Source organism: Shewanella carassii (assembly GCF_019670705.1).
GTDB lineage: Bacteria > Pseudomonadota > Gammaproteobacteria > Enterobacterales > Shewanellaceae > Shewanella > Shewanella carassii.
Genome location: NZ_AP024618.1, coordinates 2940597 through 2998267, shown reverse-complemented (window position 1 = coordinate 2998267; position 57671 = coordinate 2940597). Strand labels below are relative to the sequence as shown.

45 protein-coding genes, 1 other RNA gene and 2 pseudogenes (1 of these 48 only partly in view) are annotated in these 57671 nt (G+C 50.3%); 32 read left to right on the top strand and 16 right to left on the bottom strand.

What is annotated here, in order from left to right; translation table 11 throughout:
• Positions 1-753 carry the 5' portion of an IS4 family transposase gene (locus tag K5621_RS13560; protein WP_221049493.1) on the bottom strand. 450 nt of this gene lie to the left of the window's left edge, so the window shows 753 of its 1203 coding nt (coding positions 1-753); its start codon is at positions 751-753; the stop codon falls past the left edge of the window.
• A 740-nt stretch (positions 754-1493) separates the two neighbouring features.
• On the opposite strand from K5621_RS13560, the gene K5621_RS13555 reads away from it, so the two are divergent.
• The 10 genes from K5621_RS13555 (at position 1494) to K5621_RS13510 (ending at position 14182) form a co-directional block, all read left to right on the top strand.
• Positions 1494-2396 carry a hypothetical protein gene (locus K5621_RS13555; protein WP_221049492.1) on the top strand — a complete coding sequence of 301 codons (903 nt, stop codon included), beginning with the start codon at positions 1494-1496 and terminating at the stop codon, positions 2394-2396.
• Positions 2397-2504: 108 nt separating this feature from the next.
• Complete coding sequence (locus tag K5621_RS13550) at positions 2505-2705, top strand: helix-turn-helix transcriptional regulator (RefSeq protein WP_221049491.1); 201 nt, start codon at positions 2505-2507, stop codon at positions 2703-2705.
• A complete protein-coding gene (locus tag K5621_RS13545; protein ID WP_221049490.1) occupies positions 2698-3183 on the top strand; it encodes a helix-turn-helix domain-containing protein in 486 nt (161 codons plus the stop codon). The genes K5621_RS13550 and K5621_RS13545 overlap by 8 nt, the downstream gene beginning before the upstream one ends.
• Complete coding sequence (locus tag K5621_RS13540; RefSeq protein ID WP_245003082.1) at positions 3176-4276, top strand: tyrosine-type recombinase/integrase; 1101 nt, start codon at positions 3176-3178, stop codon at positions 4274-4276. The genes K5621_RS13545 and K5621_RS13540 overlap by 8 nt, the downstream gene beginning before the upstream one ends.
• A 163-nt stretch (positions 4277-4439) precedes the next feature.
• Positions 4440-5012 carry a recombinase family protein gene (locus K5621_RS13535; RefSeq protein WP_221049489.1) on the top strand — a complete coding sequence of 191 codons (573 nt, stop codon included), beginning with the start codon at positions 4440-4442 and terminating at the stop codon, positions 5010-5012.
• 271 nt (positions 5013-5283) lie between these two features.
• Entirely contained in the window at positions 5284-7281 is a 1998-nt protein-coding gene (locus K5621_RS13530) for a type I restriction-modification system subunit M (protein ID WP_221049488.1), read from the top strand.
• On the top strand, positions 7278-8582 hold the full coding sequence (locus K5621_RS13525; protein WP_221049487.1) for a restriction endonuclease subunit S domain-containing protein: 1305 nt from the start codon (positions 7278-7280) through the stop codon (positions 8580-8582). The genes K5621_RS13530 and K5621_RS13525 overlap by 4 nt, the downstream gene beginning before the upstream one ends.
• Positions 8582-11806: a type I restriction endonuclease subunit R gene (locus K5621_RS13520; RefSeq protein ID WP_221049486.1), complete on the top strand. Its 3225-nt coding sequence runs from the start codon at positions 8582-8584 to the stop codon at positions 11804-11806. Before K5621_RS13525 ends, K5621_RS13520 begins: the two co-directional genes overlap by 1 nt.
• Before the next feature lies 1 nt (position 11807).
• Positions 11808-13334: an AAA family ATPase gene (locus K5621_RS13515; protein WP_221049485.1), complete on the top strand. Its 1527-nt coding sequence runs from the start codon at positions 11808-11810 to the stop codon at positions 13332-13334.
• Positions 13328-14182 (top strand): HNH endonuclease, encoded by an 855-nt coding sequence (locus K5621_RS13510; protein WP_221049484.1) that lies wholly within the window; start codon positions 13328-13330, stop codon positions 14180-14182. Before K5621_RS13515 ends, K5621_RS13510 begins: the two co-directional genes overlap by 7 nt.
• A gap of 86 nt (positions 14183-14268) precedes the next feature.
• On the opposite strand, the gene K5621_RS13505 is transcribed toward K5621_RS13510, so the two are convergent.
• From K5621_RS13505 to smpB, 3 genes are all read right to left on the bottom strand, one after another.
• Positions 14269-15507, bottom strand: a complete 1239-nt coding sequence (locus K5621_RS13505; protein WP_221049483.1) for an integrase domain-containing protein — start codon at positions 15505-15507, stop codon at positions 14269-14271.
• 165 nt (positions 15508-15672) lie between these two features.
• Positions 15673-16027, bottom strand: a transfer-messenger RNA (tmRNA) gene (ssrA, locus tag K5621_RS13500).
• A 115-nt stretch (positions 16028-16142) separates the two neighbouring features.
• Positions 16143-16628 (bottom strand): SsrA-binding protein SmpB, encoded by a 486-nt coding sequence (gene smpB / locus K5621_RS13495; RefSeq protein WP_025009743.1) that lies wholly within the window; start codon positions 16626-16628, stop codon positions 16143-16145.
• A gap of 208 nt (positions 16629-16836) precedes the next feature.
• On the opposite strand from smpB, the gene K5621_RS13490 reads away from it, so the two are divergent.
• Both K5621_RS13490 and K5621_RS13485 read left to right on the top strand, forming a co-directional pair.
• A complete protein-coding gene (locus K5621_RS13490; RefSeq protein WP_025009744.1) occupies positions 16837-17274 on the top strand; it encodes an SRPBCC family protein in 438 nt (145 codons plus the stop codon).
• Positions 17264-17599, top strand: coding sequence for an RnfH family protein (locus K5621_RS13485; RefSeq protein ID WP_025009745.1), 336 nt, complete (start codon positions 17264-17266; stop codon positions 17597-17599). Before K5621_RS13490 ends, K5621_RS13485 begins: the two co-directional genes overlap by 11 nt.
• 84 nt (positions 17600-17683) lie before the next feature.
• On the opposite strand, the gene K5621_RS13480 is transcribed toward K5621_RS13485, so the two are convergent.
• A complete protein-coding gene (locus K5621_RS13480) occupies positions 17684-18181 on the bottom strand; it encodes an outer membrane protein assembly factor BamE (protein ID WP_221049482.1) in 498 nt (165 codons plus the stop codon).
• 417 nt (positions 18182-18598) lie between these two features.
• On the opposite strand from K5621_RS13480, the gene K5621_RS13475 reads away from it, so the two are divergent.
• Positions 18599-20368, top strand: coding sequence for a monovalent cation:proton antiporter-2 (CPA2) family protein (locus K5621_RS13475; protein WP_221049481.1), 1770 nt, complete (start codon positions 18599-18601; stop codon positions 20366-20368).
• Between the two features lie 45 nt (positions 20369-20413).
• On the opposite strand, the gene K5621_RS13470 is transcribed toward K5621_RS13475, so the two are convergent.
• Entirely contained in the window at positions 20414-22840 is a 2427-nt protein-coding gene (locus K5621_RS13470; protein ID WP_221049480.1) for a TonB-dependent receptor, read from the bottom strand.
• Positions 22841-23575: 735 nt separating this feature from the next.
• Here K5621_RS13470 and aceB point away from each other — a divergent pair.
• The 3 genes from aceB (at position 23576) to K5621_RS13455 (ending at position 28264) form a co-directional block, all read left to right on the top strand.
• Positions 23576-25186, top strand: a complete 1611-nt coding sequence (gene aceB, locus K5621_RS13465; protein WP_221049479.1) for a malate synthase A — start codon at positions 23576-23578, stop codon at positions 25184-25186.
• 73 nt (positions 25187-25259) lie between these two features.
• Positions 25260-26582, top strand: coding sequence for an isocitrate lyase (gene aceA / locus K5621_RS13460; protein ID WP_221049478.1), 1323 nt, complete (start codon positions 25260-25262; stop codon positions 26580-26582).
• 293 nt (positions 26583-26875) lie between these two features.
• Positions 26876-28264, top strand: a complete 1389-nt coding sequence (locus K5621_RS13455) for an HDOD domain-containing protein (RefSeq protein WP_221051198.1) — start codon at positions 26876-26878, stop codon at positions 28262-28264.
• Here K5621_RS13455 and K5621_RS13450 read toward each other — a convergent pair.
• The 4 genes from K5621_RS13450 to K5621_RS13435 form a co-directional block, all read right to left on the bottom strand.
• Positions 28244-28789, bottom strand: a complete 546-nt coding sequence (locus K5621_RS13450; protein ID WP_221049477.1) for a nuclear transport factor 2 family protein — start codon at positions 28787-28789, stop codon at positions 28244-28246. The genes K5621_RS13455 and K5621_RS13450 overlap by 21 nt on opposite strands.
• A gap of 108 nt (positions 28790-28897) precedes the next feature.
• Positions 28898-29722, bottom strand: coding sequence for a M90 family metallopeptidase (locus K5621_RS13445; RefSeq protein WP_025009748.1), 825 nt, complete (start codon positions 29720-29722; stop codon positions 28898-28900).
• Positions 29723-29901: 179 nt separating this feature from the next.
• Complete coding sequence (locus K5621_RS13440) at positions 29902-30306, bottom strand: CopG family transcriptional regulator (RefSeq protein WP_100145324.1); 405 nt, start codon at positions 30304-30306, stop codon at positions 29902-29904.
• A complete protein-coding gene (locus tag K5621_RS13435) occupies positions 30266-31009 on the bottom strand; it encodes an AAA family ATPase (protein ID WP_221049476.1) in 744 nt (247 codons plus the stop codon). The genes K5621_RS13440 and K5621_RS13435 overlap by 41 nt, the downstream gene beginning before the upstream one ends.
• A gap of 700 nt (positions 31010-31709) precedes the next feature.
• On the opposite strand from K5621_RS13435, the gene K5621_RS13430 reads away from it, so the two are divergent.
• The 4 genes from K5621_RS13430 (at position 31710) to K5621_RS13415 (ending at position 33477) form a co-directional block, all read left to right on the top strand.
• Complete coding sequence (locus K5621_RS13430) at positions 31710-31925, top strand: DUF3820 family protein (protein WP_028779188.1); 216 nt, start codon at positions 31710-31712, stop codon at positions 31923-31925.
• A gap of 88 nt (positions 31926-32013) precedes the next feature.
• On the top strand, positions 32014-32313 hold the full coding sequence (locus K5621_RS13425; RefSeq protein ID WP_100145328.1) for an NrfJ: 300 nt from the start codon (positions 32014-32016) through the stop codon (positions 32311-32313).
• Positions 32314-32438: 125 nt separating this feature from the next.
• Complete coding sequence (locus K5621_RS13420; protein ID WP_221049475.1) at positions 32439-32960, top strand: GNAT family N-acetyltransferase; 522 nt, start codon at positions 32439-32441, stop codon at positions 32958-32960.
• A 7-nt stretch (positions 32961-32967) separates the two neighbouring features.
• The gene (locus K5621_RS13415; RefSeq protein ID WP_100145332.1) at positions 32968-33477 is read left to right on the top strand and encodes a GNAT family N-acetyltransferase; all 510 of its coding nucleotides are present in this window, start codon (positions 32968-32970) and stop codon (positions 33475-33477) included.
• Between the two features lie 75 nt (positions 33478-33552).
• Here K5621_RS13415 and K5621_RS13410 read toward each other — a convergent pair whose 3' ends face one another.
• Both K5621_RS13410 and K5621_RS20030 read right to left on the bottom strand, forming a co-directional pair.
• A complete protein-coding gene (locus K5621_RS13410) occupies positions 33553-33768 on the bottom strand; it encodes a pirin family protein (RefSeq protein WP_245003186.1) in 216 nt (71 codons plus the stop codon).
• A pseudogene (locus K5621_RS20030) lies at positions 33760-33897 on the bottom strand (oxidoreductase); the annotation flags it as partial. The gene K5621_RS13410 and the pseudogene K5621_RS20030, both read right to left, overlap by 9 nt.
• On the opposite strand from K5621_RS20030, the gene K5621_RS13405 reads away from it, so the two are divergent.
• Entirely contained in the window at positions 33848-34261 is a 414-nt protein-coding gene (locus K5621_RS13405; RefSeq protein WP_221049473.1) for a type 2 periplasmic-binding domain-containing protein, read from the top strand. The pseudogene K5621_RS20030 and the gene K5621_RS13405 sit on opposite strands and share 50 nt — an antisense overlap.
• Positions 34262-34383: 122 nt before the next feature.
• On the opposite strand, the gene K5621_RS13400 is transcribed toward K5621_RS13405, so the two are convergent.
• Both K5621_RS13400 and K5621_RS13395 read right to left on the bottom strand, forming a co-directional pair.
• Positions 34384-36129: a bifunctional metallophosphatase/5'-nucleotidase gene (locus K5621_RS13400; RefSeq protein WP_221049472.1), complete on the bottom strand. Its 1746-nt coding sequence runs from the start codon at positions 36127-36129 to the stop codon at positions 34384-34386.
• A gap of 137 nt (positions 36130-36266) precedes the next feature.
• Complete coding sequence (locus K5621_RS13395) at positions 36267-37343, bottom strand: CNNM domain-containing protein (protein ID WP_100145336.1); 1077 nt, start codon at positions 37341-37343, stop codon at positions 36267-36269.
• A 202-nt stretch (positions 37344-37545) separates the two neighbouring features.
• On the opposite strand from K5621_RS13395, the gene rlmN reads away from it, so the two are divergent.
• The 8 genes from rlmN (at position 37546) to der (ending at position 46401) form a co-directional block, all read left to right on the top strand.
• On the top strand, positions 37546-38667 hold the full coding sequence (gene rlmN / locus K5621_RS13390; protein ID WP_039035076.1) for a dual-specificity RNA methyltransferase RlmN: 1122 nt from the start codon (positions 37546-37548) through the stop codon (positions 38665-38667).
• Between the two features lie 32 nt (positions 38668-38699).
• Positions 38700-39485, top strand: a complete 786-nt coding sequence (gene pilW / locus K5621_RS13385) for a type IV pilus biogenesis/stability protein PilW (RefSeq protein ID WP_100145338.1) — start codon at positions 38700-38702, stop codon at positions 39483-39485.
• Positions 39485-40447 (top strand): RodZ domain-containing protein, encoded by a 963-nt coding sequence (locus K5621_RS13380; protein WP_221049471.1) that lies wholly within the window; start codon positions 39485-39487, stop codon positions 40445-40447. Before pilW ends, K5621_RS13380 begins: the two co-directional genes overlap by 1 nt.
• A gap of 63 nt (positions 40448-40510) precedes the next feature.
• Entirely contained in the window at positions 40511-41623 is a 1113-nt protein-coding gene (gene ispG / locus K5621_RS13375; protein ID WP_100145342.1) for a flavodoxin-dependent (E)-4-hydroxy-3-methylbut-2-enyl-diphosphate synthase, read from the top strand.
• Positions 41624-41741: 118 nt separating this feature from the next.
• Complete coding sequence (hisS, locus tag K5621_RS13370; protein WP_221049470.1) at positions 41742-43019, top strand: histidine--tRNA ligase; 1278 nt, start codon at positions 41742-41744, stop codon at positions 43017-43019.
• An 18-nt stretch (positions 43020-43037) separates the two neighbouring features.
• Positions 43038-43658, top strand: coding sequence for a YfgM family protein (locus tag K5621_RS13365; protein ID WP_100145346.1), 621 nt, complete (start codon positions 43038-43040; stop codon positions 43656-43658).
• A 9-nt stretch (positions 43659-43667) separates the two neighbouring features.
• Positions 43668-44855 (top strand): outer membrane protein assembly factor BamB, encoded by a 1188-nt coding sequence (gene bamB, locus K5621_RS13360; RefSeq protein WP_100145347.1) that lies wholly within the window; start codon positions 43668-43670, stop codon positions 44853-44855.
• Between the two features lie 79 nt (positions 44856-44934).
• Positions 44935-46401, top strand: a complete 1467-nt coding sequence (gene der, locus K5621_RS13355) for a ribosome biogenesis GTPase Der (RefSeq protein WP_025887505.1) — start codon at positions 44935-44937, stop codon at positions 46399-46401.
• A gap of 172 nt (positions 46402-46573) precedes the next feature.
• On the opposite strand, the gene xseA is transcribed toward der, so the two are convergent.
• A complete protein-coding gene (xseA, locus tag K5621_RS13350) occupies positions 46574-47917 on the bottom strand; it encodes an exodeoxyribonuclease VII large subunit (protein WP_221049469.1) in 1344 nt (447 codons plus the stop codon).
• A 117-nt stretch (positions 47918-48034) separates the two neighbouring features.
• Between xseA and guaB the strand changes: the two genes are divergently transcribed.
• Together guaB and guaA are read left to right on the top strand one after the other, a co-directional pair.
• Complete coding sequence (guaB, locus tag K5621_RS13345; protein WP_100145351.1) at positions 48035-49501, top strand: IMP dehydrogenase; 1467 nt, start codon at positions 48035-48037, stop codon at positions 49499-49501.
• A 103-nt stretch (positions 49502-49604) separates the two neighbouring features.
• Positions 49605-51182, top strand: a complete 1578-nt coding sequence (guaA, locus tag K5621_RS13340; protein ID WP_028779200.1) for a glutamine-hydrolyzing GMP synthase — start codon at positions 49605-49607, stop codon at positions 51180-51182.
• 265 nt (positions 51183-51447) lie between these two features.
• Here guaA and K5621_RS13335 read toward each other — a convergent pair.
• Positions 51448-51843: pseudogene (locus tag K5621_RS13335) on the bottom strand (transposase); the annotation flags it as partial.
• 339 nt (positions 51844-52182) lie between these two features.
• Between K5621_RS13335 and K5621_RS13330 the strand changes: the two are divergent.
• Positions 52183-57270 (top strand): PKD domain-containing protein, encoded by a 5088-nt coding sequence (locus K5621_RS13330; RefSeq protein WP_221049468.1) that lies wholly within the window; start codon positions 52183-52185, stop codon positions 57268-57270.
• Positions 57271-57671 lie beyond the last annotated feature (401 nt).

The window sequence follows — 57671 nt, the reverse complement described above, 5'->3', positions numbered from 1 at the left end:
ATGATTGCGTCCTGCTTTGGATGACCGCTTGTCGGCTCGATGTTTCGGCGCAGCCTTGTACAGATGTAAATGACAGCGCATAGGCGATTTTCGTCCCAGTTTTACGTAACCAATATGCCGGGCTTTCGCCGTGGCGGAGGGATAAAGCGACTTATTCGACTGCCATTGGGCATGATTGGCCAGGAGAAAGCCGACATCCCCACGGACACGGCCAAGCCAAAACCAACCATATCGTTCCACCTCCCGAAACCAGGTATTGCGGTAACCTGCATCGGTGACAATCAGTGGACAAACATGGGACGGCAGCACCTGTGCCAACTCAGCCAAGAAGGCGTTATGACTGCGTGGAGCATTGTAGTCGGCAAACTTGAAAGTACGCTCATACAGGGTAACCGCGCGCCCTTGCACACTGACAGAGGCTCGCAATGTCATCATCCGCAATTGTTCACGGACATCAGACCAATCAATGAGGATTACCGGCATGGGATTAGCTGCACAGAGTAACTTTGCATGCCATTGATAAATAGCGAATTTATCAGAGTGTAGATGCGGGTTGCCGAGTAGCCTGTCTATCCGTTTGATGTTGTGCTTTGGCGCCACCGCGCCAGAGATATTGCGACCAAGCTGAGTCAGTGACAACTGATTGCCATCAAGTAACGCTTCTGTAGCAACCATCAGAGAATTAAGCCGTTTTTGATGTATTTGTGGGCATTGCTTTTTGAGTAAATCGTGTAAGATGTGGACATCACGCATGGTGTTGGATCTGGTAGTTTTTTGGCGAAATCAATTAGATCAATCAACACCATGCGTGTCTACTAAATTGAATAAAAAGGGAATTATCTGGGGATTCCCTAGCTTTGGGCGTTAAGGAGCTTGCAGGATACCGATAAAAATCAGTTTTAGTTGATAAGGAAATCACTACAGTGGAATAGCCATAGGTACTCCGTAATGTGCCATTATCTATCCTGCCACTAAGGCCATTTGTTGGTGTGGGGCTCTCAACTGGGCAGTAGTTAACCTGCAGAGGAACGGTCATCCTGCCGATAATAATGCCCCGAATTAATTTATTAGAGAAGATTGGGAAAATGACAATGGTGATTTCTCTGCTGCCACTTTGCTGCCATTTCTACTAAATTGGCAAAGAAAAAGGGTTAGCATTTCTGCTAACCCTTTGTTTTATTTGGTGGGGCGGCGTCATCTGAAACGTTATTGTATCTAATTGATATATTAGGTTTATGGGTGGTGTTGAGTTTTGGTGGTGTACCCTACGGTGTACCCAAAAGTTTTTCTATCCTTTAATTTTCTTCCCCAAATGAGATCTTCCCCATTCTTCGAATAAGTAATGCTTCATTTTTTGCCTGGCAGATCAAGCTTGTTCCAATTTGCAATTAGATAGGCGTCCTTAGTGGTTAAAGTGTCTTGTTGGACGCAATTGAATGAACAGTGCATCCATAGTGAAACAATCTGTATAACCTTGGGATGTAGAGTGAATAATGAGCAAGTTGTTTAAGTTAAAGGAATGGTTAACGCTTGATGAAGTGGTAAGGCATCTTGCAAATGTTCTTGGTGAGCCAATTACATTAGCAGATGTTTATAGGCTAGCGCTCGACGGGAATTTAAAGTTGTCTGTTTATTTTGTGAACGGCGCTTATGCTAAAAAGGCGAAATTTATCAAGGCCACGGAACTGGTCTACAAACAGGTTGTGCCAAAGGGGATCCCCAACTTCCCTAAAGGTAAGTGCTTTCGTGTTCCAGTGAATGCGAGTAGGCCAATATCTCAGGGCTATTGGGTTCAACAAATAGAACCTGATATTACCGTACTCAAAGGTGTATGGGATTTGGCGATGAAAGGCGCTGAAAGAGCCGACATTTCGAACAGATATCAACAAGAAGTATCTGGCGTTTTAGTCAAAATACCTGTCGAAGTAGGGCACTACGTGGAAAAGGGGGATACCGCGTATGAGTTGCATGTTAAAGGAAAACCCTTAGCAGACAGCGAATATGATGCCACCTCTGAAGTGGCTGACATGGTTGAGGTGGATGATCAAACTGATGAACTAAGGCTGAGGAGGCCAAGAAGGTTACCAACGTTTTACCCCGCAACTAATTTAGATGAGCTCGACGCTGTTTTGGTAGTTAGGACGGCTGAAGTGACAAGGTTTATTCAATCGCTTGAGGATGATTCACACCCTAAGGTATTGAATAATAACGAGAGAAATACTCTCTTGGTTCTAATCGGCGCATTGTGTAAAGAAGCTAACGTGGATTGGAATCAAAGAGGCATCAGTGCGTCATTGGTCGCCATGACAGATTTGATTGGGGCACCTCTAAGTGATGAAACAATCCGCAAAATACTGAAGCAAATAGACTCTGCGATCGAATCTCGAAGCAGATAACTTGCCAACTGAAATCCAAATTTGGAATCGTAAAACCAAATTTGGATTTTGAAACCATCAACTCCAATAACCTCTTCGGCATCTATTACACAGCCAAGAGGTTTTTTAATGTCTAATAAAATCATGCGACTACCTGAAGTTATGAGCCAAACAGGCCTGTCGCGCAGTAGTATCTATTTACGCATTTCCAAGGGGAAATTCCCCTCAAGCATCTCATTGGGCGATCGCGCTGTCGGTTGGCTTGAAGCTGATGTTAACCGGTGGCTTGATGAACGCATCGCTGATTCAAAGGGGGCGCACAATGGGTAAGAACTACAACCCTAATCGGGTGAAAATTAACCGTTCATATACCGTAATTGAAGTCAGTGAAATATTGCAGATCCACCCAAGAACCGTGCGCAACTGGATTCATGCAGGCTTACCTGTTGCGGATGAAAAGCGACCACTGTTGATTGATGGCGTTGATTTACGAATTCACTTAAAACGTAAGCGAAAAGCTGACATGTATCCGTGTGAAGTACATGAGATGTATTGCTTCAAATGCAGAGAGCCCAGCTCCCCAAGCATTGAGTCTTTGCAGTTTGTAGCTAAACCCGCTGGTATGGCGCAAATGTCAGGGCATTGTTGCGAGTGTGGAAGTCGTGCAAACAAGTATGTTTCATGGCGAGATGTAAACAAGATATGGCTCGAACTGGGAGGGAAATTACCGATAGCTGAAAAGCACTTAATCCTGATGGGACAAGCTCTCTTAAATTGTCCTTTCGTTGAGGTATTTGATCATGAATAAAGGTAGTACAAATAATGCTCGAATCATTCATGATTACATCAAGTATTTGAGGGATGCTAAGCGTCAAGATCACTCAACAATCGATGGTGCGATGAAGTCAATTAATCGCTTCGAGCAATATACGGGTTTTGCTGATTTCAGTAGGTTTAAGGCTAAGCATGCTATCGGTTTTAAGAAGCATCTCCTTTCTCAAAAATCTCTAGTCACTGGAGATAAATTGAGCAAGGCTACGGTGCTAACAGTAACTCGGCATTTAAAAATGTTTTTCCAATATTTGGTGACCCAGAAGGGATACCGAGCAAAAATTGCTTATAGCGATATTGAATATTTCAATTTGTCTGAAAAAGACACACGTATTGCCAACGCAAAACGTAAACGAAATGTAGCTACGTTGGAGCAAATAATGCAGACGCTAGAAGCGATGCCTTGCTCAACAGCGATAGAAATGCGGGATAGAGCTGTCGTTGCTTTTGTTATCTTGACTGGGGCGAGAGACGGAGCAGTTGCATCCGCCAAGCTCAAACATATCGATATTGCAGACCAGAGCTTTTACCAGGATGCAAGGGATGTAAACACAAAATTCAGCAAGACCTTCACGACTTATTTCTTCCCTGTAGGTGAGCTTCCATCCAGGGTTTTGAATGAGTGGATTGATTACTTGGTTAAGGAGCTCGGGTTTAACCAAAACGATCCGTTGTTTCCGAAAACAAAGATGGCTCACAACAAGAATCAGCAGTTCGAAGCTGCTGGGTTACTACGGGAGCATTGGAGTAATGCGACTCCTATTCGTAAAGTCTTTAAACAAGGATTCGAAGCTGTTGGTTTGCCTTATTTTAATCCCCATAGCTTCCGTAATACGTTGGTAAGGCTTGGTGAAAATTTATGTCGCACACCTGAAGAGTTCAAAGCCTGGAGCCAAAACCTTGGGCATGAAAGTGTGCTGACGAGTTTTTATAGCTACGGTGATGTGCCTGATTACAAGCAAGCAGAATTATTGCGCAAGCTAGCAAAACCTGCTGAATCTGCCTCACCAGATATGGAAGAGCAGTTCAAGCAGTTTATGCAGTTCCAACAAATGATGGGAAACAAATAAAACTTACCAAGAAACCTAGTAAGTCTGGTATCAATAAACATTCGTATATTGATACCAGACTTTCCACTTTAAAATGGGTATCATAAATATAGGGTTTTGCGTTGATGATGCCTTATATATATGATACCCCTATATTTGATACCTTCTATAAAGTGAATGACCTATGCGTATCTTTTCTTACTGCCGTGTATCAACAACAGAGCAAACCACCGAAAACCAAATCCTCGCTATTCGGCAAAAAGGGTATGAGGTGAGTGATTCTCGTGTTATCAGCGAAACGGTTTCAGGTTCTGTTGAAGCGATGAAGCGTGAAAAGTTTAAGATGCTTATCAACCACCAGATGGAAAGCGGAGATATGCTGGTGGTCTTAAAGCTAGACCGGTTAGGTCGAGACAACATTGACGTACAAAACACCATTAATCTGCTGACAGAGAAAGGCATCAAGGTTGTTTGCCTGGATTTACCCGTAGCAGACCTCTCTAGTGCAGAGGGCAAGTTGATGCTGCAGATGTTTTCAGCTTTCGCAGAGTTTGAGCGAAACCGGATCAGAGAGCGCACGAAAGAAGGGCTTATGCGAGCGCAAGCTCAAGGCAAGAAACTGGGTAGACCCAAAGCTTACGGGACCACCAGCGCAGTTCAGGCCAAAAAGGCAGAAGGGTTATCGCAGCGTAAAACAGCGGAAGTGCTCGGTTTGGGTATTGCGACGGTTAAAAGGCACTGGAATGAGACTGTTTAATAGCGATGCCCCATGGCTATGTCCAGATCATTGTTTGCTTTCGAGATTTCCCCTATTCTCTCAACATTATAACCCTCGGCTAATCGGTAAAGGCCTAATGCTCTGAAATTGTTGGTTGAAATTTGATCTCCAACAGGTTGGGGTCTGCAAAAGTAGGCTGGTGACGGTTGCTATTTAACCAGTCACGGACTAAGTCCATGCCAATAGGCATTTATTGATAGCCATTCGTAGTTTACTCGACGAGTGGTAACATTTTTTTCAGGTAATACTAATGAACTTACAAGACAAAGAACAAAGCGCCAAACTCTCCAGTGCTATTTGGCGTATGGCAGATGACCTATGGGGGGATTTCAAACACACCGACTTTGCACGAATCATCCTGCCCTTTTTGCTACTGCGTCGTATTGAATGCGTGTTGGAACCCACCCGTGAGGAAGTGCGCAAGTTCTATCTGGCCGAGAAACAATCGGGCATTGACCTTGGTTTAGTGTTGCCAGAAGTTGCGGGATTCGCCTTTTACAATACCAGTGAATACAGCCTGGAAACTTTAGGCGCGTCAGATACAGGCGACAACCTAGAACACTACATCAGCCAGTTCAGCAAAAACGTTCGTACCATTTTTGATGAGTTTAAATTTGGTCAAACCATAGAAGATCTGGAAAAAGCCAAGCTGCTCTACCGCATGGTAAGCTACTTTGCCAATCTCGACCTGCATCCTGATGTGGTGTCTGACCGCGTATTGTCAGATGCCTATGAAGAGCTGGTTTTCAAATTCGCCAGCTCAGTCAATGAAAAGGCGGGGGAATTTATGACTCCGCGCGATGCCGTGCGTCTTGCCACCAAACTGGTGCTGGCAGCGGATGAAGATATCTTTAGTGAAAAGGGCGTGATCCGCACCATCTATGACCCAACCTGTGGCACGGGCGGCTTCCTTTCCGATGCCATCAGCCAAATTGAAGAAATGGGCAGCAGTGCCAAAGTGGTGCCTTTTGGTCAAGAGCTCGACCCCGCGACTCATGCTATGGCACTGACCAATATGATGATCCGTGGCTTTGATGCCGACAACATCAAACAAGGCAACACCCTATCCGACGATCAGTTACGTGCCGACAAGTTCCATTATGGCCTTGCCAACCCGCCATTTGGCATTAAGTGGGAAAAAGCCAAGAAAGAAGTAGAACGTGAGCACAAACAGCTCAAATACGCAGGTCGCTTTGGTCCTGGTCTACCCAGTATTTCTGATGGCTCCATGCTGTTCTTGTTGCACTTGGTATCAAAAATGGAAACGCCTGAAAATGGCGGTGGCCGCGTCGGCATCGTCCTTTCCGGCTCGCCACTGTTTAATGGTGACGCAGGCTCCGGCCCATCAGAAATCCGCCGCTGGCTGCTCGAACAAGACTTAGTCGAAGCGATTGTTGCCCTGCCAACCGATATGTTCTTCAACACCGGAATTGGCACCTACATCTGGATTTTGTCTAACCATAAAGAGCCAAGACGCAAGAATCAAGTGCAACTGATTAACTTGGCAGATATCTGGACCCCAATGCGTAAATCGCAAGGCAGTAAGCGCAAATATCTCAGTGATGAACAGATTGACGACATTGTACGCGCATACGATGGCTTTGAAGCCAGTGACAACTGCCCTGTTTTTGAAAGCAAAGTGTTTAGCACCACCGATTTTGCCTACCGTAAAGTCACCATTCAGCGTCCACTGCGTGCCAAACTCAATCTCACTGAGGATGGTATCGCCCAGTTGAAACACTTAGCGACGTTCCAAAAGCTCAAACCAGAACAACAAGCGGCGTGGGTACAACACCTCACTGATAACCTTGGCCTTCAGCCTTATGAATGGGCCTATTTGGCAGCGAAACAAAATCACAATAAAGGTGACTTTGGTAAGTGTCCTAAGGCACTTGTTACGGCCTTAACTACGCACTTTATGTTGATAGATCCGCAATTCGAGCCTGCTCTGGATGAAAAAGGCCAAGTGATCGCCGACCCGAAACTCAAAGACACCGAAAGCATTCCCTTTGAGCGTGATATTGAAGATTACTTTGCACAAGAAGTGCTACCGCATGTGCCGGATGCCTTTATCGATCACTCGGTGCGTGATGAAAAGGACGGCGAAGTGGGCATTGTCGGTTATGAAATTAACTTTAACCGCTATTTCTACCAGTATGTGCCGCCACGCGAGCTGAGTGTAATTGACGGTGAGCTAAAAGCATGTGAAGCGCGCATTCAGGCTCTACTCAATGAGGTGGCGGAATGATGATGCCCTATAGCGCATACAAAGATTCAAAATTAGACTGGCTTGGCAAAATCCCATCTCATTGGGATTTGGTCAAGTTAGGGGCTTGCTTCAAAGAAAGAAACGAAAAAGTCAGTGACAAAGACTTTGCAGCGTTATCCGTTACCAAAAACGGCATCCTTCCTCAAATGGAACACGTTGCAAAAACTGACGCTGGGGATAATCGAAAAAAAGTTTGTATTGGCGACTTTGTAATAAATAGCCGTTCAGACAGAAAAGGCTCATCAGGAACTTCTGACTATGATGGCTCCGTGTCGCTAATTTCGATCATCTTAGAGCCACGTTTATATGAACCAAGATTTGCTCATCATCTTTTGCGCTCATACAACTTTCAGGAAGAGTTCTACAAGTATGGAAAAGGAATAGTAGCGGACTTATGGAGTACGAGATATTCAGACATGAAAAATATCTTCGTTCCCTTAATGCCAATAGCTGAACAAAAAGCCATTGCGAAATTCCTTGATCGCGAAACCCAGCGCATCGACAGTCTGATCGAAGAAAAACAGACCTTTATTAAGCTACTGAAAGAAAAACGCCAAGCGCTGATCAGCCATGTGGTCACAAAAGGGCTTAACCCCAATGTGGAGATGCAGGATTCTGGCATCGAGTGGATTGGGCAAGTGCCGAAGCATTGGAGTGTCGTGCAACTAAAACGCCTTATTGATTCAATCGAACAAGGCTGGAGCCCTGAGTGTTTAGCTACCCCAGCCAAAAACGAAAGATGGGGAGTGCTAAAGTCTGGTGCAGTTAATGGGGGTGTTTACAGTCAAGATGAAAATAAAGAGCTTCCTGAAACACTATCTCCAAGACCAGAAATCGAAGTAAAGGTTGGCGATCTCATAATGTCTCGAGCCAGTGGTTCAAGAGAGTTAATAGGCTCTGCGGCTTATGTCTACGCGACAAGAGAACGACTAATGCTCTCAGATAAGTTATTCCGGCTACATTGCAAAGAAGACGTGGACGCTGAGTTCGTAGCAATTGCTTTAGGCTCATTTCCATTGCGACGCCAAATTGAGCTTGCTATTGGCGGTGCTGAAGGCTTAGCAAACAACCTATCGCAAGCAAATATTAAAAAACTACTTATTCCTAAACCACCAAAAACTGAGCAGGAAGCGATTACTTCTCACATAAAGTCAGTAAGTTCAAAAATTGAAGATTTAATTATTGAAACAAATAACTCTATTGCTCTTTTAAAAGAACGTAAGACTTCCCTTATCAGCGCAGCAGTAACAGGGAAAATCGACGTCAGGGAGACGGTGTAATGGCAGCACATCATGAAGTGCATTTTGAACAATATATTACCGAGCAGTTGGTGAGCAATGGCTGGAAAGAAGGCCATTCCAGCCACTATGACCAGCAGCGCGCTATTTACCCGCAAGATGTTATGGATTGGGTAAAGGCCACCCAACCTGATGCCTGGCACAAACTGAATAAACTGCATGGTGCGAATGCCGAGCAGGTGCTACTGGAGCGCTTAGAAAAAGCACTTGCCAGTAAAACAGGTGGCACCATTAATGTGTTGCGTAAAGGCTTTACCATTGCAGGCTGCGGCACCATTGCCATGGGCCAGCGAAAACCCGAAGATGCGCGTAATGAAGAGCGTATTGCCCGTTATGAGCACAACATTTTGCGCGTGGTGCGCCAACTGAAATATTGCCCGACCCGCGAGTGGGAAATTGACTTGGTGTTCTTTATCAACGGCCTACCCGTTGCCACCGCCGAGCTAAAAACCGATTTCACTCAGTCGATAGAATCAGCGATAGCGCAGTACAAGCAAGACCGTTTGCCCATTGACCCAAAAACCAAGCGCAAAGAGCCGCTGTTAACCTTTAAACGCGGTGCTGTGGTGCACTTTGCTATGTCAGATACTGAAATTGCCATGGCGACCAAACTGGCGGGAGAAAATACCTATTTTCTGCCCTTCAATAAAGGCCATGATGGCTCTAGCTCTGATTTGCCCGTGCATATCAACTTGCCCGGTGAAGATGGAGAGTATCCGGTCAGCTATTTCTGGCAAGAGATCGCCCAAAAAGATAACTGGCTGCGTATCTTCTACAGCTTCGTGTATGTCGAAACCAAAGAAGTCGCCGATAGCAATGGCAAGGCTGCGCGTAAAGAGACGCAGATTTTCCCCCGTTACCATCAGCTTGATGCGGTAAACAAGATGATTGACGATGCCCGCCAGAACGGTGCAGGCATGCAGTATCTTTGCGAGCACAGCGCTGGCTCAGGCAAAACCTCCACCATCGCATGGACAGCCCATGATTTGATTCGTTTACGCAGCACCGATGGTAAAGCGGTCTTTAAATCCGTGATCATTGTGACCGACCGCACCGTGCTGGATTCGCAGTTGCAAGATGCGGTGCAGCAGCTCGATCATCAATATGGGGTGATCAAGGCGATTGACCGCGAAAAGAGTAGCGAGTCGAAATCAAAACAGCTGACAGAAGCACTGCTAACAGGCACGCCGATCATTGTGGTGACGATTCAAACCTTCCCATATGCATTAGAGGCAATTCTGACCAATCAATCTTTGGCGCAAAGTAACTTTGCGGTGATCATTGATGAGGCTCATACCTCGCAAACTGGCTCTACCGCCAAAGGTTTACGCGCAGCGCTTACGCTAAACCTGAGCCCTCAAGAGTTGGAGCAAATGAGTATTGAGGACATTCTTACTAAGGTGCAAGAAGCGCGTGCCATGCCCAAGAACGTCTCGCACTTTGCTTTTACAGCAACACCCAAGCACAGCACTAAGATGCTGTTTGGTCGCCCGAAAGACCCTAGCCAGCCAGTGTCAGATGAAAACAAACCAGAATCGTTCCACCTCTACAGCCAACGTCAGGCCATTGATGAGGGCTTTATTCTCGATGTGCTGGAGAATTACACCCACTACGATACGGCCTATAAAATAGGTGAGAACAATCTGGATGAGAAGCGCGTAGACAGCAAACAAGCCCGTCGCGCTTTGGCGCGTTGGATGTCACTGCACCCAACCACGGTTAGCCAAAAAGTCGAATTCATTATTGAGCACTTCAAAGCCAATATCGCTCACCTTCTGGAAGGTGAAGCCAAAGCCATGGTGGTCACATCGGGCAGGCCGCAGGCGGTGAAATACAAGCTTGCCTTTGATAAGTACATCAAAAAGCATGGTATCGAGGGTATCCAAGCCTTGGTGGCCTTCTCAGGCAAAGTGCCCGGAAAAGATTTGGGTGATGAAGACAGCCAAGACCCACTAGGGATTGATTTCGACAAAGAGTACACCGAGTACAACTTAAATCCCGACACGCATGGAGCTGATCTGCGCCACGAGTTCGAGAAAGCCGAATATCGCGTCATGTTAGTCGCCAACAAGTTCCAAACGGGCTTTAACCAACCAAAACTGGTTGCCATGTATTTGGATAAGAAGATCTCAGATGTAGAAGCGGTGCAAACGTTGTCGCGCCTAAACCGTACCTACCCAGGCAAAGACACCACTTACGTGATTGATTTTGCCAATGAGCCACAGACCATTCTCAATGCGTTCAAAAAGTACGACAAAGGTGCGCAGCTCAATGAAGTGCAAGATGTAAACGTCATCTATGACATCAAAGAGATACTGGATGAGCAAAACATCTACAACCATCAAGATTTAGCGTTATTTAAGCAAGCGCGTGGTAAATCGATTCTCGGCCAGGCACCTGACAAAAAGTCACACGCACACAAAAAGCTGCTTGCTGCCACACAACGTCCTACCGATGTGTTCAACGTTAAGCTCAAAGAGCTGGTTGATGCTGCAAACCATTGGGATCAGCAATACAACAAAGCGCACCTTGCGGGTGATGAGAAAGCGGCGAACTATGCAGAGTCGCAACGCAGTGAGTTCACCAAGCAGCGTGAAGCTCTGATGCGTTTTAAGTCAGATTTGGCTCGATTTGTAAAGCACTACAGCTATATGGCGCAATTGATTGAGTTTGGTGATCCTGAACTGGAAAACTTTGCCGCGTTTGCCCATTTGCTTTCGCGTAGATTGAAAGGGGTAACACCAGAAAATATCGACCTCAGTGCACTGGTGCTAGAAAAGTTCAAAATTAAGTATGACAAAGAGCCGACTCCAGAAGCGATTAATCAGGTACTTGAGCCTATCCGGCCCAACTACAACGACCCAACCGACCGTGAACAGGCATTTCTTGCCGATATCATTCGCCGCCTAAACGAACTCTTTGGTGATGTCGGCGATGAGCCAGGCCGCCGAAACTTTGCCAACGGTACGATAACCCGTGTAACGGAAAACCCGATTGTGGTTGAGCAGGTAGAAAAGCACGACAAGTCGATAGCCCTCAAAGGCGACTTGCCTCAAGCGGTGAAGCAAGCCGTTGTACAAGCTCTGCTCAAAGAAGGTGATATTGCCCGAACGCTACTCAAAGACCCACAGGTAATGGCAAGTTATGTTGAGCTAATTTTTGACATGATGAAGCAGAGCCTGAAAGAGCAGGTCGCAGGTGATTAGAATGAATATTGTTATTGTACCTAAGGAGCAGCGAGTCCCATCTTCAGCAACAAATACCGCCTATTTGCATGTTGACTATTGGAATGACTATTCGTTTGTGACGATGTTCTTTTTGTCTGTATTTGATGAAGACGGTACCAGTCATCAAATAGGGCAGGTAAAAATTGGTTTTAAGGGACAAACAATTGAAAACTCGACTTTCAGGACTTTGACAAGTCCCCTAAATTCACTTCCTAAAAAATACTTTTCCCTTGGTCAAGATGTTGAATATTACAAGAAAATTCATCTTCTTCCTGAGCGAGTAAGAATTGCACTTCTCGAAGGGTTAAGAGATATCGTCTATACCCAAAACTTGATTGAGTCGGTACAAGATGAAGATGTTTTTCGCACATCTCTATTGCGGTGGGTCAGTCTATCCGTCATTAAAGGACAATTTTCTGCGGTACTGGAGGGGCGGAACGAGCTAACTAACTTTGAGTTTATGTTTTCTAGGCCTGCAACAGATAAAATGTCAGCGATTGATTTGACATTTAATGTCACAGTCGGTGCTAAACCGAGCACCAATATCCACGCAATCATTGGCAGAAATGGGGTTGGGAAAACGACAATACTCAATGGAATGATTGAGGCTATAACCAACACGACTGATTCAACTGCTAAATTTTACGACTTGGAAGGTAGGGACGATAGTCCAATTGAACCGGACTATTTTAGCAGCTTAGTTTCAGTATCGTTTAGTGCTTTTGATCCGTTTAATCCACCAAATGAGCAGCCAGATCCCTCCAAAGGCACATGTTATTTCTACATCGGCTTAAAGCAATATGGAACTGACAAACTTAAGGAGGTAGTCGATGTTCACGAAGATTTTATTCAGGCTCTAAAGGCTTGCTTAAGTCAAGAATCGAAACGAGCTAGGTGGTTGAGAGCAATCGATACACTGGAGTCTGACGAGAACTTCGAGAGTATGAATCTCAAAGCACTTCCTCGTTATTCTGGTGAACGTCTCGACAGAAATGCTCGTAAACGGATAAAAAAAATGAGTTCGGGACATGCTGTGGTACTGCTAACAATTACTAGATTAGTGGCTACAGTTGAAGAAAAAACCTTAGTGCTTATTGATGAGCCAGAAAGTCACCTTCATCCTCCGCTGCTATCTGCATTTGTGAGAGCTCTTTCTGATTTGTTGCTTGATCGGAATGGCCTGTCAATTATTGCAACTCATTCACCTGTTGTTTTACAAGAGGTGCCACGCAATTGCGTTTGGAAAATCAATCGTTCGCGGTTGGTTACTGAACCTCGTAGACCAGACATGGAAACATTTGGAGAAAACGTTGGTGTTTTAACCAGAGAAGTATTTGGTCTTGAGGTTGTTAAGTCTGGTTTCCATGACTTGTTGGTTCGAACTGTTGACGCTGGTGGCACTTATGACGAGATAGTGGAAGATTATCGTGGTCAACTTGGTATTGAAGCCAGGGCCCTACTCAAAGCCCTCGTTGTAAATCGTGATAGGAGTATGGGGGAATGCTAAAACTTGCACGACCTGCCAGCTCCTATGCAGAAATGCTAACAAATTGTCGGAATGGAATTACCGGCAATCCTAGTTTGTTGCGAAAAGTGAACAGTGGGGCAGCCGAATTACAGAGACAGGCTCGGCTATATGAGACATCAGGTGCAACAGGTGAGTTGTTTACGATTGTTCCGCTACAGGATCCTAAAAGTGACCCCGTAGTCATTGGTCGATTAAAAAAGTCAGACTTGGTAAAAATGTACGATAACTATGTTGTTGGCAAAAGCAAGCCTGCCAGGGCTATCTATGATGCTCTAATGATTGCAGCTAACGAAAAGTGCCCTTTTTGCGGTGGAATTGGGCGCCCTAGAAATCTTGACCATTACTTACCCAAAGCACATTTCCCACAGTTTTCGATAGTACCCGTAAACCTAGTTCCTTCGTGTCGAGACTGCAATATGGATGGTAAGAGCGACTTGTTTGCTACTTCAGCATCCGAGCAGGTAATACAGCCATATTTAGACGAGGATAGGTTTTTTAACGAACAATGGCTGTTTGCCCGTTATCAGCCTAGTGAGGGTGGTGAACCTGGTGTTATAGAGTACTTTGTTTCTCCTCCTGATTATTGGGAGGGTGCCCAGAAAAATCGAGTTGAAAAACACTTTGAAGATTTTGATTTAGCTTTAAGGTTTTCAAAGGAAGCTGGTCCAAGGCTTGTTTCCTTGATGGCTCAATACAATGCACTACTAGGTGCGACAGTTGATAAGGAGACAAGCAAAAGCATTATTTTTCAAACAGTCATAGATGCATCGCCTTTTATTAATCATTGGGAAAGAGTGATGTGTATGGCTTTGATGGATGCTTTGTGACCGTATTTTGGAAATTTTGGTAGTTAGTTGAGGTTCAACAGCAGTAGCCTTGCTATGAACATGCATCTAAGGTACTGCTGCTAATTTTAAATCACCTTCAACTGCTTGGTTCCGGTCACCGACAGGTTGCCTTTGGCGGCCTGTTCAATATGACTGCTCCACCAGCTCATCATCGGACGACGACGTTCCAAGTAATCCGTGCGGTTATATGCGCTACGAACCTGGTTTTCTTCAACGTGTGATAGCGCGGCTTCAACTAAATCCCTTTCGAAACCCTGTTCGTTCAATGTGGTGCTGGCTAGCGAACGTAAACCGTGGCTGACCAATCGACCAGCAAATCCCATGCGTTTTAGCGCCATATTTGCGGTTTGGCTGTTACACGGCCTAGTGGGCTCACGATCGGAAGGGAACACGAATTCACGGCGGCCGCTGATAGGCTTGATTAAATCCAATAGCGCCAACATTTGATCCGTTAATGGGATACGGTGTTCGCGCTTTTTCTTCATTCGCTCAGCCGGGATAGTCCAGACTTTGTTATCCAGGTCGATTTCTTCCCACCTTGTTCCCGCAGCTTCACTTGGGCGAGTCATAGTATGCAATTGCCACTCGATTAAGCATCGTGTCGTCAGCTTGATACTTGCATAGGATAGCGAGTGCATCAGCTCTGGTAGTTCGGCCGGTGCTAGAGCGGCCATATTCTCTTTTTTAGGCTTTTTGAAAGCGGCTTTGATGCCTGACAGAGGATTAGCATTAACCAAACCACAGTTGGTGGCAAAATTCATCACTTCGTTTAGGCGTTGAGACAAGCGTTTAACCGTTTCAAGACTGCCCTTGGCCTCGATTGGTCTGAGAAGTTCTATGACAAGTGGGGCTGTGATGTCCTTCACCGGGATGTTGGCCAGACTAGGAAAAATGTGTAGTTCCAACGAGCGCCAGGTATCAACCGCATGGTCTGCCGATACCGAATCTTTTTTCATATCAAACCATTCTTTAGCAACGTTATAGAAAGTGTGCTGGTGGATGGCATCAACTTCTTGTTGGCGCTGCTTTCGCGCATCCTGGGGATCGATATTTTGGGCAATGAGTTCCCTTGCTTCCAGTGCCAGCTTACGAGCATTTGCAAGTGATAGGTCCGGATACTTGCCTAAACTGAGATTTGCCCTTTTCCGATTGGTCGGCTTGTAATAGTTCAGAATCCACTGTTTTGAGCCGTTTGGCTTTATTCTCAAGCGGAGTCCATCACCGTCAAAGAGGTTGTACTCTTTATCCTTTGGTTTGGCGGTTTTGATTTCTGTATCAGTTAGGCGAGTCGTGCTTATGGCCATGTAGGGTACACCATATTATCGAAGTGGAAGCAGTGTACCCTCGGGTGTACCCAAAAATCAAAGCTGTAGTAGGACGTCATAAAACGTCTTTGTACTGTAAGTCATTGATTTTACGTTGTTGCAGGCAATAAAAAAGACGTCCGTGGACGTCTTAGTTATCTGAGTTGGTGGAGGCGGCGGGACTTGAACCCGCGTCCGAAAAACCTACGCTCAAGGCGCTACATGCTTAGTCTCTCTTTTATTTAACCGGTTGAGCTCCGAAAGACAGGATTCCAAACGGTGAGCCTGGTACTGTTTCGCGGTTCACCCCCAGACAAGGTTCCCTCGCTAGCACTATGTAAGGTGACCATCAAATCCACTGCCCATGTGCGAGACCTGTGGTAGATGGCTAGCGGCCTTAGGCTGCTAGAGCGTAGTTATCGTCGTTTGCAACTATAACTGTGCGGCTTTTTACGAGGCCAACCGCCCCTCGGCATGCTCCCGGAGTTTCGCGAATCCCGTCGAATCCAGAATCGCCCCCGTGATGTTTTAATTGTAACCCCTTTACCACCTGCTTACCAAGGCTTTAATTAGCAAAGGACAATCACTTGCTGGTTATCCGTACAAATGGCGTGCGAAATAACAGCAAATATCAGTTACTTGCTTTTCATGACCCGGGCTTTTTCGATAGCCCAGTCACGTTGTTTAATATCGTCGCGCTTATCGTGGGCTTTCTTACCTTTACCTAAGCCTATCTCAACCTTGACCCAGGCCCCTTTGCGCCAGTACATGGAGATGGGCACTATGGCGTAACCCTGCCTTTCAACCAAACCGGCCAGACGGTCCAGCTCACGGCGATTGAGCAGCAGTTTACGCATGCGGGTTGGGTCGCAGACCACATGAGTCGATGCCGCGCTGAGTGGGGTGATATTACAGTTGTGCAGGAAGGCTTCGCCATTTTTCAGCATGACAAAGCTTTCCGACAGATTCACCTTGCCGGCGCGGATGGATTTGACCTCCCATCCCATCAGGGACAGACCGGCCTCGAATTTTTCATCGAAGCGATATTCAAAGGTCGCACGCTTGTTCCGGGCAATAGTTGCCGGAGCGTTTGCGGATTTTTTTGCATTCTTCTTAGCCATAGGCTGGCTATTATACGCAGCAGCCACCAATTTGGAATTGGCCTGGAAGAATATTTTGAGTTGTGGGCAGTAGCTTAGGGTTTTGTTGCTGGCTTTTTGAGCGCTTATGGTGGCCGCTCCCATTGCGGTGGAACAAAGGATGCGTTTTTCGGCCGGCGTGCTAAAATCCGGGTCTGTTTTTGAGTCAGCCAAGAGTATCAACCAACGGATGCCACAGATTTCCCGCAGTGTTCTGGTGCGTTACAGTGCGATGCAGATGTACCAGCTAGTCAATGATGTCGAGTCTTATAAAGAGTTTCTTCCTGGTTGCGTTGGCGGTAAGGTGCTGGAGTTTGATGGCAAAACCATGCTGGCATCGGTGGATATCAGTAAGGCCGGGATCAGCAAAACCTTTACCACCCGTAATCAGGTGGTGGAAGGCAAGAGTATCGAGCTGCAACTGGAGAATGGTCCTTTCAAGCATTTGACCGGCCATTGGTATTTTACCGAATTGGCCGAGGACGCCTGTAAGGTGGAGTTTGAGTTGAATTTTGAGTTCTCCAGCTCCTTGGTTGGTATGGCATTCGGCAAGGTGTTCAAAGAGTTGGTTACCTCTATGGTGACGGCTTTTACTCAACGGGCGAAGGAAGTATACAGTGGCAAGTGAACAGGAAAAATTCAGTGTCGATGTCATTTATGCCTTACCGACACAACAGAAGGTGATCAGTGTTTCCGTAACGCCGGGTACCAGTTTTATTGAGGCTGTGCGTCAGAGTAATATCCAGGCCTTTTTCCCTGAGATTGATTTGGAGACGGTGAAACTCGGCACCTTCAGCCGTCAGGTCAAACACGATGAAGAAGTTGAGCCCGGGCAGAGAATCGAAATCTATCGCCCCTTGATTGCCGACCCCAAAGAAGTGCGCCGCAAACGCGCCGAAAAAGCGGCCGAGGAAGGGCGGATCAATAAAGTGACCGGCGCCAAAATCAGCTGAGTGACTTGGGAAAAGCAAGACATTAAAAAAGCGCCAGCAGGCGCTTTTTTAATCTCTTTGTCTGTACAAGCTTGGAATTCGGAATTACTTACCGTCCTGCTCGTGCTTATTCATCTTGGCGGGATCTTGCTCTTCAACCAGAGGCTTTTCATCACCGCGTTGCTGCGGGATCTGCGGTGTCAGCTCTGGGCTGTTGGCCATTGGCAAGCTGCTTTGCTCCAGCGGAGTATTGAATTCATTACTCAGTTCATAATCCCCTGTGACTTTGACCAATTGATCGCCATTGAAGTGTAGGATCAGTTCCTTATGGGTAATACTGGCATCACGACCACTCTTGTAATGGTAAACATAGTACCAAGTATCATCCTTGAAGCTGTCACGCAGCACCGGACGCCCAAGCACAAATTCCACCTGTTCCTTGGTCATGTCGATGCGCAGCTTTTCCACCTGCTGAGGCTCCATATAGTTGCCCTGTGGAATATCAGGCTTGTACACCAGCCAGTCAAAGACACTGCAGGCACTGAGAGAGAGGGTGAGCGCGCTGACGCTCAGCAGGGTAAGACTTTGCTTTTTAATTGACATTGAATGTGCTACTTCATGAAAAACTGTCGGCCATAATACCCAAGCCCAGCCCGTGCTGACAAGGGCTATTGACTCGGCGCTTGAGGCTTCGACAACATTAAAGTGACTTGGTTCGTTTCGCTGTTGCCAAATTGTTGCATTAGCATCGATTAATGCTGGGCAAACAGATGAAACGGTTCGTTTAGCTGTAGCTTTTATGTCTGTTAGCCGATATGGAACATATTGATGTGGAATGGAAGTCGGCCCGCTGGTAATAAACCCGTATAACCATTGAAAATCATTTTATTTTAGAGGGTTAATCGAAGAAGATTTTCATTAGTAGCCACTCATTTTTCGCGCTTAACTCTGTCATAATGAGTCAAATATTCCCGCCACTTGAGGAATAGCCTTCATGTCGTCATGTTTTGAGGAGTGTTGATGGACCAGGCCAACATCTTTACTTCAGTGCTCATGTTTTTGCTCGCCGCCGTAGTATTGGTTCCGCTGGGCAAACGCTTCGGTATAGGTCCCATTCTCTCTTACCTCGCCGCCGGGGTCTTACTTGGTCCCGGCGGCGTTGCTGTTGTGTCTGAGCCAGCGGCAGTACTTCATTTTGCCGAGCTTGGGGTGATCCTCATGTTGTTTGTGATGGGGTTGGAATTAACCCCCGGCAAACTCTGGGAGCTTCGCAGTGCCATATTTGGCCTTGGCAGCGGTCAGTTGCTGCTATCCTGGGTCGCGGTCAGCGCCTTGGCGTTCAGTTTTGGGCTTTCGATTGAAGCCGCCGTGATTATTGGCGCGGCGCTTGCGTTATCTTCCACCGCCTTTGCGGTGCAGTTGATGAATGAGCAGCGGCTGCTTACTACTCCAGTTGGACGTGATGCCTTTGGGGTGTTGCTGATGCAGGATCTGGCGGTGATCCCCATGATGCTGCTGATTACTTACCTGGCGCCGAGCGGCGCCGATCCTGCTCATCATGCCGTGCCTTGGTATTGGACCTGTGTGGCGCTACTGGGCTTTTTGCTGGTAGGTAAGTACCTGCTTCCCAAAGTATTGCAGTTGGTGGCGGCCAGTGGGGTGCGCGAAGTGCTGACGGCATTTTCGCTGTTACTCGTGATGGGCAGTGCGGCACTGATGGCCTGGCTCGGGCTGTCGGCCGGTATGGGGGCATTTTTGGCCGGTATCATGTTGGCCAACTCTGGGTACCGTCATCAGCTTGAAACCGATATAGAACCCTTTAAGGGCTTACTACTGGGGCTGTTCTTTATGGCCGTGGGCATGACCATGGATCTTGGCTTACTGCTGAAGGAGCCTTTGGCGTTGCTGGGGATCCTCTTTGGCATGTTGGCGGTCAAGACTCTGGTGCTGATGTTGCTAGGAAAATTTAGGCACCACACCTGGCGCAGTGCCATGGTGCTGGGTTTGATCCTGGCAGAAGGCGGTGAATTTGCTTTTGTCCTGCTTTCCCAGGCGCAGTTGTCGGGGATTTTGTCTGAAAAAATCAGCCAGATGTTGGTGTTGGCCATAGGTTTGTCGATGGCGATAACCCCTTATCTGCTTAAGCTATTTAGACTACTTGGCAAACCGGCCGAGGCCAGCCGTCTGCCGGATGTGATAGAAGCTGCCGACAGTGAAGTGGTGATCGCTGGTTTCGGTCGCATGGGGCAGATAACCGGCCGTATTTTGGCATCCTCTGGGATCCCGTTTGTGGCGTTGGATAAAGACGCCCGCCACGTTGATGTGGTGCGCCAGTTTGGTGGTGAGGTGTACTTTGGTGATGCCAAGCGGCTCGATATGCTGTTTTCGGCCGGTTTGCCCAAGGCGCGGGTGATCTTGGTGGCGGTTAATAATGTGGAAGATTCATTGCAAATAGTGACTCAGGTGAAGACTCACTTCCCCCATGTGGCCGTTATCGCCAGGGCTCGTGACCGTAACCATGCCTATCGTTTGATGAGCCTGGGGGTGACTTCGGTATTTCGGGAAACCTTTGGCTCAGCGCTCAGTGCCAGTGAGAGTGTGTTGCAAACACTGGGTCTGAGTCAGGTACAGGCCAATGAGAGAGTGAAAATATTCGCCGAACATGACAAGGCGCAGGTCGAGGCCGGGGCCAAACATAAGGACGACCTCAAAGCGCTTATTCGTTTGTCCAACAAGGGCAGGGCGGAGCTGGAGTCATTGATGCGTGCAGATAAAGACAAGGGCCTGTAAAGGCCCCTGATACCGAAAGCGCGCCAATCGACGCGCTTTTGTGGTTTAGAAGCGGTAGCTGACACTCAACTTGGCGTTGCGTTCGGCTCCCGGCATGCCGCCAAGGAACATTGCCTTGTCGTAGTAGCGGGTGTTGAACAGGTTATTGAGGTTCAGCTGCACATTCCAGTCATCGGCCTTGTAGGCGATGGCCGAGTCCCAAACCGTGTAGGCGGGCACTTTGCCATCCGGGATCCCGAAGGAATCCGAGTTGGTGCTACGCTCATCGACATAACGAACCCCAAAGCTTATAGATAAGGGGTGCGGCAGCGCCTGCCACTGATGACTGTAAGTGACCCAGGCACTGGCACTGACCTGAGGAACCCCTTTCTGGCGGCTGTTGTAGCCGCTGGAGTTGGGGTCATTCTTGTTGCGTGCATCCTGATACAGACCATTGAGGTTTATCAACCATTCTTCATTGAGGTGGGCGTTGAGATCCAGCTCGGCACCTGTGGTCTTGTCCTTGCCATCGTAGAAGAACTCGGGCACTGAGATGTTGTAATCAGGCGCGCCTTGTTTGTCATTGTATTCCGGGTTGCCGTAGCGCAGGTTAGTGCGCTCGCTCTGGAACAGGACCAAGGAGCCGAGCAACTGGTCGTCAAAGCCCTTGAAGCGCATACCGAGATCATAGCTCAGGGACTCTGAATCCTTTCTGTCCGCTGCGCGGCCACTCTGTGCGCCCGTTACGGCACCGAGCACGCTGTAAGCCGTGCGCCCCTTGGCATGATTGACGAAGAATGACAGGTTATCGGTCGGCATATAAGTCAGACCCAGATTATAGGTCATACCGTGATCTTTGCTGTCCTGCTCCGGAGTCGGATCTTTTTTAGGGGTGCCCAGATGAGTGTACTTCTGCTCAATCTCATTGAATGCCACACCCACCCTGGCAGTAAAGGTTTCACTCAGGTAACCCACATACTGCATGCCCAGGCCCCAGGCGCGGACTTGCTTGTTGTAGTTGTCCTTGAGATCAGGGTTGTAGTCCTCAAAGGCTTTGTCGCCCCAGTTGGGGTTACGGATATCCAGAATATAAGGTAGTTCACCGCCGCCATCTTTGTCGTATAGTGCCCAGCTCTTATAGGCGATATCTCTGTCTTCCAGGTTGGCATTCAGCAACAGCTCACTGTCTATCCCTGCCAAGCTGAAGTTGTAGCGCATATCGGCAAAGTACTGCCAGGATTTCTCGTGGGCATCTACCTTGCGGTATTCCTGTCTTCTGGCAGCATAAGGGTACAAGACATCATCAATCACCAGTGGCGCGCGGGGATCGGCGTTGATCACGTCTACGGATTTGACCTTGCGTTTCCAGTACACATAGTTATAGGCGCCAGTCTGGCGGATGAACCCGGACTGATAGTCTCGATACTGTAACTGCTGATTAAGTTGCAGATTGTCACTGAGGGCGATGTTGTGGTTCAACTTGAAGCGCCACTCTTCGCCTTCATTGGGCCTGCTGATGGGAGAGGCCAGGCTGGTATCGCCTATGTCGAAGGGTTCGATTCCATCGCTCGCCACCAGGGAGTCGGCCAGTTGTTGCCGCTGCGCCTCAGTCAGTTGAATGCCGGCACCATTGGGGTCGTTAACCAAATCTTGCCAGCTGACTTGTGCGCCGCTCAGGCCACCGGTAGAGGCGGCGTTGTAGATACGTATCGGGTGGCCTACAGAGTCTACTTGCACAGAGTCTTTAATCCAGGCAGCTGACAGCACCAGATCTTGAGCGTTTGAAGGCAGAATTTTCAACGAGGCATAGACTTCATCTCTGTCGCTGCCGATATCACGATAGCCATCGCTACGGGTATGTTTGGCCACCAGGCGATAGGCCAGGGTGTCGCTCAAGCCTCCGGTAGAGTCGAGCCCCAGGTTGTAACTGTTCCAGGAACCCACTTCGGCGCTGACTTCTGTGCTGTCCTGAAATTGAGGTTTCTTTTCAATAAGGTTGATGATCCCGCCGGCGCTGCCCATACCATAAAGTCCGGTCGCCGGGCCTTTGAGCACCTCAACCGCTTCCACATTGGTCATGGAGCGAGTGGGATTAAAAGTGTTGCCGAGTCCTGCGCCGCCGTACATGCCGTCATAGGTGTAGTTGGCGTCCAGGCCACGGATCACCAGGTTATCACCTATGCCGTAGTTGTTGCCTGCTTGGGTAACACCACTGATGTTACGCACCAGATCCTGCAGCGAGTCGGCCCCCTGGGCGGCAAACAGCTCTTTATCTATCACCACCAAAGCCGCCGGAGTTTCCATCAGCGACATATCTGATTTTGTCGCCAGCCCTGAATTCATTACCACCTTGTTTTGTTTGCCATAAACAGTAATGCGTTCCACATCCTGTGATACTTGTTGTGACTGAGTCGCTTGGTTTGCCTGTGCGGCCTGTGCCATGGTCAGCGACAAACAAGCCGTCACAGCCAGAGATATTGCGGATTGCTGCATTTGAGATCATCCCCCCTCTAAAGTAGGTTGCGAATGATAATGGTTTTTATTTGAGTTGCAACAAAAGTTTCAAACTGTGTCAGTTGAATGGATATTTTTTAACTAACTCACTCAAATCCTGTTTTGGATGCAAGAATTGGCAAGTTTTTGAAAAAAATTTAAAAAAAATCACTTTTTTATTCGGGCTGACCAAAGAATTGGCCCTTGTTGATCACTATACGCAAGTCATAAAAAACAGATCTCGATCACATTCACATATAACCTTTACGTAAAGGTTAACTTCAAACGCTCGTTTAATATCTGCCTTGGTTGCGTTTTTGTTAAATGTTTATTTTTGTTGGCTATTTTGAGTTGACCCTAGCGGGAGTTCGAAACAGAAAAAGGTGGATTAGACTTAAGTTTTAAGTGTGTTGCGCGGAAATTATTTTTTACATTGTGTGATTAATTTTCGTAATAAATTACTTTGCTGTTAGTGTGGTCAAGTTGTCTGACATTTTTCTTAAATCTGAAGGTTGAGTCCTTGCTGTTTTGAATTTTTTCGTTTTAAAACAGTATCTTGGTTATTTTGTTTTGGCTTGGTAATACCAATTTTGAGTCAAGTTAAAGCTTAGTTTTTGACGGTTTTTTCGACATTTTGACTGTTGCAAATACAAATGTTTATCGATAGGTTTTAGTACGAAACGAACATTTGCAGGGTTTGGCAGGCTTTATTCTGCCTCCCAGGGAGACAACAAGATGATAGCAGAGACAGTCGCACAGCAAGGGCTCAGTATTAAGGGGGCCGAAATACCGCAGCAGCAGAGCCTTTTTACTGAAGGTGCGCTCAACTTCCTCGAGGCTCTGTGTCGGGAGTTTGCTCCGGAAGTGGCCAGCTTGCTGGAAAAGCGTGAGCAACGTCAGCAGCGGATAGACGGCGGCGAGTTGCCGGACTTTTTACCGCAAACCCGAGCCATTCGAGATGGTGATTGGCAAATTCGCGGTATACCGGCGGATCTTAAAGATAGACGGGTCGAGATCACCGGGCCTGTGGATCGCAAGATGATCATCAATGCGCTCAACGCCAATGTAAAAGTCTTTATGGCCGACTTCGAAGATTCACTGGCACCCAGCTGGCAGAAGGTGGTCGAGGGCCAAATCAATCTGCGTGACGCCGTCCGCGGTGAAATTGATTTCACCGCGCCGGAAACCGGCAAACACTATCAATTGCAGGCCAACCCCGCGGTATTGATTGCCAGAGTGCGGGGGTTGCACCTGCCGGAGGCGCATGTCGAATTCAACGGTAAGCCTATTCCCGGCTGCTTATTCGACTTTGCTTTGTACTTTTATCATAACTATCGCCAACTGCTTGCCAAGGGCAGTGGACCTTACTTCTATATTCCCAAGTTGGAGAGCCATCTTGAGGCGCGCTGGTGGGCCAAGGTGTTTGCCTTCGCCGAAGAGCGTTTCTGCCTGCAGAGCGGCACCATCAAGTGCACCTGTCTGATTGAAACTCTGCCGGCCGTGTTTGAGATGGAGGAGATCCTCTATGAGCTGCGCTCCAACATAGTGGCGCTCAATTGTGGCCGTTGGGATTACATTTTCAGCTATATCAAGACCTTGAAGAAGCATCCTGATCGTATTTTGCCGGACCGCCAGCAAGTGACCATGGATAAGCCGTTTCTCAGCGCCTATTCACGCCTGCTGATCAAGACCTGCCACAAGCGCGGCGCTCTGGCGATGGGCGGCATGGCGGCCTTTATTCCCGCCAAGGATCCGCAAACCAATGCCCAGGTGCTGGAGCTGGTTCGCAAGGACAAAGAGCTTGAGGCCCGAAACGGCCATGACGGTACCTGGGTGGCACACCCTGGCCTGGCTGATACCGCCATGGGGATTTTCAACGAATATATAGGTGAAGAGCACGCAAACCAGCTGCATATCACCCGCGACGTGGACGCACCCATTTTGGCGGCCGAGCTGCTCAAACCCTGTGATGGTGAACGCACCGAAGAGGGGATGCGACTCAATATCCGTATTGCACTGCAGTACATAGAAGCTTGGATTGGCGGCAATGGTTGTGTGCCCATCTATGGCTTGATGGAAGACGCAGCCACAGCAGAAATCAGCCGCGCCTCTATCTGGCAATGGATCCAGCACGGGCAAAAGCTTTCCAACGGCAAGCCGGTGACCAAGGCGCTGTTCAGCGCCATGTTGAAAGAAGAGTTGGCCAATGTGCGTGAAGAGCTCGGCAGCGAGCGTTTCGATAACGGCCAATTCAAGCAGGCGGCAAGCTTATTGGAAGAGATCACCACAGCCGATGAGCTGGTGACCTTCCTGACTTTGCCGGGCTACGAGCTGCTTACCCGATAACCTCATAACCATTAACGGCAGCTGCCCGCGGGGGCTGGGTGGCTGCCAAATTACCCTACGAAGGAGAGTCAAAATGAGCAAGGCAACACAGAATTCACGTCAGGCGCAGATAGAAGCTTTGAAAAAAGATTGGGCTGAAAATCCACGTTGGCAGGGCGTTCGCCGTCCATATACCGCCGAAGAAGTTGTGGCATTGCGCGGTTCAGTGGTTCCTGAAAACACTATCGCCAAGCGCGGCGCAGCTAAGTTGTGGGAACTGGTTAACGGCGGCGCGAAGAAGGGCTATGTTAACTCTCTCGGCGCTTTGACCGGCGGTCAGGCCGTGCAGCAGGCCAAGGCCGGTATCGAGGCCATCTACCTTTCAGGCTGGCAGGTGGCGGCCGATGCCAACCTGGCGGGCACCATGTACCCGGATCAGTCACTCTATCCGGCCAACTCTGTGCCTGCTGTGGTGGGACGGATCAATAACTCTTTCCGCCGCGCCGATCAGATCCAGTGGAACCAGGGCAAAAACCCGGAAGATGAGGGCTATGTCGATTACTTCCTGCCGATTGTGGCCGATGCGGAAGCCGGATTCGGTGGCGTGCTGAACGCCTATGAGTTGATGAAGTCCATGATAGACGCCGGCGCCGCCGGGGTGCACTTCGAAGATCAGCTGGCCTCAGTGAAAAAATGTGGTCACATGGGCGGTAAGGTTTTGGTGCCGACTCAGGAAGCGGTACAGAAGCTGGTGGCGGCCCGTCTGGCAGCCGACGTATCTGGAGTGGATACTCTGGTGATTGCCCGTACCGATGCCAACGCCGCTGATCTGCTGACCTCGGATTGCGATCCCTATGATCGCGACTTTATCACCGGAGAGCGTACCCAGGAAGGTTTCTACCGGGTGAAGGCTGGTTTGGATCAAGCCATTTCCCGCGGGCTTGCCTACGCACCTTATGCCGACCTTATCTGGTGTGAAACCGCCAAGCCGGATCTGGAGGAGGCGCGCCGCTTTGCCGAAGCCATCCATGCCCAGTATCCGGATCAACTGTTGGCCTATAACTGTTCTCCTTCGTTCAACTGGAAGAAGAACCTAGATGACGCCACCATTGCCAAGTTCCAGCAGGAGCTTGCCAACATGGGCTACAAGTACCAGTTCATCACTTTGGCCGGTATTCACAACATGTGGTACAACATGTTCGATCTCGCCTACGACTATGCCCGTGGCGAAGGCATGAAGCACTATGTTGAGAAGGTTCAGGAAGCCGAATTCGCTGCCGCGCAGAAGGGATACACCTTTGTGGCGCATCAGCAGGAAGTGGGTACAGGTTACTTTGATCAGGTGACCAATGTTATCCAGGGCGGCCAGTCCTCTGTTACGGCTCTGAGCGGTTCGACCGAAGAAGAGCAGTTTTAATCCCCTGTGTTGGCGTCCTCGGGCGCCACTTCCCCGGAAATGAACCTACGCCATTTTCGGGGGTAATTTGTGACTTCCCAGTCATTTGAGCCTTGTTGCTTGTGTTTTGGCGACTCATTGAGTCGCCTTTTTTTGTTGTAATTGTGTTATTTCTTTGAGGTTTGTGCTTTATTCATAACAAGAGTTCCATTCTCAAGCCCACCGCTGGGCCAATACCTGAAAGAGTTGAGTCGTATTTGAAATCAGCCAACAAGGGGGTGGATTACTGGACCCGCAGGATCAGTGATCAGGAAATGCCCGCACTTTGCTCAACAATAAGGACATTGGAAAAACTCGCCAAGGACGATGTGTCCTCCATGGCGATTCTGGGGCGCAGCATAATGCACGACAATGCGCTCACTTCCCGTATTTTGCGGGTGGCCAACAGCGCCATCTATAACAAGGGGATAAGCCCTGTTACTACGGTCAGCCGCGCTGCCGTGGTACTGGGGTTCGACACCATCCGCAATATCTGCATTACCGCCAAACTCCTCTCTAGTTTGCTGGAAAGCAAAAATCTGGCGCCCTCGGTTTATCAAAGGTTGCTTAAGCTGATGGCTCAGGCGTTTCAGGCCGCCATGTTGGCCAAGATGATGCTCGATGGCTACGATGAGGAGTTGCAGGAGGAGGCGTTTATTGCCGCGCTGCTCTATCACTTGGGTGAGAGTGCCTTTTGGAGCACGGGAGCCGAACTGGCCGAGGAGCTGGATTCGGCCCTCAGCGCCGAGAGTGATACCGTAAATAGACTCAATCTGGTGCGCGAGGCGCTCGGCGCTTCATTTAATCAGCTCAGCCAGGGGCTGGCCCGCAGTTGGGGCCTGGGTGAACTCTTGTGCAAGTCGCTCAGCAATCCCGATGAACGCACGCCGGAAATTCGCAGTATTTTTCTGGCCAATAAACTCAGCGAAGCGCTGGCCGGCTCCGCACTCAAACCCGAGGAGCTGGAGCGGCGCCTTAAACAAGCCGCCGATATGCTCAAGCTGGATACAGATGAGTTTCGTGGCCGGGTCCTTCGCTGCTCCAACGCTACAGTCAAGTTAGCCGAAGCCTATGGCGCCAAGGTGCTTATCGAGTATCTGCCGGACACAGATCAGCTGCTGCCCCAGGAGAGGGTGGCTGAGGTTGTAGTACGCGAGGCAAATCTTGCGTTCCAGCTGAAAAAACTCAGAGAGCTGACCGGCTTTGCCGTCGAGAAGACTGATTTCAATAAGGTAGTGACCACGGCATTGGAGGGAATACTCGAGGGTATTGGTCTCGACCGCTGCGCCGTGCTCTTGCTGTCACCGAGCAGGCGCATGTTGCAACCGAGAATCGCGCTTGGGGACGGCGCCGAGGAGATGAAAAACGACTTTATTCTCGAGCTGGAAGGCCGCGGCACTTTGCTGAGGGATTGTATTGAAAATCAGAAACTGGCCTGGCAGGGCGAGGGGGCCGACAAAGCCGTATTGGGTGAACAGCTGGCGAGAAAAGTCCCCGCCAGTGGTTTTATGCTGGCACCGCTGAAAGTGGACAATAAGGTAATTGGCGTCTATTACGCCGACAAGGCCAGTTCGGGACGGGGTATTCATCCTGAAGATTTTGACAGCTTTGGCCACTTCGTGCAGTTGGCCAACATCTGTTTCTCAGTTGCCTTCAGGCACTGATTTCTGCTTTTTGCGATACAGCTTTATCTGATCGGTAATTCTGGGCGCCAGGGCGTTGGGAATGGGGAAACTCAGGCTGTATTGCAGTATTTGCCAGCCTTTTTCGGTTTTGACAAGCGTGCCTGTGCCCCGTCCAAGCCCATAGGACTGGCTGTCCAGCAGTTCATCGAACACTATCACCTCGCCGTGCTGTACCAGGCGGCGCGAGGAACTTTGGTAAGTCCAGCCCTGGGTGGCACGGGCATACTGCTCAAATTCAACCATATTCCAGTATTCACTGGCATCTGTACCGATAAACCCCGCATCCGGGCTGAAGAGGCTAAAGTAGCTGGCCCAGTCGGCATTGGCAGCACTTTGGTGCAGCTTATCCAATACCGAAGCGGCCTGAGCTTGGTCATCATCGAGCTGGCCGGTTTGCTCCTGGCCGTTTTGATTGCCGACTTGCGGGCTACTTGCCAAGGCTGAATGGCCGTAAATCGATAGCAGCAGCGCTGTAGTCAGCAACAGAGGCTTAAGGTGCAACATAATGTTTCCTCTTATAAATTTTTATTGTCGGCCCCAGCTTAACCCAATTGGGCACAAGATGTGAGCCAAAAGGGTTTTCTGTTTGCAGGTATGCAGTTGAAAGCTGGCCTAGTGCCAACTCAGGGGATCGAGACGATAAAAGCGGCTCAGCTCCTGGTAGAGTGCCGGATAATCGGCTCTCATCTGCTGCGGCTGTTCGAAGAACACCTCGCTTATTACGGCAAAGAACTCGGCCGGATTGGTGGCGCCGTAGTAACTGAATAGGCTTGGCTCACCACTGGCGGCCTGAGCCTGCAGTTTGGCAAACTCTCGGCCAAGCACCTGCGACCACACAGGGTAGGCGTTGAACTCGCCGAGTCTGGGAGCGCCATTGGCATCACCTGCTTCCTGATCCAGTTGATGGGCGAATTCATGGATCACAACATTCCGGCCGTCTGCCGGATCGGCGGCGTCATCCAGGGTATTTTGCCAGGAAAGGACGACCTTCCCCTGACCCCAGGATTCTCCCGCCAATAACCTTTGGCTGTGCCATTCCAGGCCATTGGCATCCCGCTGCTGCTGGCGAACGATAAAGGCCGATGGGTACACCAGAATTTGTCTCAGGTTAGGGTAATAGTCGGTTTGGCGATTGAGTAACAAGAGACAGGCCTGCGCGGCTATGGTCAGGCGGATTTCATCATCTATCTCCAATCCGTCGCAACCGACAAACTGCTTTTCCGCCAGAAACACCTGGATGTGTTTCTTGAGCTGCAGTTGCAGGTCACTGGGCAGGGAACGGAAATAGGGCATACGTTTTTTCAGGATAGTGCGCCATTCCTTGGGGAAAGGCTTGGCGCGTATCTTGTCTCTGCGTCTGCGATCCCGCCAGGACTGGCTGAGGATCCAACCTATGGCGCTGGCGCCGGCGGCAAGGGTGATCAGAATGGCCAGCATGATCCGGCTCCATGGCTAAAGCGTCTAATCAGATCTGTGGGGGCTCAGTGGGAATAACTCAAGCTCGGCGCATGAAAAATAAGCAAAAAAAAGCTGACAGCAAAGAGGTTGAAACCTGTTATCGGCTGTCAGCAAAGGGTGGGAGTGTCAAACAGTCCACGCAGTTCAAGGGAAAGGAATCAGTCCGGCATAAACTTCTGCTCCAACTCGCGGCGCGCTTGCGGCGTCAGGCTGTGATGATGCTTGATAAGCAAACGTATCAGGCGTGACTTGGCAATATCACAGTCGCTGGCCATTTCGGCCAGGTGGCTGATAGCCGTTTCACTCAGGGTGAAAGTTGCCTTGCGAAAAGGTTCGTGGCGGCGTTTGGGTATCAGCTTTTGCTGAGTGGCTTCCTGCTTGGCGGAAGCTGTATTGGAATACCGCTGCTCGACCGGCATAGTTGCCGCCGATTGCTGCGTTTGCCCCATGGCGTAATAGATGGCACCGTCGATAAACTCATCCAGGGATTGCATGGCCAACATACGCTTACGGGCATCGACCTCAGATGGCGTAACGTTTTTCTTCAGATCGGCCAGTCCCATACTGAGTCCTCATGTTGTTGAGTTGGTTGGTCATCAGGCGGCTGCGGATCTCAGTGGCATTCTGTGCCTGCAGCATTTCGCAGGCGATGGCACGGATCTCGGCGGCGGCCTTGCCCTTGGGCTCGAATTCAATTACCGAGCGGCCGGACTCTTCGCTGTCATCATAGATGTTGCGGCTGTAGGTAATGGCATCCAGCACATTGATATCATAGGTTTTGCAGACTTCCTTGGCCTCGAGAATACGGCTGGCCTGGTTGGGCAGGTTAGGGCATTGGGTGATGACAAAAGAGGCGCGCATCTTGGGGTTTATCATCATGCAGGTAGCGACTATGTCGTCCATATGGCTGACGGTTTTAAGATCGCGGCGCTTGGGCCTGAGGGGCATGAGTACATGGGAGGCCACTGACATGGTGGCACGCAGCGCCAGGTTGTCCTGGCCGCCGCAATCGACTATCACATAGTCGTAGTGTTGCTCCAGACTCAGCAGATCGTTGCGGATTTTGCCATAGAGTTGAACGCAGTTGATCCCGGCTAGCTTGTTGTCGTTGTTGCGGGCCTGGATCCAATCAGAGGTGGTTCGCTGAGGGTCGCAATCCACCATGATCACCGATGCGCCACATTCCACCGTGAGAAAAACGGCAATGTTTTGTGCTAGGCAGCTCTTGCCGCTGCCCCCCTTTTCACCGCCAACGAGTATGATCATTGTCTTGCCCTCTGAAAGCCTGTTATTAAGTTATTTGCTCTTTCCCTGATGGCTTACAACTTTCCTTGGTTCGGGAGTGTTCCCAACCTGATGTTTTCCGTGTCGCTGCTTTTCTGCACTCCGAAAAGTTGTCGCTGGCGGAGATGGACAGTGAACGGTAAAGCAAATGTAAAAGTTAATTATTTGTTGGTCAACTTGATGATTTTTATTGGTTTTTACTGTTTTTATTGCGTCATGTTTTTGGCGTTGTTCCTTGGGTTGCCGTAATAATGGCAGTGTTGCCGGTGAGGGGAAGTGGCCTGGGAAATTATCAATAAAATTATGCTGTTAAAAAAATGTTTCCGCGTCATTTATTTGTTAAATCGGCTCGATGTTTGGCGTGGAATCGCCGGAGTTGCTTTTATGACGCAGTCGATGCCGCTTATCGGAATTAAAAATAATTTTTTAGATTTAAAAGTATAAATAAATGTGATCTTACTCGATTTGACAATTAATCAAATTCTTAAGATTTTACCGCCTGGGCCGTGCTGTAGACCTTGCCAAATTATATTGTGCGTTTGAATTGGTTTTCGTTCTAGCCTGGTTCTTGTATTGATTAGCTTTTTCGTTGTTTTTGAACCTATGATTGCATGTCTTTGCCGCTGGTATCGCCGATTCTCGACAAGGTATACTCCCCTCTTTATCTGCCAACGGAGAGAGCATGCAGCCGGAACAGCAGTTGTTGGAAGCCATCAATCAGACCATGCCTTTTGGCAAGTACGCCGGACGCAAGTTATTGGAGTTGCCCGAGCCTTATCTGGTGTGGTTTCATTCCAAAGGGTTCCCAGAGGGTAAGCTTGGGCAGCAGTTGGCGCTTATCTATGAGGTAAAGCTCAATGGTCTTGAGTCCATGCTGCGACCCTTACTGCGCCCTTGAAGCTGTCAAAAGTGTGAGCCCTATTAGCGATTTATGATGTAGCTCATGCTTTAATTAAATTTCCAACGACAACAGGAAACAATAGACAATGGCAAAACTGGCAAAGATCTTGGCAACCGCGGCTTTGGCAATGGGTATCTCTTCAGCCTGGGCACAAGGTGTGGTGCACGAAGGCACAGTAGTCGACACCATGAACAGCGGTGGTTATACCTATGTACAGATTAAGGAAGCCGATAAGACATTCTGGGCGGCAGGGCCTCAGGTAGCGGTGGCCAAGGGTGACAAGGTGCAGGTAACCGAGCAGATGTGGATGAATAACTTCACTAGCAAGACCCTCAACCGTACCTTTGACAAGCTGATGTTTGTTGGTGAAATCGATAAGAAGTGATTTCATCCGCTCTCTATTAAAGTCGCGACTCTGTTCGCGGCTTTTTTATTTGTGCTCCAGGGCTTTGCCTGAGCGTAATTGTCGGGCAAAATGCCCGCAATTCAACTGGCTTGGTACACATAATCATGTTGCGGGTAGAGGTTTATTCTCACTCTCGTCACAGGCACTTGGGGGAACAGATAGCCAATCTGTACCACAGTGCCGTTTCTGCCATAGATGATACTCGCTATAGTGCGGCTCAGCGTCTGGTTTGGTCGACAGCGCCTCGCTCGGGGCGTTACTGGCAATTGAGGCTTAAACGAGCTCAGGCCTGGGTGATGCTTAAGGGCGATGAGCAAAACCCTCAATGTGTGGGGTTTGTGTTGCTGGAGACCACCTTCCGTGAGCGAGGTTATATCGCCTGCCTTTATGTGGCGCCCGATAGCCAGCGTCAGGGAGTTGCTTCAGCTTTGCTTGAAGCCGCCAAGAAGTGGGCACTCACTCAAGGCTATCATCACCTGACAACCGATGCTTCCTCTTTGTCCAAGCCAGTGTTTGAACGCGCCGGGTTCCGATTGCATCATAAAAGCTACCAGGAAAAATCTGGCCAGATGTTCGGCAGCTACTTTATGAAGCTGATATTGGCGCCTTTGGTGCATAAGAGCTAAGCCGCCGATGAATTCACCAATGCCCACTCAAGCCGAGCACGGTTTTATTGTTCGCCAAGGTCGCCCCGAGGACTGCGCGGCAATCGCCGAGCTGTTTCATCTGGTGGTAAACGCCAGCACTGAGCATTACAGCCAGGCGCAATGCCAGGCTTGGTCGCCTGCAAAGCGCAGCGAAGATGAGTGGCGGCAACGTTTGCTGGGGACGGCGCTTTGGGTTGCCGAAGATGGTCGCAATTTGCTCGGATTTATTAACCTAAAGCCTTTGAATGCGCCGGGTGAAGCCGAGATAGATTGCCTCTTTACTCACCCCAATGCCCAGCGCCGGGGGATCGCCGCCAAGCTCTACCGGCAGCTATTGAGATACGCCGTTGATTCCGGGGTGCAGTGTTTGAGGGTTGAAGCTTCTTTCTATGCTAAAGCGTTTTTCAGCAAGCAAGGCTTTACAACCTTGAAGCGTAATCAGCATCAACGCCACGGAGAAGTGCTGATCAATTTCAGTATGCAGCTGCAGTTATAACCTAAGCTGTCCTGGAAAATCACCCAAATGAAGTGCCAAGGGCGGCCTTGGGCAAATGCCAAGAAATGCTGCTTGTTATGGTAAATTAAACACCAGGGCGACGATACGCTTGTTGCCGGCCTTGATGGCAAACTCCTCACGTTCGTTGATGTGAATGCCATCGCCACTTTGCAGAGTGTCACCTGCCAGTTGCAGCTCTCCTTCCACCACTTGAGCATAGAGGTTGCGTCCCTTTGCCAACTTGAAGTTCGTCTGCTTGGCAGCGGTCAACTCCAGGCGGTAGATTGCCACGGATACAGTGGCGGCCAGCAATGCCAGACCAAACTCGTAACCGTTGTTGGACATAAACAAGCCGTTGTCCAGGTGTACTGTGACTATCGCCATCAGCATGGTGAAGGCCAACACCGCGGCAGTAGGGCGTTTGGTGTTGACTCAGGGGCGGGAGAACCTGGCGGTCACTGCCCGGCTTGAGGATGCCGTGAGGCAATTGGAAACCGGCTGGGAGGCGCAACTGATATTGGCGCTGGATACCGTCTTGCCACAGGCGCCGCTGCTTTCATTAATCAAAGAATTCACCGAGCTGGGTAAACAGCTCACCGTCAGCGTGACCCATGAGATCCTTGGCGGCTGGGATGCGCTTTATTCCAACCGCACAGAAGATGGGAATAGGAGGGGCTTTCTGCCGCTGCATTTGATCCGGGGCGCCTTGGCCAAAGGAGAGTTGGTGCAGCGCAAAGTGGCCTTGCCCAGGCCTTCACTGCCCATCTATATGGCCTGGCGATAAGGGGAGATGGGAAAGGCGCTAGGCTGGTTTGCCGAGCGCCTGCAAGGCTGTGACTTTGGTTTATGAAGCGGTTGGTTTGTCAGCTCAAAGGGGGAGGGATAACCGCTTTGAATGCTACCGGCTTATTCGCCGGCAGCTTCGGCCCTGTGGCTGGTATAGTGCACATGGGGCAATAGCAATTCATCCAGTTTGGGGGCCTTTTTCAGGAAGTTGATGAAGGCGCCCGGTAATGTCAGCGACGGCATCGACTCCTGCCAGCGGGCTTGCAACAGGGGTTCATAGCCCTCTTTCCCGGCTGTGGTGTAACAGGTGGACACCCCGATATAGTGCTGCTCCGGCGCCAGTGCTTGCCACAGGCCATTTGCCCGCAACAGCTCCAGCCGGAATAGTCTTTCTCCCTGCTGTCTGCGGCCATCATAGAAATATCTCAGCCCATAGGTATAGGGGAAACTGCCGGCGCCAGTGCCACGTACGCCGTTGTTGGTGGCGGCGTTGATGGCCGACTCCAGTGCCTGGTAGAGGTGTTCCCCGGCAATTTCATATTTAACCAGCGGCAATTCGAACGGTAACAGGCGCCCGAGCACATCGGCTTTGGTCAGTTGTCCTTGGGGCACGGATTGACGCACGCCACCGGCGTTATGCAGCGCAAAGTCCACCCTTTGGTCTTTAGCTCTGGACTCCAGAAACATGCTGCGGCTGACCCAGGGGGCAATTTCACTGCCATGGGGCAGGGTGCGGCTTGGCAGACGGGTGTGCACCAGGGCCTTGGGTACCAGTGCCAGCACCTGATTTGCCATGTTGCTGATCGCCGGGCGGAATTCGTTGGCAATCACTTGCTCCATGGCTTCATCGGTATTATCCCAGTGAATCCCTGGATGTTGCTCCAACATGACCTTGGCGGCTTGGTAGTCGGCTTCGGTGGCAGCTAGTGGGCCGCTCAGCAGAAACTGACGGTCCAGCATAAAGATGTTACTGCCTTCGAGCCGGGTCACCCGGCCGGCGTCATCGAACTGAATGTCGGCGAGCCCCAGGGTTTCGGCATGTTTACCTGCATGGAGGATAGGCACGCCGTTGACGCTTTCACCATAGGGCAGGCATGGCAGGCCAAAACCGCGGAAATCACCCATCAGGGTATGGGTGTGGCCGCCAACTATCAGGCTGATCCCGGGGATGGTTTCGGCCAGTAATCTGTCTTGATCCAACCCTAAGTGACTGAGCACTATGATATGCACTATGCCTTTGGCCCTGAGGGCTTCAACAGTCTTCCTGGTAGTGGCAAAGGCATCGGCAAATTCGGTATCGGGATCCGGCCTGGCGATGGCTTTCATTTGATCCAGAGTAATACCGACTATGGCCAGCTGCTTGTCATAGAAAGGTTTTATCAGGCAGCGGCCGATGCCAGAGGTGGTATCCAGATCATGGAGGTTGGCCAGCCCTCGAAGACGCCCGGGCTTATCTTCAGCTTCGCCGCTGAGATCCATATTGGCCGCCAGCACAGGGAAGCCGACCTCTTTGATAAAACCGGCCAGCAGGGCGTTGCCATCGTCAATGTCATGGTTGCCTATGACCATAGCATCGGGTGCCAACATCTTCAGCAGTTTGGCGTTGGCCCGGCCTTTGAACTGGTTGTAATACAAGGTGCCCTGGAAACAATCGCCGCCGTGGAGCAGGATAAAAGGCAGGTCTTGTGCTTGGGCAGCGTCTCTTGCGGCCTTGACCTGAGCCGAGATCCGCGCGTAGCCACCACTGTGACTGTGAAGATCAAACTCGCGTCCCTGAGAGTCAATCTTGAACTGAACCCGGCTGGGATCCAAGTGTGAGTGGGTGTCGTTGAGATGGGCAAGCTTTAAAACATAATCTGTGTGCATATCATCCTCATTCTGCGAGCGGGGATTGTACACCTCCAGAGGCGGATGAAAAAGGGGAGCCTGAGCTCCCCTTTGAATGATGTTGGTGCAGATAGCGTGTTTAGGGTTATTAACCTTCAGCTATGTCTAATCGCACGTCAAAAACCCTGTGATTCATTGGCTGGCTCTCTGTCATCCGAGAGGCGGATCCCCTTATCTTTCATGCGGCGTTTCCAAAGACGTCTTGCCAACTGCTGCATGTCGGTGGCCGGGTCATTGATATCGACAATCTCTAGTCCCAGCAAGGATTCGATTATGTCTTCCAGCGTTACCAGACCTTGACCACTGCCGTACTCGTCCACCACCATGGCTATCTGTGCGTTGCGTTTGATCATCAGTTCAAACAGTGGCAGGATGCGGGCGGTTTCCGGCACTATCACCAAACTACGTCTGAGGTTACCCAGAGGCGCATCGGGATTATCCCGTTCATTCAGCAGCACATCGGTACGATTGACATAGCCTATGATATCGTCGTGGTCCTTATCGAAGATAGGTACCCGGGTGAAAGGCTTGTTGATGTGCTGGCTGACAAATTCGTGTTGAGTCAGGGCGGCCGGTAGAGTGAACATCACGGTTCTTGGAGTCATGATGGCGGTAACCGGCATCTCCTTGACGCTCAGCATCTGGGTCAGAATTTTACTTTCCTGTTCATCCAGTTCACCGGACTCATGACCTATCTTGGCCATGGCGCTCATCTCTTGGCGGATATATTGGCCAGAGTCACCTTTGCCCAGTAAACGGGTAACCTTATTGGACATCCAGATAAGCGGCAGAGTGAGTCGTTCCATCCACACCAGCGCCACAGACACACTGGGGGCCATGGCTCGCCAGTAGTTGGCACCTATAGTTTTGGGGATGATTTCGGAAAAGAATAGAATGAGGAAGGTCAGTACCCCGGAGAATACCCCTAACATCTCATCGCCAAACACTTTGGCTGCCTGGGCACCGGCCACTGCCGCACCCACAGTATGAGCTATGGTGTTGAGTGTCAAAATGGCAACCAGGGGAGATTCGACATTGTCTTTTTGTTTTTGAAGACGTTCGGCAGCATCCGGATTGGACTGCCTCAATGAGGCTATATAGCTGGGAGTCACCGAAAGCAGTACGGCTTCAAATACACTACAGAGAAAAGAGACGCCGATGGCGATTAATACAATAACGATAAGCGTTAGCATAAGGGGGGAATTATCACTCCGATGCAAAGGCCAATATTAGCCCGGTGCTATTCTATCATAGAGCTTGTGAGTTGAAGCTTAATTTTCTGCTTTGCAGATCGACTCATGGGTATAAGAGCAACCGCTGAACTACTGGCTATAGTGGCGGGCTATCTGTATAATTCGCCGCCCTGCTGCAGGTTTTGGTGTTGAGGAAAGTCAAATGAGTGAAAAAAAGATCAATCTTTTGGATCTTGATCGTAAGGCAATGCGTGAGCTTTTCGTTGAATTGGGCGATAAGCCATTCCGTGCCGAACAGCTGATGAAGTGGTTGTATCACTTCGGGATCAGTGACTTTGACCAGATGACCAATATCAACAAACACCTGCGCGCCAAGTTAAAAGAGCGCTGTGAAGTGGTAGCGCCGGAGATCTCCAGCTATCAGAAGTCGGCCGATGGCACCATCAAGTTTGCCATTAATGTCGGCGAAGGTCAGGAAGTGGAAACCGTCTATATTCCGGAAGATGATAGGGCCACTCTGTGTATCTCTTCTCAGGTAGGATGTGCGCTGGAGTGCACTTTCTGCTCCACGGCTCAGCAGGGCTTTAACCGTAACCTGACAGTGTCTGAAATTGTCGGCCAAATCTGGCGGGTATCCCATTTTCTCGGCTTCCAGAAGGAAACCGGTGAGCGTCCGGTCACCAACGTAGTGATGATGGGCATGGGTGAGCCCTTGCTGAATCTGGCCAATGTGATCCCGGCGATGGATATCATGCTGGATGACTTTGGTTTTGCCCTGTCCAAACGGCGGGTAACAGTTTCTACATCAGGCGTAGTACCGGCGCTGGATAAACTGGGCGACGCCCTCGATGTAGCGCTGGCGGTCAGTATCCATGCTCCCAATGATGAGTTGCGTAACGAGCTGGTGCCTATTAACAAGAAGTATCCGCTCAATGAATTCTTGGCTGCTATTCGTCGTTATATCGCCAAGTCCAACGCTAACCGCGGCCGGGTCACGCTGGAGTATGTGATGCTCGATCATATCAACGACAGCACAGAGCAAGCCCATGAGCTTGCCAAGTTGATGAAGGATACCCCCTGCAAGGTTAACCTTATCCCATTCAATCCCTATCCGGGTTCTCCTTACGGGCGTTCTTCCAATTCCCGTATCGACAGGTTTGCCAAAGTGCTGATGGAATACGGCCTGACAGTGATAGTGCGTAAGACTCGCGGCGATGATATCGATGCCGCCTGTGGCCAGTTGGCCGGGGATATACGTGACAGAACCAAGCGTCTGGCGAAAAAACGCATGCAAGCCAATCAAATTTCGGTCACAATGGATTAACTCTTTGTTTGTCCAGATTTATAGGTTTGCCAATGAAGCACGGATTGCCAGGTTTAACGCTCGCGTTATTGCTCGGGGCCATGTTGCCCGGATGTGTGACCGAGCGAACTTATGCCGGCACGGACATTCCGGTCTCGGAACGCCAGTTTGACAAAATTGCCGCTGCCAAGGAACGGACACAGTTAGGCCTGACCTATCTGCAAAAGGGCAACTCCCAACAAGCCAAATATAATCTCGACAAGGCCATGGAATACGCCCCTCATCTTGAGGATGTGCATATTGCCATGGCTTATTACTATCAAACCGTGGGTGAAGTGGTGAAGGCCGAACAGGCCTATGAAGCCGCCATTGAAACCCGCAATGCCAGTGGCGACTCGATGAACAACTTTGGGGTGTTTCTCTGTCAACAGAAGAAATACTCTAAGGCAGAGAAGATGTTCCTAATGGCAATCGACAACCCCAGATATACCCGCACTGCCTCCAGTTATGAAAACCTGGGTATTTGCAGCCGGGATGCCGGGGAAATGGAAAAAGCGCGACTCTATTTTGAGATGGCGCTAAAGTATGAACCCAGAAGACAGGTTTCATTACTGGAACTGACAGAATTGGAGCTTGACGCCCACAACTATGCCGCAGCCAGAATACAATTGGAACGCCTCCATAGGGTGGTCCCCGAAACAGCGGAGAGTTTGGCGTTGGGCATTCACATTGAGCAAGGGTTAAATGATGACGCGGCCGCCAAGCGTTATGGAATACTGCTGTTGGCCAAATTCCCAGCGTCTCCCCAAGCCAAACAATACCGGGCAAGTATGCACTGATGACAGAGTTGAATAATCAAATCAACAAGGATGAAGATGAGAACCAAAAGGTTCCCGGGCAAGAGGATACGCTCGGGTCATTACTGAAAAGCGCACGCGAACAAAAAGGTATCACCATAGAAGATGCGGCCACCAGGCTGCACTTACGCCCCTGTATCGTGGCCGATATCGAAGCCGACTGCTTTAGCAATATAGATTCCTCTACCTATGTTCGCGGTTATGTGAAGAATTACGCTCGCATATTGGGCGTGGATAAAGACGTTATCAACGCTTGTTTGGCGCGGCAGGTCCCCAAGGTGACTGAGCCAACCATGCAAAGCTTTTCGCGCAAGACTAGCCGTCAGGCCAGCGACAGCCGTTTGATGCTGGTGACTTACCTCATCGGTTTTCTGCTGCTGGCTCTGCTGGTGGTGTGGTGGCTGCAAAAGCCTTCTGTGGTGTCCGATGTCGACTTCTCCAAACCGACGGCAGAAGAGATGCAGCAAGCCAAGGAGTTTGAATCGCACCAGGCGCAAATGGCTGAGCAGAATACACCGCAACAGCCAGTTGAAGTGCTGTCCGACAGTGAGCCGGGCGCCTCTGCGGTATCAAACCCAGCCTTGGAAACCGAGAGTGATACTGAAAGCGCTGAGGTAGAGGCAGACAGTGCCGAGGACAACACCAGCGGTGCCATCGCCAATGTCGAGACGACCGAAGTGCAACCGGCAACAGAATCTGCCTTGGCTGCGGTTGGCATAGAGCTTGATGGCGACTGCTGGATCAAACTCACAGATGCCAACGGCAAGACTCTGATAGATGGCCTGAGATCGCCAGGGCAAACCATCAGCGTGCAGGGTAAGGCGCCTTTTAAACTGGTCTTGGGCGCGCCGCAGACAGTTAGCCTGACATTTAACGGCCAGGCCGTAAGCCTTGCCGATTTCCCCAGCGGCCGGGTAGCCAGACTGACCCTGCCACAGGCATAATAGCACCAAGCAGGATAATTGAAGTGGCGCACCCAGGGCGCCGAGTCAACAGAGCAGAATACGATGTACAGTGAAAATCCGATAAAACGCCGTCCTTCCACCCGCATCTATGTCGGCAATGTGCCCATAGGTGATGGCGCTCCCATCGCAGTGCAGTCGATGACCAATACCCGCACTACAGATATAGAAGCCACAGTGGCGCAAATTCGGGCGCTGGAAACCGTAGGCGCCGATATCGTGAGGGTGTCTGTGCCTACCATGGATGCCGCCGAAGCGTTCAAGCTTATCAAACAGCAGGTCAAGGTGCCGCTGGTGGCCGATATTCATTTCGACTACCGCATAGCCCTTAAAGTGGCGGAATACGGCGCCGACTGTCTGCGTATTAATCCAGGCAATATAGGCAATGAAGAGCGTATCCGCGCCGTGGTTGAGTCTGCCCGTGACAAGAATATCCCCATCCGTATCGGGGTAAACGGCGGCAGTCTCGAAAAGGACTTGATGGACAAATACCAAGAGCCCACCCCGGAAGCCTTGCTGGAATCGGCAATGCGTCATGTGGATATTCTCGACAGGCTCAACTTCGACCAGTTCAAGGTCTCGGTGAAGGCATCGGACGTGTTCTTGGCGGTAGAGTCCTACCGTTTGCTGGCGAAACAGATTAAACAGCCATTGCACCTTGGGATCACCGAAGCCGGTGGTGCCCGTGCCGGTGCCGTTAAATCGGCCGTGGGTCTGGGTATGCTGCTGGCCGAAGGCATAGGCGATACCTTGAGAATATCGCTGGCTGCCGATCCAGTAGAGGAGATCAAAGTCGGTTTCGATATCCTCAAGTCACTGCGCATTCGCTCCCGCGGAATTAACTTTATCGCCTGCCCATCCTGCTCAAGGCAGGAGTTTGATGTGATAGGCACGGTTAACGCCCTGGAGCAGCGCCTGGAAGATGTTACCACTGCCATGGATGTCTCCATCATAGGCTGTGTGGTCAATGGCCCGGGGGAAGCCCTGGTGTCCCATATTGGCCTTACCGGCGGTAACCGCAAGAGCGGTTATTATGACGAAGGTGAGCGTCAGAAAGAGCGTTTCGACAACGACAATCTGGTCGATGCCCTCGAAGCCAAAATTCGCGCCAAGGCGCAAATGATGGAAAACCGTATTTCAGTCAAAGAAGCCGAATAATTCCTGATGACGTGAATGTGAACTGGCCAGCGCTGGCCAGTTTTACGTTTGCCGGTGAAGCGCCTATAATGGCTGGCATTTTTGAATTTATAGCCCCAGAGCAAAACGAGTCGAGATAGTGGCAAAACAGATCCAAGCGATTCGCGGAATGAATGACATTCTGCCAACTCAAAGCCCCGTATGGCAAAAAGTGGAGGCGGTACTGCGCGCCTCGGTTGCCTCTTTCGGTTACAGTGAAATCCGCACACCTATCGTTGAGAACACAGACCTGTTCAAGCGTTCGATAGGGGAAGTGACAGATATTGTCGAGAAGGAGATGTACACCTTCGCCGATCGCAACGGTGACAGCCTCACCCTGCGCCCGGAAGGCACCGCCTCGACAGTCCGCGCCGGTAACGAACATGGCCTCTTGTACAACCAGGAACAGCGTCTGTGGTATATGGGCCCTATGTTCCGCCACGAGCGGCCACAGAAAGGGCGCTATCGTCAGTTCCATCAGTTCGGGGTTGAAGTTTATGGCATTAAGAGCGCCGATATCGACGCCGAAGTGTTGATGTTGTCTGCCTCTTTGTGGCAGAAGCTTGGATTGACCGAACATGTTTCGCTCGAGCTGAACACTCTGGGTGACAGCGACGAGCGCGCCGCCTATCGTGAAGCGCTGGTGGCCTTCCTCGAGCAACATAAAGACAAGCTGGATGAAGACAGCCAGCGGCGCATGTACAGCAACCCACTGCGGGTACTGGACTCTAAAGATCAGCAGGTTCAGGCCTTGCTGGCCGATGCTCCGGCGCTGATGGACTACCTGGGTGAAGACTCCAAGGCACATTTTGCCCGCTTGTGTGAACTCCTGGAGGCCGTTGGTATCCAATACAAGGTTAACCCACGCCTGGTACGCGGATTGGATTACTACAACCGCACCGTATTTGAGTGGGTCACCGATAGTTTAGGCGCTCAGGGCACTGTGCTGGCCGGTGGTCGTTACGACGGTCTGGTGAGCCAGCTTGGCGGTAAAGAAACGCCGGCAGTGGGCTTTGCCATGGGACTGGAGCGGATTGTTCTGCTGCTGGAAACCCTAGAGCTGAACGCCGATGTTGCTGCCGAAGTGGATGTCTACGTGACCGCCATGGGCGATGACTGCGTAATTGAGGCGATGAAAATTGCCCAAGAACTGCGTGAGAAGCTGCCCAAGCTTAAGGTGATGAGTCACTGCGGTGGTGGCAACTTCAAGAAACAGATGAAAAGAGCCGATAAGAGCGGCGCGGGTTTTGCGCTGATTATCGGTGAGACCGAACTGGCCAACAATAAGGTGGCGGTGAAACCGCTGCGGGGTGATGGCGCTCAGCAGGATGTTGAACGCCAGGCCCTGGCCGACTATTTGGCAGAACTGATTAAATAATTTAGAGGGGAAGTGCGGGTGGAAATCTACAGCACAGAAGAACAACAAGTTGAGGCGATCAAGCAGTTCTGGAAAGACTATGGTGTTTCGATAGTCGCTGGTGCCGTAATTGGCCTGGGTGGCCTTTATGGCTGGAACTACTATTCCGATGTCAAAGTGGAACGTGCCGAAGCCGCCTCTCAGGCTTTTAACCAGGCCTTGATGCAAGGCGGTGATGAAGCGACAGTGATGGCTGCCGCGGCCGAATTTGACAAGCAGCATGCCCAGGCCGGTTACTCGGCACTGATGCAACTGATTGTTGCCAAGAGCGCGGTTGAGGCCGGCGATTTGGCAAAAGCTGAAGCTGCCCTCAAAACCGTGATTGCCGCTAAGCCGGGTGATGCCCTGACAGCGGTTGCCACCTTGCGTCTGGCACGTATTCAAGCCGAGCAGGGCCAGGTTGCTACCGCTTTGACCACGCTGGATCAAGTCAAAAATAGTGCCTTTGCTACTCAAAGAGATGAGTTCAAAGGCGATCTGTTGCTGCGTCAGGGCGAAACCGACAAGGCGAGACTCGCTTATCAGGAAGCCGTTAAAAATGGTGGCGTGACGACCAGTCCGGCGCTGCAGATGAAACTCGATAACCTGAATCAGGCATAAGGAAGGCCAATGAAGTCGTGGTGTAAAACCCTTTTGGCTTGTGGCATGGCCATAGGCGCACTGACAGGTTGTGCTTCCAGCGATGTGGAAGAAGAACCCGTGAGTCCACTGCTGGAACTCAACGCCAGCGTATTCCCAGAGGTCAGCTGGAGCGCTTCGGTTGGCAGTGGTGTTGGCGATTATTACTCCCGCCTGCGGCCCGCAGTGCGTTACGGCAAAGTCTTTGTCGCCGACCGCTATGGTGAAGTAACCGCCTTTGACGAAACCAGTGGTGAGAAGGTCTGGAGCACCGACTTCAGTGAAGCGTTCCGTGATGGTGCCCTGAAAAAGAACAAGGGCGCCCGTCTGGCATCAGGTGTGACCGCAGCCCGTAACAAGGTGTTTGTCGGCGGTGAGAGTGGCCTATTGGCAGCGCTTGATGCCGAAACCGGTGAAGTGCTGTGGCACGCGGTAGCCGATGGCGAGCTGTTGTCCTTGCCCGCAGTGGCCGAAGACATGGTGGTGGTCAACAGCAGCTCAGGCTCGCTGGACGCCTTTAATGTCGACACAGGTGAAAAGCTTTGGAGCTATGAAGCTTCCTTACCAAACTTGACTCTGCGAGGCACCAGTTCACCGGCATATGCTCAGGGCGGTTTCTTTGTCGGTACGGCCGATGGCAAGGTCGCCGTTGTTATCAAAAACAACGGTCAACCCGCTTGGGAGCAACCGATCTACACCCCTAAAGGTGGCAATGAGTTCAGCCGTATGGCCGATGTCGATATGACGCCGCTGTTGCTGGGTGATAACCTGTACGCGGTGAGCTACAACGGTAACCTGGTGAGCATGGAAATGCGCAGTGGCCGTATTGTTTGGTCACGCAAGTACTCCAGTTTCCACGAGCTAGACAGTGCGGGCTTGAGCCTGTTTCTGGTGGACGATCATAGCCGTGTATACTCAGTGGACAGACGTAACGGTCTGGAGCTGTGGAGTAACTCGGAACTGGTCAACCGGGATCTGACCGCACCGGCTGTGTTCCGGGACTATGTGGTTGTGGGTGACTTTGAAGGTTATCTGCACTTTATCGATCGCAGCAACGGCCAAATTGTGGGTCGGGTGCAGATCGACAGCTCGGGCCTGTTCAGTCAACCTCTGGTGGTTGACGATAAAATCTATCTGCAGACCCGGGATGGCAAAATTGCCACAGTAACTCTGCCCTGAACCCAGGCTTTGATACTGCCAAGCCCCTGGGAGTGTGTTCCGGGGGCTTTTTATTGAGAAGTTTTAAAGAGGCAAAAAGATGATTCCTGTAGTGGCCCTGGTAGGGCGACCCAATGTCGGTAAGTCGACCCTGTTCAATCGTCTGACCCGCACCCGTGATGCACTGGTGGCGGATTACCCAGGCTTGACGCGGGATCGTAAATACGGTCGTGCCTATCTGTCAGGTTACGAATTCATCCTGGTGGATACCGGCGGTATTGACGGCACCGAAGAAGGCATAGAAACCAAGATGGCCGAGCAATCGCTGGCGGCTATCGAAGAAGCGGATGTAGTGCTGTTTCTGACAGATGCCCGCGCCGGTTTGACCGCGGCCGATCAGGCCATAGCCCAACATCTTCGTAGTCGGCAAAAGACCACCTTCGTGGTGGCCAACAAGATTGACGGTATCGATGCCGATTCCGCCTGCGCCGAATTCTGGGCCCTGGGCTTGGGTGAGGTGTATCAGATGGCGGCGGCTCATGGCCGTGGTGTTACCAATATGATTGAGTATGCGCTGGCTCCTTTTGCCGAGGCGATGGGGATTAACCCGGATGCGCCCGAGGAAGAGAAGGTTGACGAGCGTCAATACACAGAAGAGGAAGCCGAAGCCGAACAGGCCAGACTGCAGGACCTGCCTATCAAGCTGGCGATTATCGGCAAGCCCAACGTGGGCAAGTCGACCCTGACCAACCGCATCCTCGGTGAGGAGCGGGTAGTGGTTTATGATGAGCCGGGCACCACCCGCGACTCCATCTATATTCCAATGCAGCGTGAAGGCCGTGAGTACGTCATCATAGATACCGCCGGGGTGCGTCGCCGCGCCAAGGTGCATGAAGTCGTTGAAAAGTTCTCGGTGATTAAAACCCTGAAAGCGGTTGAAGACGCCAACGTGGTGCTCTTGGTTATCGATGCCCGAGAAGGTATCGCCGAGCAGGATCTTGGTTTGCTGGGTTTTGCCCTCAACGCCGGTCGGGCGCTGGTGATTGCGGTCAACAAGTGGGACGGCATAGACAACGACGTCAAGGAAAGGGTCAAGAGTGAGCTGGACCGTCGTCTGGGCTTTATCGACTTTGCCCGCATTCACTTTATCTCGGCGCTGCATGGCACAGGCGTGGGTCATCTGTATGAATCCATCGAAGAAGCTTACGACAGCGCTACTCGCAGGGTGTCCACTTCGCTGCTGACCAAGATCATGCAGATGGCGCAGGACGACCATCAGCCGCCTCTGGTCAATGGTCGCCGGGTCAAGCTCAAGTATGCTCACGCCGGTGGTTACAACCCGCCTATCGTGGTAGTACACGGCAACCAGGTATCCAAGCTGCCGGATTCCTACAAGCGCTATATGATGAACTACTACCGCCGCTCGCTGAAGGTTGTGGGTACGCCCATCCAGCTGCGCTTCCAAGAAGGGGCCAACCCCTTTGAAGGCAAGGGGGAGAAACTGACCCTGAGCCAGGAAAGACGCCGCAAGCGGATGATGGCGCACATCAAGAACAAGAAAGCCTGATAGGGTTTTCGCAAAACAAAGCCGGGTTTGACCCGGCTTTGTTGTTTCTGATGGCCAACATCACACCTGAATTGGGGGGTATGTTTAATCAATGGCCAGTGAACTGGAATAATATCTACGAACGACTCACAGTTGGGTCCTTTCCTAGCGAGGAGCATGTATCTGATTGATGCTATTCCTCTATGATAGCTTCAATTCTTGAGAGCAGCGCGCCCTGTTTCAACTGGGTGCGCATCTGCTCGCCGACTAGGGCGTCCTGGCTGTTTTCGAGGACTTTCCCGGCTTCGTTCTTGCTGATGCTGTAACCTCTGGACAGAGTCGATAGTGGGCTGACACTTTCCAGCGAATGGGCGCTGGCCCCCAGGCGTGCCTTGGCCTCTTTCAGTTTATCGGCTATGGCATCCTGCAACTGTTGACCGAGATAATTCAATCTGCTGCCTTCCAGGCTCAGCTTGTGGGCCGGGCTCTGGGATTCGAGGCGGCTCTTGAGCTGTAGCTGTCTGTGTTCCAGCCGGTGCAGGCGATTGTTGATGGCGGCCGTCATTCTCAGTTGCTGCTCATCAAACTGTTGTACCAGCTGCTCCAGCCGCCGCTTGGGATCCTGGCGTTGCAATTTGTGATCCAGCAGTGACAGCGGTTGGCGTTTGGCTAAGTGCCAGTGTTGCCAGCCCTGGCGCAGCCTGGCCATGGTAGTGGTCAGCTTTTGCCGCTTGTTGTCGACATCCTGGGATACTAGCTCGGCGGCGGCCGATGGGGTCGGGGCACGCAGATCGGCGACATAGTCACTGATACAGGTATCCACTTCATGGCCCACCGCTGAAATTACCGGCAGGGCGCTGTTGTAGATGGCGTGGGCCAAATTTTCATCGTTGAAACACCACATATCTTCCAGGCTGCCGCCACCGCGGGTCAGCAGTAACAGATCCACTTCCAGCCTCTGGTTGGCCAGCGTGAGCGCCTCAATAAGCTGGTTGGCGGCAGTGTCGCCCTGAACCTGTGAGGGGTAGATCACCACTTCGATGGAAGGATCGCGGCGTTTCAGTACATGCAGTACATCGCGTATGGCGGCGCCAGTGGGGGAGGTGATCACCCCGATGCGCTGGATATTGGCCGGTAGTGGTCGTTTGGTATCGGCGGCAAACAGGCCTTCTGCCGCGAGCTTCAGCTTCAGCGCTTCATACTGCTGTGCCAGCAAGCCATCACCGGCCGGAAGCATGGTTTCGATAAGCAGTTGATAATCGCCCCTTGGCTCATACACACTCAGGGCGGCCCGCACCAGCACTTGCTGGCCGTTGACCGGGCGGAAGGTCACGTTCTGGTTGCGGCCACGGAACATGGCGCAGCGAATTTGCGAATGATTGTCCTTGAGTGTCAGATACCAGTGGCCCGAACTTGGACTGGCAAAGTTGGAAATTTCACCATTGAGCCAAATTCTGCCGAGGTTTCCCTCCAACAAGGCGCGAACTTCGGCATTGAGGCGGGAGACGGTATATACCTGTTTTTTGGGCTCTGGCATGGAATTTGCGTTCAAATTGGAATTTTTCTCTATTTTCCCATTTACCACCCCGGGGTTGCAAGGTATAATGCCGCCGCAATATTTCACCTTCAATCTAACCCCCGGGGAGATGTTGCAATGCTACGATTAATTAAAGAAGCGCTTACCTTTGACGATGTGCTGCTGGTTCCGGCCCACTCGACCGTTCTCCCTAATACCGCTAATCTCAAGACCCGTTTGACCGACAAGATCGAACTGAATATTCCCTTGGTATCCGCCGCAATGGATACAGTGACCGAAGCTCGTCTGGCGATTGCCATGGCGCAGGAAGGTGGTTTGGGCTTTATTCATAAGAATATGAGTATTGAGCAACAGGCTGAAGAAGTTCGTAAAGTGAAGATCTATGAAGCAGGTGTAGTCCAACAGCCTGTGACTGTGAAGCCTTCTACGACTCTGGCCGAACTCAAGGTATTAACCGAAAAGAACGGATTTGCCGGCTATCCGGTAGTAAATGAAGCCAATGAGTTGGTGGGTATTATCACTGGCCGTGACGTGCGCTTCGTGACCGATACCAACCGCCTGGTTTCTGAAATCATGACCCCGAAAGAGCGTCTGGTGACTGTACCTGAAGGCACCAAGCTGGATGAAGTACAAAAGCTGATGCATTCCAACCGCATTGAAAAAGTACTGGTTGTGAATAGTGAATTCCAGCTCAAGGGGCTGATCACAGTTAAAGATTTCGAAAAAGCCGAACGTAAGCCCAATGCCTGTAAAGATGAGCTGGGTCGTTTGCGTGTTGGTGCCGCTGTTGGTGCCGGTCCAGGTAACGAAGAACGTGTTGATGCGCTGGTCAAAGCCGGTGTCGATGTACTCTTGATTGACTCTTCTCACGGCCATTCTGAAGGCGTTTTGCAACGTATTCGCGATACCCGTGCCAAATACCCGGATCTGCAGATCGTTGGTGGTAACGTGGCAACAGCCGAAGGCGCCCTGGCGCTGGTTGAGGCCGGTGTGAATGCGGTTAAAGTCGGTATTGGCCCAGGCTCTATCTGTACTACCCGTATCGTTACCGGTGTGGGTGTACCACAAATCACTGCGGTTTCTGATGCTGCCGCTGCTGTTAAACACCTGGGCATCCCTGTGATTGCCGATGGTGGTGTTCGCTTCTCCGGCGATCTGGCCAAGGCGCTGGCGGCCGGTGCATCATGCATCATGGCCGGTTCCATGTTTGCCGGTACCGATGAATCTCCAGGCGAAACTGAACTTTACAAGGGCCGTGCTTATAAGTCATACCGTGGTATGGGGTCTCTGGGCGCCATGTCAAAAGGCTCTTCTGATCGCTACTTCCAGAGCGACAACGCTGCCGACAAACTGGTACCTGAAGGTATCGAAGGCCGCGTTCCCTATAAAGGCAAAATCAAAGAGATTATCCATCAGTACATGGGCGGTCTGCGCTCCTGTATGGGGCTGACAGGTTGCGCCACCATTCAGGAATTGGGTGAAAAGGCCCAGTTCGTCAAGGTGACTTCTGCCGGTATGGGCGAATCTCACGTTCACGATGTGACTATCTCCAAAGAAGCGCCGAACTACCGTTCAGGCGTTTAACAAATTCGGGGCGGCATGAGTGTCGCCCTTGGTTTATAAGCAGATAAAAACTGTGCCTGTTACGGCAGGCACTGCAATCAAACTAAAGAGATAAAGGTTATCAATGAGCAATATTCATGAGCACAAGATACTGATCCTTGATTTCGGATCCCAGTATACCCAGCTGATTGCCCGTCGTATCCGCGAAATTGGCGTTTACTGTGAACTCTGGGCCTGGGATGTCAGTGAAGAGCAAATCCGCGAGTTTGCCCCTCAGGGCATTATTCTGGCCGGTGGTCCCGAGAGTGTCACCGCCGACAATTCTCCCCGTGCCCCTGAGTATGTGTTTAACGCAGGCGTGCCTGTACTGGGTATCTGCTACGGCATGCAGACCATGAGCGAACAGCTGGGCGGCAAGGTTATCCAGGGCATAGGCGAGGGTGAGTTCGGTTACGCGCAAATCGAACTGCTGGCCGAATCTGCACTGTTCAAAAACATCGAAGATGCCGTTAATGAAGCCGGTCGTCCATTGCTGGATGTATGGATGAGCCACGGTGACAAGGTCTCGGCCATCCCTGAAGGTTTTGTCGCGGTTGCCAAGACCGAAACCTGCCCATTCGCCGCCATGGCCAATGAAGCCAAAGGTTTCTACGGCGTGCAGTTCCACCCTGAAGTGACCCATACCCGTCAGGGCAAGCGTATGCTGGAGCATTTCGCGCTGGAAATCTGTGGCTGTGAAGCCAAGTGGAAACCCGCTTCCATCATCGAAGACGCCGTTGAGCGCCTGAAAAAGCAAATAGGTGACGACGAAGTAATCCTGGCGCTTTCCGGTGGGGTTGACTCCTCTGTTACCGCCATGCTGCTGCACCGCGCCATCGGCGACAGACTCACCTGTGTGTTTGTCGACAACGGCCTGCTGCGTCTGAACGAAGGCGAGCAAGTGATGGAGATGTTCGGCGACCACTTCGGTCTTAACATCATCAAGGTTGAAGCCGAAGACAGATTCCTCAATGCCCTCAAAGGCGAAAACGACCCAGAAGCCAAGCGCAAGATCATCGGCCGGGTGTTTGTGGAAATCTTCGACGAAGAAGCCGGTAAGTGCGTTAACGCCAAGTGGCTGGCCCAGGGCACCATCTACCCTGATGTCATCGAATCTGCCGGCAGCGCCACAGGCAAGGCCCATGTGATCAAGTCGCACCATAACGTCGGCGGTCTGCCGGAAGATATGGAGCTGGGGCTGGTTGAGCCGCTGCGTGAACTGTTCAAAGACGAAGTACGCAAGATTGGCCTGGAGCTGGGTCTGCCTTACGACATGCTCTATCGCCACCCATTCCCTGGCCCAGGCCTGGGCGTACGGGTACTCGGCGAAGTCAAGAAAGAGTACTGCGATCTGCTGCGCCGCGCCGATGCCATCTTCATCGAAGAGCTGCGCAAAGCCGAACTGTACGACCGTGTCAGCCAGGCCTTCACTGTGTTCCTGCCGGTTCGCAGCGTAGGTGTAATGGGCGATGGCCGCAAGTACGACTGGGTTGTGTCTCTGCGCGCCGTGGAAACCATCGACTTTATGACAGCCCATTGGGCTCACCTGCCGTACGACTTCCTCGGCCGGGTGTCCAACCGCATCATCAATGAAATCGACGGCATCTCCCGCGTGGTGTACGACATCTCAGGCAAGCCACCGGCAACGATTGAGTGGGAATAAGCCCTCTCGGGATAGTGATTTAAAAAGGCGCTTCGGCGCCTTTTTTCTATTAGTACTCTATCAGCCTTAAATCGTGGGATTTGTGAATACTTTTATAGGTTTTTTGGGGCATTAAACTGATAATGGAGTTTAGCTTTCTACCCCAAAACCTTGCGGAGGTATTTGGTTTCTTCGCTTTGATGTTCATTCTGATGCTGGCTTTCTATTTTTTGGCAGTGGCTTCACAACACCATATACGGCCTGAAGGTGAAAGTGTAGTGGCATAGTGACTCTGGCGTAGCTGTTTGTACAACTTGCCGCCGCATAATTTATCACGCTGGACATAGCCATAAATCCACTCGTGACTGACGTTATATCCGATGATTTTACCAACACCGGCTATTTGTTCTGGACTTCACTTCTCATTGAGACCGAACTCAACAAAGGTGATGGTCAGTCCAGACACTCTAGACTTCGCGGACTGACAACGGCGTTTTAATGCCTTCGCCTGAGCGACTTCCGGCAAGTAATGGTTAACCCGAATTCGATTACGATTTACTTCCCGGCTGATTGTGCTGTGACTTACTTTCAGACGTTTTCCTATCTCCCGATAACTGAAACCCTCGCGTAAATAGGCCTCAATCTGGTATCGTTGTCCCTCGATAAACTGCTTGTAATTCATGGTAACTACTCATGTTTGTTTGGCGACAACAGAGTATCACCAACAGGCAGTTGATCTCTCCTCACCGTTTAACCATGAGTGGTGCACTTATTATCTGAATTCGGGAATAGTAATCCAAGAAAAATAAGTTCAGCTTTTCGACCGGTAACCGCGGGATGGAGCCTATCCACGAGCGTTAAAAATGAGTAAAAACAAGTATCCCATTAAGCAAATTGCACAGCTTTAATTTTGAGTCTACTATAACTTTATGTTATTGATGTTTTAAGTTTGATTATGCTTTTTAGGTTTAAATAATCTTAAAATTTTTCGATATTTTGTATGATAGGGATATTATTACTTATGAAATTATCTAGCCAAGGTTTTGGTTTGCTTTTGATGCTATTCTTTCTGGTTGCCTGCGACCGAACCTCAATGTCTTCGGATACAAATAAAGAGTTTACAATTGAGGTGATCCGCGCGCCCTTATCCGTTGAAGTGGGTCAATCTACGGTGGTTGAGGTTCAGTTTCAACAAAATGGACAAAATATTAATGGTGCAAGTTACCTCTGGATGGACGAGAGTGCATCACCAATTGGCTTAGGTAGTAACAGTAATAAGGGTTTCTTTGTCGCACCGTCAAATCTTGAGCAAGCGAGCATTCGTGTAACAGCTAGTTTTTCAGGTATCTCGGTAAGCAAGGATGTTACCATAGACATCACCTCACCGGTTGACGTTATTGGAGATGTTGAGTCATTAGAGGTTACAGGCCCAACGGAAGTTACTTCGGAACACAAGGTCATTTTAAATGCGGCCTATACGGTTAATGGGTTGGTTGATAGCGACAAGGCAGTAATTTGGGAACTGTTCAGTGAACAAACAGTATCTTGGCAACAAATAGATAATCGAGTCGAGTTTACAGCACCTGATGTTTTTCAGGACACAGAGTTATATTTCTCGGCACAGACTGAAGATGCCAGCGGCCTGTTGTTTGATACGATTGTGGTTCTCACGGTTAAGCCCAAGGGCATCAGCTTTGTTAACCAGATTAATACCGGAACGGGCAAAGTTGACGCAAACTCTCAATCGTCACACACAGTTAAGCAAAGCACTTCAGGGCAAACAGTTCACTTAACGGCAAAAGCCGAAAAATCCGGTGGCGGTGGAAGCTTCAGCTATGAATGGCAGCAATTGAGCGGTACCACAGTCAACTTAATAGACAGCGCCAGCCAAACCGCGTCTTTCGTCGCGCCCAAGCAGCCGGGAAAACTCGAATTTAAAGTAACAGCTAGGGAAGTCAGTAGCGGGAAAAGCACATCACAAACACAGCTAGTAGAAATAAAGCCTGGACCTTTTCAGCCTCAGCAAGGCGCTAAGTATCAAGTGTACAATGGTCATGGCTCTGTTAGTTTGACTGCAGAGGTTAATGGTGGCACGGGGCCTTTTACCTATAAATGGACGCAAACAAAAGGTCCAGACGCTACGATTAGTAGTGTTAATGAAAAAACTACCGAGGTTACGCCGCCAGCGGTTGCAACCGATACCGACTTCCAATGGGTCGTGCAAGTAACTGATGCCAATGGTCACCAAGTGAGTATTACACACGATATTCAAGTGAAGGCAACTGCGTCTTTGTCGGTACAGATTATTAAACCAAAGGGCTGCACCACCAACTGTTTAGTTGAAGAAGGGGATTCAGTGTATCCTGCAGCAACTATTACCGGTGCGCTTGGTCGTGTATCAGTATTGTGGGAGAGCAGCGATGTTACCTTAACTGATGCAACAACAGAGCACCCCGCGTTTGTTGTGCCCAATGTCAATGCAGAAACAGGTATTAGAGTCAATGTTACTGTAACAGATGGCACCAGTACCGTTTCCGATTCGCTACTTTACACCGCTAAACCCGTATTTAAGCTGGTGCCTCACCAAAACCAAATAGGTAGTCACTTGGCAACAGGCCCGGGAGTCAGTACAGCAGCTCCCGTTCAGGTAGAATCCGGCAAAACTTTTAAACCAAGTATCGATATCCATATTCCCCCGTTAGACAACGGCGCATCTCTTTCTTACCGGTGGACGGTGATTGAACCTAATCCGAAACCTAGCGACTTGATAATTGTGGGTGACAATACAGCTCAGCCCATCATCAATGCGCCATCAGTAAGCAGCAATACCAACATCAAGCTTCAGGCAACCATTACCTATACCTCTACCGAAGGTAAAGTGATTACTAAAACAACTGATACTCAGTTTCAGGCAGTGCCTGCTAATGCGCCAAGCAAACCCACTCTTGCGCTTAGTATGGCTGGGCATGAAAGCGTATATAGTGGTCATGTGGTGCAACCAAAAACAACGGTGATGAACGCCAGTGGTCCCCTAAGCTATCAGTGGACGCAATTAAGTGGCCCAACCATTACGATTGCAGACGATAAAACGGATTCACCAAGTTTTACTGCTCCTAGCGTGAGCGGCCATCAGGATATTGTGATAGAAGTCGAAGTGAGTGATGGCTCTGCCGTAGCCAAAGCACAAATGACGGTGACCGTCGACCCCGTGGTCGCGCCACCCAAACTACCATTAACGGTAACCGCCTCTAATGATGCGACCATTACAGCAAATCAGACGGTGAAGCCAAGAGTCAGTGTTGGCAATACTTTTGGTACGCTCAGTTATAGCTGGGTAGAAACCACAAGTTCAGGCATTACCCTAACAGATGCAAACACCGCCACCCCAAGCTTCATTGCTCCAAGTGGCCCTGCAACTGTAACCCTTAAAGTAACGGTAAATGATACCGCTAACGGCTCTGCGACCGACAGTGTCACTTACCATGTTAACGATGCCTTGCAAGTCACCGCCGGCCCAGCGACTCGTACATTGGCAGAAGGTAATACTCTCAAACTACTGGCATCGGTTAAAGATGCCGATGGTGCGGTAAGCTATGCATGGACAATTGCAGATGCCAGCACAACATTTCTCACGACAAAAAACATTACCAATGCATCCTCAGCGAATGCAAGCTTGGACCTGCCCAATGTGGATGCCAATACCACCATTAAACTGCAAGTCACGGCAACGGATTCGGTCAATACGGCTACCGCTACGATGGCTGTGACCATTCAAGATCGTCATATGAGCGTCGACTTGGGTGCTGACTTTGATTTGCCACCGATGCAAACGGGGCACTTGAACGCGAACGTTGCAGGGGGGAAACCACCCTACACCTATAGCTGGACAGATGATACGAATGCCGTACTGAGCAGTACCAATGATGCGAACCCATCATTTATCGCGCCGTTTCTGACCCATGAAGCACAGCTTAACTATAATCTCACGGTAACCGACAGTTTAGGTAATACAGCTAAAGATAGCATTGTAGTTACCGTACCCGCTTTGCCTTTACTAGTCAGCGCTGGCAATGATTTTTCTGTAGCTGAAAGTTTAAGTGGTGTGCAGTTGCACGGTAGCGTGCAACATGCCAATGCACCAGTTTATGCTTGGACACAGATTTCTGGCATAGATGTAACCCCTTTAATAAATGCAAACACTTTGAATGCATCATTTACCTCTCCTGCGAAAGCGGCGGGCACCAGCGAAGACTTGGTATTTGAACTGTCGGTTACCAGCAATGGCATAGTCAAAAAAGACCAAGTAACAGTTACAGTGCAGGGCCAGCCCGATTTATCGGTACATGTTACTCCTGCTCTTTATGTCAATGAAGGACAAAGTGTTAGTTTAGTCGGTACGGTGATCGATGCAGACTCAAGCAGCCCTGCAACGGTGCAAAGTTTAACGTGGAGCCAATTTCCTACGGCGGCCAGTCCCGTTACGCTCAGCAATAGCGGCGTAACGGGCGATGTACGCAGTTTAACCAGTACCTTTACGGCGCCAGCTTTTGCTACCAACAACCAATACGTCTTTACCTTTACGGCTCAAGGCACGGGAAATAGAGTATCGAAAACGGCGATGGTGGAAGTATTGGCCGCGCCTAGCATTAGTGCAGGGGCTGATCTGCGCGTGCGCGCTGGGCAAACCGTGAACTTAAGTGCCACTGGCATCAGCATTGCGAGTTACCAATGGGCGCAAACCGCAGGCTCGCCAACGGTTACGTTAAATAATGCGGATAAATATAATCCTTCATTTACCGCACCTGATGTGACGAGTGATACCACGCTTACCTTTATCGTAACGGGAACCCCTATCGCAGGTGGCGCTGCACAACAAGACACGATTAATGTTGTGGTCTACGAGCCGGCTATTGTGGTAAGGCCAAAAGGTGCAACAAACCTAAGCTTTACAGAAGGCGATCCCGCTTTAGATATCACGGTCGATTTTGTGAGTAGCGTTGGCAACGCACCAGTGACGCCAACAACGATCACTTGGTCGGTTACCCCGGATATGGCACCTGCTGGCACGTTCGGACCTCTAAATGCCGCTACCATTGGTATTAACCCACAAGTTGGATCGGCTGGCACTTATAAACTTGATATTGTCGCGGGTGATACGCCGGATCATTATCAGGCTGGCAGTCAAAGTTATACAGTGGTGATCAAATCAGGTACCCCGACTACGCCACCGCTAATAGACAGTAGCAAACTGACAGCTGCACTCAAAAGCATAAACACGGATCTGACTTCACTAAATGGTATCGATAAGTTAGTGAGTTTGCATGCACCGGCAATTACCGGCGGCACGCCACCCTACTCCTATCGCTGGACGCCGCCTGCCAAAGGCGTGGTGCTAAGCGGTGAAACAACCGATAACCCAACGGCAACCATTAGCAAACCTGCGAGCGAATGCACCTATATCGGAGGGGATATTACGCTGACGGTCACTGATGCTAAAGGTCAAACGGTGAGCGCCACCTTGCCTGTCAAAAACAGCCGTGGGGGTGATGCGGTTAACCCAACACCGACATCACCGGTGTCGTGCGATGTGTGTCGTGGGCCTAAATTTATCTGCGAGCGTTCGCACAAGACCGCTGTCTGTGGCTCTGTTGCCGCTGGTAATCCTGAATCATTGGCTTCCGCTGAGTTTTACAAATATCAATATTGCATCAATGATGTCGAAAACCTCATCGATGGATCACGTTATGTGACACGTCGCTGTGCCACTGCTGAAACAGTGAATAAAGAGCTGGAGAGCCGGGCAAAAAACCCTGCTTGGCTAGGTAAACTCACTTCGGTTGGCACTGACCCCGCTGTTGGCTGTCAGAAGTATAACGTGCACGATTTACAAGATGCGCATTTTAGTTGCTCCTTCGTCTGTAAAGGGAAAGTCGGTGGTGGGTTCGATTCAGGTGGCGCTCGCGGGTGTAATATTGAAACCGTACCGGCAGTCAGCAACAATTCAATACAGTTATCAGAGAGCGATTACCCAGTGCCAACAGCGCCGGCCACGATTCCTGGCACCGGCTCGCCAGGTACCTGTCCTAACGGTATTCAACCTGCGATGTAAATAGCCTACAGCATAAAATCCCCCACTCATGAGAGATAGTGGGGGGTTATCTCGAGCTTTATAGTGGTCAACTAATTCCCGACAGTAAGTTAAGCCAATTCTCAGCGTGAACAGAAGCATCGCCACCATTATATTGATGGGGGCGATGCCGATTGTAATAGTGCATCTGTAAACCTCCTCGAGGTTTCTTGCTGGGAACTCATTTTTTGATGCGTTTTAAAAATGTACTGCGACAAGTTGGAGGCACAAGATGGATAGAATTACCTCGGGTCTGAGGCGGCTTAGTGTTGAAGAGATACAAGAGCTTCGTCGTAATATGCAAGAGTCCTCAGCCTGGGCCAAAGCCGAACTAAAACATCGACGAGCCGCAAAAAATCAAACAAATCTGCGCATGGTATAGA

What these genes read in the sequence shown, in the direction of transcription:
- K5621_RS13535 (WP_221049489.1), top strand. Translation starts at nt 4,440, where the DNA reads ATGCGTATCTTTTCTTACTGCCGTGTATCAACAACAGAGCAAACCACC.
- K5621_RS13510 (WP_221049484.1), top strand. Translation starts at nt 13,328, where the DNA reads ATGCTAAAACTTGCACGACCTGCCAGCTCCTATGCAGAAATGCTAACA.
- aceA (WP_221049478.1), top strand. Translation starts at nt 25,260, where the DNA reads ATGAGCAAGGCAACACAGAATTCACGTCAGGCGCAGATAGAAGCTTTG.
- guaB (WP_100145351.1), top strand. Translation starts at nt 48,035, where the DNA reads ATGCTACGATTAATTAAAGAAGCGCTTACCTTTGACGATGTGCTGCTG.
- K5621_RS13395 (WP_100145336.1), bottom strand. Translation starts at nt 37,343, where the DNA reads ATGCTAACGCTTATCGTTATTGTATTAATCGCCATCGGCGTCTCTTTT.
- K5621_RS13480 (WP_221049482.1), bottom strand. Translation starts at nt 18,181, where the DNA reads ATGTCAATTAAAAAGCAAAGTCTTACCCTGCTGAGCGTCAGCGCGCTC.
- K5621_RS13515 (WP_221049485.1), top strand. Translation starts at nt 11,808, where the DNA reads ATGAATATTGTTATTGTACCTAAGGAGCAGCGAGTCCCATCTTCAGCA.
- smpB (WP_025009743.1), bottom strand. Translation starts at nt 16,628, where the DNA reads ATGGCTAAGAAGAATGCAAAAAAATCCGCAAACGCTCCGGCAACTATT.
- K5621_RS13545 (WP_221049490.1), top strand. Translation starts at nt 2,698, where the DNA reads ATGGGTAAGAACTACAACCCTAATCGGGTGAAAATTAACCGTTCATAT.
- K5621_RS13330 (WP_221049468.1), top strand. Translation starts at nt 52,183, where the DNA reads ATGAAATTATCTAGCCAAGGTTTTGGTTTGCTTTTGATGCTATTCTTT.
- ispG (WP_100145342.1), top strand. Translation starts at nt 40,511, where the DNA reads ATGTACAGTGAAAATCCGATAAAACGCCGTCCTTCCACCCGCATCTAT.
- K5621_RS13470 (WP_221049480.1), bottom strand. Translation starts at nt 22,840, where the DNA reads ATGCAGCAATCCGCAATATCTCTGGCTGTGACGGCTTGTTTGTCGCTG.
- K5621_RS13550 (WP_221049491.1), top strand. Translation starts at nt 2,505, where the DNA reads ATGTCTAATAAAATCATGCGACTACCTGAAGTTATGAGCCAAACAGGC.
- K5621_RS13520 (WP_221049486.1), top strand. Translation starts at nt 8,582, where the DNA reads ATGGCAGCACATCATGAAGTGCATTTTGAACAATATATTACCGAGCAG.
- K5621_RS13435 (WP_221049476.1), bottom strand. Translation starts at nt 31,009, where the DNA reads ATGATCATACTCGTTGGCGGTGAAAAGGGGGGCAGCGGCAAGAGCTGC.
- rlmN (WP_039035076.1), top strand. Translation starts at nt 37,546, where the DNA reads ATGAGTGAAAAAAAGATCAATCTTTTGGATCTTGATCGTAAGGCAATG.
- K5621_RS13450 (WP_221049477.1), bottom strand. Translation starts at nt 28,789, where the DNA reads ATGTTGCACCTTAAGCCTCTGTTGCTGACTACAGCGCTGCTGCTATCG.
- K5621_RS13445 (WP_025009748.1), bottom strand. Translation starts at nt 29,722, where the DNA reads ATGCTGGCCATTCTGATCACCCTTGCCGCCGGCGCCAGCGCCATAGGT.
- K5621_RS13440 (WP_100145324.1), bottom strand. Translation starts at nt 30,306, where the DNA reads ATGGGACTGGCCGATCTGAAGAAAAACGTTACGCCATCTGAGGTCGAT.
- pilW (WP_100145338.1), top strand. Translation starts at nt 38,700, where the DNA reads ATGAAGCACGGATTGCCAGGTTTAACGCTCGCGTTATTGCTCGGGGCC.
- K5621_RS13400 (WP_221049472.1), bottom strand. Translation starts at nt 36,129, where the DNA reads ATGCACACAGATTATGTTTTAAAGCTTGCCCATCTCAACGACACCCAC.
- K5621_RS13380 (WP_221049471.1), top strand. Translation starts at nt 39,485, where the DNA reads ATGACAGAGTTGAATAATCAAATCAACAAGGATGAAGATGAGAACCAA.
- K5621_RS13530 (WP_221049488.1), top strand. Translation starts at nt 5,284, where the DNA reads ATGAACTTACAAGACAAAGAACAAAGCGCCAAACTCTCCAGTGCTATT.
- der (WP_025887505.1), top strand. Translation starts at nt 44,935, where the DNA reads ATGATTCCTGTAGTGGCCCTGGTAGGGCGACCCAATGTCGGTAAGTCG.
- aceB (WP_221049479.1), top strand. Translation starts at nt 23,576, where the DNA reads ATGATAGCAGAGACAGTCGCACAGCAAGGGCTCAGTATTAAGGGGGCC.
- K5621_RS13415 (WP_100145332.1), top strand. Translation starts at nt 32,968, where the DNA reads ATGAATTCACCAATGCCCACTCAAGCCGAGCACGGTTTTATTGTTCGC.
- K5621_RS13505 (WP_221049483.1), bottom strand. Translation starts at nt 15,507, where the DNA reads ATGGCCATAAGCACGACTCGCCTAACTGATACAGAAATCAAAACCGCC.
- K5621_RS13420 (WP_221049475.1), top strand. Translation starts at nt 32,439, where the DNA reads ATGTTGCGGGTAGAGGTTTATTCTCACTCTCGTCACAGGCACTTGGGG.
- xseA (WP_221049469.1), bottom strand. Translation starts at nt 47,917, where the DNA reads ATGCCAGAGCCCAAAAAACAGGTATATACCGTCTCCCGCCTCAATGCC.
- bamB (WP_100145347.1), top strand. Translation starts at nt 43,668, where the DNA reads ATGAAGTCGTGGTGTAAAACCCTTTTGGCTTGTGGCATGGCCATAGGC.
- K5621_RS13425 (WP_100145328.1), top strand. Translation starts at nt 32,014, where the DNA reads ATGGCAAAACTGGCAAAGATCTTGGCAACCGCGGCTTTGGCAATGGGT.
- K5621_RS13555 (WP_221049492.1), top strand. Translation starts at nt 1,494, where the DNA reads ATGAGCAAGTTGTTTAAGTTAAAGGAATGGTTAACGCTTGATGAAGTG.
- K5621_RS13430 (WP_028779188.1), top strand. Translation starts at nt 31,710, where the DNA reads ATGCAGCCGGAACAGCAGTTGTTGGAAGCCATCAATCAGACCATGCCT.
- K5621_RS13540 (WP_245003082.1), top strand. Translation starts at nt 3,176, where the DNA reads ATGAATAAAGGTAGTACAAATAATGCTCGAATCATTCATGATTACATC.
- K5621_RS13490 (WP_025009744.1), top strand. Translation starts at nt 16,837, where the DNA reads ATGCCACAGATTTCCCGCAGTGTTCTGGTGCGTTACAGTGCGATGCAG.
- K5621_RS13475 (WP_221049481.1), top strand. Translation starts at nt 18,599, where the DNA reads ATGGACCAGGCCAACATCTTTACTTCAGTGCTCATGTTTTTGCTCGCC.
- K5621_RS13525 (WP_221049487.1), top strand. Translation starts at nt 7,278, where the DNA reads ATGATGATGCCCTATAGCGCATACAAAGATTCAAAATTAGACTGGCTT.
- K5621_RS13455 (WP_221051198.1), top strand. Translation starts at nt 26,876, where the DNA reads ATGCCCGCACTTTGCTCAACAATAAGGACATTGGAAAAACTCGCCAAG.
- guaA (WP_028779200.1), top strand. Translation starts at nt 49,605, where the DNA reads ATGAGCAATATTCATGAGCACAAGATACTGATCCTTGATTTCGGATCC.